This is a genomic window from Methylobacterium sp. PvR107 (assembly GCF_017833295.1).
Classification (GTDB): Bacteria; Pseudomonadota; Alphaproteobacteria; order Rhizobiales; family Beijerinckiaceae; genus Methylobacterium.
In genome coordinates this window covers 3,661,972-3,719,642 of the sequence record NZ_JAFIBW010000001.1, presented here as the reverse complement: position 1 = coordinate 3,719,642, position 57,671 = coordinate 3,661,972, and the positions used below count along the sequence as shown (strand labels likewise).

The window sequence follows — 57,671 nt, the reverse complement described above, 5'->3', positions numbered from 1 at the left end:
GCGGAGAGTTTCGGGACGCTCCATTCCGGCTCGAGGCCGTCGGCGCGGGAGATGTTCGAGGGCGTCTACGCCGAGATGCCGCCGCACCTGCTCCGTCAGCGCCAGCGGGCCGGAGTGTAGGCCATGCCGCGCATGTCGATGGTCGAAGCCATCCGTGACGCGATGGACGTGATGATGGCGCGCGACGAGAGCGTCGTCGTCTTCGGCGAGGATGTCGGCTATTTCGGCGGCGTCTTCCGCTGCACCTACGGGCTACAGCAGAAATACGGAACGTCACGCTGCTTCGACGCACCCGTCAGCGAATCCGGGATCGTGGGAACGGCCGTCGGCATGGCCGCCTACGGCCTGCGGCCCTGCGTCGAGATCCAATTCGCCGATTACGTGTACCCGGCCTACGACCAGATCGTGTCGGAGGCCGCGCGGCTGCGGTATCGCTCGAACGGCGAGTTTACCTGCCCCTTGGTGATCCGCATGCCGACGGGCGGCGGCATCTTCGGCGGACAGACCCACAGCCAGAGCCCGGAGGCGCTCTTCACCCACGTCTCGGGGCTCAAGACCGTCGTCCCCTCAAACCCCTACGATGCCAAGGGGCTGCTCATCGCAGCGATCGAGGATCCGGATCCCGTGATCTTCCTCGAGCCGAAGCGGCTCTACAACGGCCCCTTCGACGGGCATCACGAGCGCCCCGTCACGCCGTGGTCGAAGCACGCGGCCAGCGACGTTCCGGCCGGCCACTTCGCTCTCCCGCTCGGAAAGGCGTCCATTGTTCGTGCGGGATCAGACGTCACGGTGCTGGCCTACGGGACGATGGTGCATGTCGCACAGGCGGCCGTCGCGGAGACCGGCATCGACGCCGAGATCATCGATCTGCGTACCCTGGTTCCATACGATCTCGACACGATGGTTGCCTCCGTCGCCAAGACCGGTCGCTGCGTGGTCATCCACGAGGCGACGCTGACGTCGGGGTTCGGCGCAGAACTGGCTGCCCTCATCCAGGAGACCTGCTTCTACCATCTCGAGGCACCGGTCGCCCGGGTTGCCGGATGGGACACGCCTTATCCGCACGCGCAGGAATGGGACTACTTCCCCGGGCCGGGACGTGTGGCGCGTGCGCTGGTCGAGACGGTGGAGGCCTGACATGGGCGAGCACCTGATCACCATGCCCGATATCGGCGAGGGGATCGCCGAAGCCGAACTGGCCGAGTGGTTCGTGAAAATGGGCGAGTTCGTCCATGAGGACGCCGTGCTGGCCGCCGTCACCACCGACAAGGCGACCACGGAGATCCCCTCGCCGGTGACGGGGCGCGTCGTGTGGCTCGGGGCCGAGGCCGGCGACGTCGTCGCTGTCGGCGCGCCGCTGATCCGTCTGGCGGTCGAGGATGCGGGCGATGCCGATCAAGTCCCCGACGGCCTCCCCGTGACGAACGCGGATCAGCCCTCCCCTGCGCCCGGCCGTGATCCTGCCGCCGGGCATAGGGAGGGTGGGAAGGCGAGCGCGTCGCCGGCGGTCAGGCATCGCGCATGCAAGGCCGGAATCGATCTGGGTCGTGTGCCCGGCTCGGGGCCTTCAGGCCGCGTGACGCACGAGGACCTCGACGCCTATCTGACCGGTGGCGCGCGAGGGACGGGGACGCCAAGCCCCAGTCCGAACACAACGGTCGAGCAGATCAAAGTCACGGGTGTCCGCCGCAAGATCGCGGAGAAGATGACCCTCGCGGCCTCGCGCATTCCCCACATCACCTATGTCGAGGAGGTCGACGTCACGGCGCTCGAGGATCTCAGGTCCGCGCTCAACGCGAACCGGCGCGCGGAGCGACCGAAGCTGACGCTGCTCCCGGTCCTGATGCAGGCTCTGGTGAGAGCCATCGCCGACCATCCGCACCTGAACGCGCTCTACGACGATGAAGCCGGCATCCTCCACCAGCACGGCAGCGTGCAAATCGGCGTCGCGACCCAGACCCCCGCGGGTCTCGTCGTTCCCGTCGTCCGGCACGTGGAGGCGCGGGACCTCTGGGACTGCGCCGCCGAACTGAACCGCCTCTCGGAGGCGGCCCGAACGGGCTCCGCCACGCGGCAGGAATTGAGCGGCTCGACGATCACCATCACCTCGCTCGGTGCCTTGGGCGGCATCGCCTCGACCCCGATCATCAACCATCCGGAGGTCGCCATCATCGGCGTCAACAGGATCGCGATGCGGCCGGTCTGGAACGGGGCGGCGTTCATCCCGCGCAAGATGATGAATCTGTCGTCGAGCTTCGACCATCGCGTCATCGACGGCTGGGATGCGGCTGTGTTCGTCCAGCGGATCAAGACGCTCTTGGAAACGCCGGCTCTGATCTTCGTGGATGCGTAGCTCGGCACCGCCTCGTGCCGGATGCTTGCCCTGAGGCCATCCCGCCCGCACGCGGTCCCGGCCTCACGCCTTGCCCGGAGGGACGCCCCGGTCGAAGCGCTCCAGCAGCCGCTCGGCGCGGCGCAGGTGGGGGCGGTCGAGCATGGCCCCACCCTGCCCGATCACCCCCGTCCCCGGCGAACCCGCGAAGGCCGTGACCACGGCCTGCGCTTCGGCCAGGGCCGCCTTGGAGGGCGAGAAGGCCGCGTTGATGATGGGAATCTGGGCCGGGTGGATCGCCAACTTCCCGACGAACCCGTCCCGGCGCGCCGCGCGGCATTCCCGTTCGAGCGCCGCGAGGTCCCGATAGGCGAGATGAACCGTGTCGATCGCGTCTGTCTCGGCTGCGGCCGCCGCGAGCAGGGTGAGATCGCGCGCCAGGCGATACGGACCGGTCCAGGCGCCGGTCCCGTCGCGGTTGGTCTCGGCCCCCAGATCGGCGGAGAGATCCTCCGCCCCCCAGGTGATCCCGCAGAGACGCGGATGCCCCTCGGACAGGGTCGTCAGCGCGAGGACGGCGCGGGCCGTCTCGGTGGCGATGGGCAGGATCCGCGTCGCGCCGGCAGCGATGCCGCTGGCGGCCTCGAGCCGGTGGAGATGTGCATCGAGCGCGCGGATGTCCGCGCTCATGACGGCTTTGGGCAGGACGATGCCGTAAGGTCGCGCCGGCATCACCGCCGCGAGGTCGTCCTCGGCCCAGCCCGTCCCGAGCGCGTTCACGCGCACGAAAACAACCGGCCCCCCGGCGGCGCTCCCGACCTCCTTCAGGAACGCGGCGGCCTGCCGGCGCGCCGCCGCCTTCCCACTCGCGGCGACCGAATCCTCCAGGTCGACGATGAGGGCGTCGGCACCGGCGTTCAGCGCCGTCTCGAGCTTCCGCGGGGCGTCGCCCGGAACGAACAGCAGCGCGCGCATCGGCGTCACGCTCCGCTCGTTGCGGGCCGACGCCGCATGAACGCCTGCCTGCGGCACTCGGCAACCAGAACGTCATCCTGCCGGTAGGCCCGGTGGATGAGATCGACGATCCCCGCATCGGCGCGGGAGCGCGAGACGCGCTTCGCCGCCACCTCGGTGGTCACGCGGATGGTGTCGCCCTCGAAGAGCGGGGCCGGGAAGCGCACCTCGGTCATGCCGAGATTGCCGATCGTGGTGCCCAGCGTCAGGTCGTTGACCGCGATGCCGATCATCAGCCCGAGCGTGAACAGCGAGTTCATCAGCGGCCGACCCCACTCCGTCTCGGTCGCGCAGAAATGCGCGTCGATGTGGAGGGGCTGCGGGTTGAGCGTCATGCTCGAGAACAGGATGTTGTCCGTCTGCGTCACCGTGCGGGTGAGCCGATGGGACAGGACCGCGCCGACCTCGAAATCCTCGAAATAGAGGCCGCCCCGCGGGTGGGGCGCGTGGGAGGAGGGAGTCATTCGGATTCCGCCTGCGTCAGGGTGAACAGGCTGGCGCCCTCCGCCACCTGCAGGCCGGGCTCGGCCGTCACCGCGCGGACCGTACCGTCTGCCGGTGCGGTGAGCGTGTGCTCCATCTTCATCGCCTCGATGGTGCCGAGGCGCTGGCCGCGCGTGACACGGTCACCGGGCGCCACATGGACGGCAACGATCCGGCCGTGCATCGGTGCGGTGACGTCACCCGCCTGCACCGCCTGCGCCGAGGCGGCCTGCGCCGGATCGGGCGCCTGAAGGCTGATCTGGCGCCCCCCGTGCAGGACGAGAATCCCGCACCCGGTGGGCACGACCTCGATCATCCGGTCTTCAGCCGCGCGGGTCGGACAGGCTTTCCCCCGGTAGCGGACCTCCGGCGGGCCGCGCGCGCCGGGATCCGGCCAGACCAGGGTGACCTCGTCGCGCCGACCGTCGATCCGGAGCGGCCAGGGCTGCCGGCGCGGCGCGCCGAGCTGAAAGCCGTCGGCGCAATCCCAGGGTGAAGCCGTCCTGCCCTCCATTGGCTGCGGCTCGAAGCCCAGCAGCGCCAGCACCCCGAGGCCGATGCAGGCCGGGTCGATGTCCGACGGGAACTCCGCGAGCCTGTCCCGCTGGCGCTCGATCAAGGCGGTGTCGTACCGGCCGGCCTGGACGGCCTCGGACGCGGTCAGGCGCCGCAGGAAGGCAAGGTTCGTCCGCGGTCCGGCAACGCAGGTCGCGTCGAGCGCCCGACGCAGGCGTGCGATGGCCTCGGCGCGCGTTGGGCCGTGGGCGATCAGCTTGGCGATCAGCGGGTCGTAGTGAGGGCCGACGACGTCGCCGGCACGCAGGCCCGTATCGACGCGCACGGCCTCGGGCAGGCGCAGCGCGTGGAGTCGGCCGGTCGAGGGCAGAAAGCCCGCCGCCGGATCCTCGGCGTAGAGCCGCGCCTCGATCGCGTGCCCTTCGATCCGCAGTTCGTCCTGGCTTGCGGGAAGCGGCTCGCCGGCGGCGACCTTGAACTGCCACGCGACGAGGTCGAGGCCAGTAATCGCCTCGGTGACCGGATGCTCCACTTGGAGACGGGTGTTCATCTCCATGAACCAGAAGCTCTCGGGCGTGAGGGCTTGGTCTCCAGCGGCGAGGAATTCGACCGTTCCGGCGCCGACATAATTGACCGCCCGGGCGGCATCGAGGGCGGCCTGTCCCATCGCCGCGCGCACCGCCGCCGTCATGCCCGGCGCGGGCGCCTCCTCGATGACCTTCTGATGGCGGCGCTGCAGGGAACAGTCGCGCTCGAACAGGTGGACCGCGCCGCCCTGCGCGTCGCAGAAGACCTGAACCTCGATATGGCGCGGGTTCGGCACGTACCGCTCGAGCAGGACCTGCGCTTCGCCGAAGGCGCTCGCGGCCTCGCGTCGCGCACTCTCGAGGGCCTCGGTGAAGGCCGTCGGCTCATCGACGCGCCGGATCCCCTTCCCGCCCCCGCCGGCGACCGCCTTGATGAGCAAGGGGTAGCCGACAGTCTCGGCCTCGGCGCGGAGGGTGTCGCTCCCTTGATCCTCGCCATGATAGCCGGGAACGACGGGCACGCCGGCTGCCGCAACAAGCGCCTTGGCGCGATGTTTCAGGCCCATGGCCCGGATCGCGGCGGCGGACGGCCCGACGAAGACGATGCCGGCCTGCCCGCAGGCTTCCGCAAGGCCCGGATGCTCGGACAGGAAGCCATATCCCGGATGGAGGCAATCGACCCCGGCCCGCGAAGCGGCCTCCACGATCCGATCGATCCGCAGGTAGGAATCCACGGCCGGCGCCGGCCCGATCGGGTAGGCTTCGTCGGCCAGGGCCACGTGCAGCGACGCGCGGTCGGCCTCCGAGTAGACCGCGACCGTCCGCAACCCGAGGCGCCGCGCCGTGCGCAGGACCCGGCACGCGATCTCGCCACGATTGGCGACGAGGACGGAGGTGAGGGGTCGGGTCATCGGTGGGCGCCTCACATCCGGAACAGGCCGAAGCGCGTCTCGTCGACCGGTGCGTTGAGGCAGGCGGACAGAGCCAGCCCGAGCACCCGCCGGGTCTCCTCGGGCAGGATGATGCCGTCATCCCAGAGCCGGGCCGTGGCATAGTAGGGCGAGCCTTCCGCCTCGAAGGCGGCGCGGATCGGCTGTTTGAACGTCTCCTCGTCGCGGGCGCTCCAGGTTTCGCCCGCGGCCTCGATGTTGTCGCGCCGGACGGTGGCGAGCACGCTCGCCGCCTGCTCGGCGCCCATCACGGAGATGCGCGCGTTCGGCCACGAGAACAGGAACCGGGGCGCGTAGGCGCGCCCGCACATGCCGTAATTGCCGGCGCCATAGGACCCGCCAACGAGAAGCGTCAGCTTGGGGACGGCAGCGGAGGCGACCGCCGTGACGAGCTTGGCGCCGTTGCGCGCGATCCCGCCGGCCTCGGCGTCGCGCCCAACCATGAAGCCGACGATGTTCTGAAGGAACAGCAGGGGAATGCGCCGCTGGCAGCACAGCTCGATGAAATGCGCGCCCTTCAGCGCGCTCTCAGAGTAGAGGATGCCGTTATTGGCCAGGATTCCCACCGGTATGCCCCAGAGCCGCGCGAAGCCGGTGACGAGGGTCGTGCCGTAGAGCCGCTTGAACTCATCGAATTCCGACCCGTCGACGATCCGGGCGATCAGCTCTCGGGCATCGTATTGTTTGCGCAGATCGACCGGCACGATCGCGTCGAGGTCGCCCGGATCGAGGCTGGGTTCGACGGGCGGCCGGATATCCAGGTCCGGCTGCTTGCGGGTGTTCAGGGTGCCGACGATGCGGCGCAGGATTGCGAGCGCATGCGCGTCGTCGGCGGCCTCGTGGTCGGCGACGCCGGACAGCCGGGTATGGACCTCCGCGCCGCCGAGTTCCTCGGCCGACACGATCTCGCCGGTCGCGGCCCTTACGAGGGGCGGGCCTCCGAGGAAAATCGTGCCCTGGCCGCGCACGATCACGCTCTCATCCGACATGGCCGGCACGTAGGCGCCCCCGGCCGTACACGAGCCCATCACGCAGCTGATCTGCGGAATACCGGCCGCCGAGAGCCGGGCTTGGTTGTAGAAGATGCGGCCGAAATGATCACGGTCGGGAAAGACTTCCGCCTGCTGCGGCAGGTTGGCGCCGCCCGAATCGACCAGATAGAGGCAGGGTAGACGGTTCTCGCCCGCGATCTCCTGGGCGCGCAGATGCTTTTTGACCGTCAGAGGATAGTAGGTGCCACCCTTGATCGTCGCGTCGTTGCAGACGATCATGACCTCGCGGCCGGAGACCCGGCCGATGCCGGCGATGAGGCCGGCCCCGTGGATCTCGCCGTCATAGAGTCCATAGGCGGCCAACGTCCCGATCTCGAGGAACGGCGAGCCCGGATCGAGCAGCTGCACCACGCGGTCGCGCGGCAGCAGCTTGCCGCGCGCGCGGTGCCGGGTGCGGGCTTTCTCGGAGCCGCCCGCGGCGACCATCGCGCGGCGTTCCTTGAGGGTGCTGCGCAGATCGGCCCAGGCTGCCCGGTTCTCGGCGGCAGCCTCGGAGGTCAGGTCGGCGCTGGTGCCCAGGATCGTCACGCTTCACCTCAGCCCGGGGCTCGGGCGAACAGCTCGCGCCCGATCAGCATGCGGCGAATCTCGCTGGTGCCCGCCCCGATTTCATAGAGCTTGGCGTCACGCAGCAGTCGGCCGGCCGCGTAATCGTTGGTGTAGCCGTTGCCGCCGAGGAGCTGGATGGCATCGAGGGCGCACTGGGTCGCCCGTTCGGCCGCGAACAGGATCGCCCCTGCCGCATCCTCGCGCGTGGTCTCGCCCCGATCGCAGGCCCGTGCCACGGCGTACACGTAGGCGCGCGCGGCGTTGGCCTGCACGTAGATGTCGGCGAGCTTGCCCTGGACCAGCTGGAACGCGCCGATCGGCTGGTCGAACTGCCGCCTCTGGCGGACATAGGGCGTCACCACGTCGAGGCAGGCCCGCAGGATGCCGAGCGGACCGGCCGCGAGCACGACGCGCTCGTAGTCGAGGCCCGACATCAGCACGCCGACGCCGCCACCGACCGCCCCGAGCACGTTTTCCTCCGGTACTTCACAATCCTCGAAGATCAGCGCCGAGGTGTCGGAGCCGCGCATGCCGAGTTTGTCGAGCTTCGGCCCGGTCGAGAAGCCGCGGAAGTCCCGCTCCACCAGGAAAGCGGTGATGCCGTGCGCGCCGGCCTTGGGATCAGTCTTGGCATAGACCACAAACGTGTCCGCGACGGGCCCGTTCGTGATCCACATTTTGGAGCCGTTGAGTCGATAGCGGTCGCCACGCTTCTCGGCGCGCAGGCGCATGCTCACCACGTCCGATCCCGCCTCTGCCTCGGACATGGCGAGCGCACCAACCCGCGTTCCCGCGATCAGGGCCGGGAGATAGCGGCGCTTCTGCGCCTCTGTCCCGTTGCGTCGAATCTGGTTGATGCAGAGATTCGCGTGCGCACCGTAGGAGAGACCGACGGAGCCGGAGGCCCGCGACACCTCCTCCATGGCGACGCAATGCTCCAGATATCCGAGCCCGAGCCCGCCGAACGCCTCCTCCACTGTTATCCCGTGCAGCCCCATGGCGCCCATCTCGGGCCAGAGGTCGCGCGGGAAGGCATTGCTGCGGTCGATCTCGACCGCGCGCGGCGCGATCTTGCTTTGAGCGAAGGTGCCCACGCTCTCGCGAACAGCGTCGGCGACTTCACCGAGACCAAAATTGAAGTCGCGTGCGGCGTCCCGGATCATCGGTTTCCTCCCCACGGGGCGGGTCGGAATTATAAGCCCAAGTCTCGCCGAAGGGGCTACCATCCTTAAGCAGAATCGTGCGCCGACGCACCGGAAACGGCGCGTTCGCGAGATGCTGGGGGCGACGGCCATGACCGCAGACGATGTGCTCAGTTACGTGCACGGAGCCGACACGACGCCCCTGATCGGCCGTACGATCGGGCAGATGCTCACGCGCGCCGCCGCGTTGTGGCCCGATCGCGTCGCCCTGATCGCGGACGGCCAGCGGCTGAGTTGGGCCGAGCTCGACGACCGCGCCACGAGTCTGGCCGCCGGCTTTCTCGCCCTCGGGCTGAAGGTGGGCGATCGCATCGGGATCTGGTCGCTCAACAATACCGCCTGGGCGCTCACCCAGTTCGCCGCCGCCAAGGCGGGGCTGATCCTCGTCACGGTCAATCCGGCCTATCGGCTGACGGAGCTTGAGTTCGTCCTGAACAAGGTCGGATGCGCGGCGCTGGTCACCGCGACGCGGTTCAAGAGCAGCGAATTCCTGGGCATGGTGAATGCCCTGGCTCCGGAGCTCGCCTCCGCGACTCCGGGCGCTCTGCATGCCGCACGCCTGCCCGCGCTCCGGCTCGTGCTCCGGATCGGACGTGAGCCGACACCCGGCACGCTCGCGCTCGAGGACGTGGCGGATCTCGGGAGCACCGGGCACGGAGCGATCGCCGCTCTGGGCGAGAGCCTGCAATGCGACGATCCGGCGAATATCCAGTTCACGAGCGGCACCACCGGCGCGCCGAAGGGCGTGGTGCTGTCGCACCACAACATCCTCAATAACGGCTACTTCGTCGGGCGGACGATGTGCCTTGGCCCTGACGACCGGATCTGCATCCCGGTGCCGCTCTATCACTGCTTCGGGTTGGTCATGGGCAACCTCGCGGCTCTCACATCCGGTGCGGCCATGGTTTACCCGGGCGAGGGCTTCGACCCTCTCGCGACGCTGCGCTCCGTCGCCGAGGCGCGCTGCACGGCCCTCTACGGGGTGCCGACCATGTTCCTCGCGGAACTCGATCACCCGGATTTCGACAGGTTTGACCTCTCGAGCCTGCGGACCGGCATCATGGCCGGTGCTCCGTGCCCGGTGCCGCTGATGCAGCGTGCCATCGAGCGGATGAACCTTTCCGAGATGACGATCTGCTACGGTATGACGGAGACGAGCCCGGTCAGTTTTCAGAGCGCTGTCGACGATCCCTTCGAGCGGCGCGTCTCAACGGTCGGACGCGTGCACCCGCATCTCGAGGTGAAGATCGTCGACGTGTCCGGGCGCGTCGTCCCGCGCGGCGTGACGGGCGAACTCTGCACCCGGGGCTACAGCGTCATGCGCGGCTACTGGGAGGAGGCCGAGCAAACGGCCGCCGTGCGGGATGAAGCAGGCTGGCTGCACACGGGCGACCTTGCCATCCTGGATGGGGAAGGGTTCTGCCGCATTGTCGGGCGGATCAAGGACATGGTGATCCGCGGCGGCGAGAACGTCTATCCACGCGAGGTCGAGGAGTTCCTCTACCGTCATCCTGCGGTCCAGGATGTTCAGGTTTTCGGCGTGCCGGATCCCCGATATGGCGAGGAGGTCTGCGCTTGGATCCGACTTCGGCCCGGCGCCTGCGCGACGGCCGACGATCTGAGAGACTTCTGCGCGGGCCAGATCGCCCACCAGAAAATCCCGCGCTACATCGAGTTTGTGGACTCATTCCCGATGACGGTCACAGGCAAAGTGCAGAAGTACCTGATGCGCGAAGCGATGATCGGCAGAATGTCTGATAAGACGATGGCTGATCATCGCATGGGCGATATCTGACCCCATCGGAGGCACGTTGGGGATCATCAGCCATCCACCACAAGATCTTCGGCACTACCCTGAACGCGATTGCGGCGTGATGCCGACGAAGGACACGGTTCTGACTTTCACTGCCGTCGACACGATCGTCAGTCGGCGCGAGTAGAGGCTGGCGACGGTGCGTCCGACCCGCACGACAGAGACCAGAAAGGTCAGGACGCGGGGTGCCACGAGGTTGAGCATGAGCTAACTTGACGCTGCGCGGTCATCGCGGCGTGAGACAGCTCGGAAAGACGCTGGCGGACAATCGGAGCGAAGCCATGAGGTTTGTCGCACGCCGCAGCTGTTATCTCGTCGACCTCACTGCCGTTCTGTGTTCGTTGGCAACCGTCACAATGGCCGACGATGGCCGTGGCCTGCGGCGCGGTGGCGACCCGCAGCAGATCAGCATCTCCGGCCTCTCGTCCGGCGCCGCGATGGCAGTCCAATATGCGGTGGCCCACTCCAGCACGGTCACGGCTGTGGGGGCTGTCGCTGGGCCGCAATGGGCCTGCGCTGGTGGAAGTCTGTCGCGGGCGGTTAATGCCTGCATGTGTGGCCGCGACGCGCTCACCCCGACGATCGACACGGCCCATCGCTTGGCCGCCAGAGGAGCGATCGACGATCTCCCCTCCGGAAAGCCGCAATCCCTGCGCCGGTCGTGGGTGTTCCAGAGCCCTGCCGATGAAACCGTCACAGCAGCGTCGGGTGGAGCGGATGCCGTCTTTCTGACGGCCTTTATCGGCTCGGAACCGGAACTCGATCGCGGCAACGCCGCCGACGGAAGTGACCGGGCCGGACATGGCATCATCTCACCCGGGGGCACGGATGCATGCGCCGACGACGGTACGGAGGCAAGCTTCATCCGGCGATGCGGCGCGGAGGACAACCCCGGTAAGATGTTCCACGCGTTGTTCGATGCGCAGGCGCCATACGATCCGGACCAGCGGGCGCCGCAAGTCCCAGCATCCGAGGTGTGGGCCTTCGATCAGCAGCACGTCATCGAGCAGGTAAAATCCAGCCATCCTCCCCTTGCGGATGACTACTTCAACGCTTTCTGGTTTTGGTGGCCGGACCAGAGCGCGCGACGCAGCAACCTCGATATGGCCTCGACAGGGTACATCTACGTGCCGCCCTCATGTCGTACGGCGAGCAGCGCCTGCCGCGTCCACATCGCGCTCCATGGCTGCAAGCAGGACGCCCGGCAGTTCGCGCAGCTGGCCGGCTACAACGAATGGGCGGAGCGCTACAGAACCATCGTCGTCTATCCGGCAATCGCGCCGAGTGAGGCGGTACCCGGAGCCGTCTGCCGTTTGCCAGCTGTCGACGGCGTGGCCGACGCCGCCTGGATCGAGCCGAACCCGAACGGCTGCTGGGACTGGTGGGGGTATCTCGACACATCCTCGAACAAGGGGCGCTATCTCACGAAACAGGCGCCACAGATCCGGGCACTCGAGGGTATCATCGCCGAGGTGACGGCGCCTGGCTCGAACTGAACGCCTGCAGCGGACAACCAGCCTTGGGACGTTCGCCTTCGCGTGTTCACCATCACTGCGCCAGAAGATTCTGCAGACACGAGAGACCGGATCAGGAATTCCCCGGTCAACTGTTACCGAAACTCAGGTTTTCAGAACGATGCAGGCGCCACCCACGGTGTGGATCTTCGCGCATAGCGCGTCAGCCTGCTCCCGGTTCTGAGCCGGTATGCGGATCCGGTAGAACGCTTGCGTCCCACGGCTGCGCAGCCGCGTCCCGATGACCATCGGACGCATCTGCCCGATGACCTTGGCGTAGGTTGCCTGCGCCTGCGAGAAGCTTCGCAGCGCGAGGGCCTTGGAGAAGTTGGCGGCCAGCTGAATGCCCCAGGGCCCCCAAGGCGGCGGGACCGGCTTCTCGACAGGGCCAGTACCGTGGCCCCGGGCATACCGGTTGTCTCCCGACGGTGGACGCTCGGCGAACTGGCCGGCCCGGGACGGGATTTGCAGGGCCGCCGTCACTTGCAAGCAGGTGTGCAGGGTTTCCTCTCGCGGGGCTCTCGGCGTCTGCGCAGCGTCGGCCTTGCGCTCTGCATCTTTCACCTTCGCGACAGCCAGCCCCGGGGGAGCAGCCTTCTGCGATGCTCTGGCGGGCCTGCTGGCCTCGTCCTGCTCTCCGGCCCGCTTGGCCTCTGACGGGGCAGCCTCATCGCTCGTGCCGCCACGCCACTCCTCGGCCGGGCTTGCGGTGATCCAGAGCACGTAGGCGCGGGTCTCGGCTGGCAAGTCGCCGCTGCCCGCCAGCCAGTTCGTCACGCGCTGTGCGCCACCATTGTAGGCCGCAGCGGCGAGCCCAAGATTGCCGAAATGGCGTTTGAGGTCCGCGAGGAGATGTGCCGCGTGCGGGATCGCCTGTTCGGGGTCGAACGGGTCGAGCAGGCCGCGCTCCAGCGCGGTCCCGGGCATGAATTGCGCAACCCCTTGCGCGCCAGCGGGGCTCACGACGCCGACGCGGAAGCTGCTCTCGCGCCAGATCAGCCGCGTGAGAAACGGGACCGGCAAGCCGCGGGCCTTGGCGGAGTCCTCGATAAGGCGGCAGAGCGCCTGCTCCACGGTCTCGGTCGAGCTCTCAGGGAGCGCGGCGCAGGTGGGCGTCGCGAGAACGACGATGCTGAGCGCGACTGCCGGTGTGAGGAGCAGCTTTGGCATGATCAGGACGCGGCTGTAACGCGTCCCGCTGGAATTGTGATCCGTTGCGCGTTGACGTGCTCGACAGCCGCGAGGGGATGCCCAGAGCCGCCCAATCCGATACAGCGACCGCCAGATCCAATCGGCTAAATGTCGGAAGGAGAACGCGGCGTATGATGAGCACGCGCGTCGGCCGTGCGGCCCCGTGCTGCACGGCCTGCCACCCCACCGTTGGTGACCACGACCTTGGTCGTGCCCGGCCCCTCTGATCGCACGAGCGTGAACAGCGCGGCAGCATGCGACGGCGCGAGCCGGACGCACCCGTGCGACGCCGGTCGCCCGAGCTGGCGTGTCGCGCGGCTGCTGTGGATGGCGTGCCCGGCCGCCGTGAAGAAGATCGAATAAGGCATCGGGGCGTCATCCCACTCCTTGGAGTAGTGCAGCTTTGCCAGCCACAAAGGGCGGAACGTGCCTGCCGGTGTCCTATAGGGCGCTCGTGCCGTTGAGACCGCCCAGGAGTAACGGGGCTTCCCATCAACCGTCACCCGCATGCGCTGAGCGGCCTTGTCCACCGTGATCAGTACCCGTGCAGGAGCCGCAACAGCGGGCTTGGTGTCCTCGCCGGCCGGCAGCGTTCCGGGCGGGTGTTCGGAGGCGGGAGGGAGGGGGCTCGCAGGCTCGGGGGCGATGGCTGCCGAGAGTGGCACTTCCGGTGCGTCAGCCGTGGTCGGGGGAGTTGTGGTCGAGCTCGGGATGGGTGTTCTGTGGGTGGTGCTTTCCGGCGGTTCCGGAGAGGAAGCGACAACCGGTAGGATCCCGGGCGCCGCCGGGGGCCTTGTCTCGTTCGCGTCGAAGGTGCTGCCTGATGCAGCGGGCGGATTGCGCAGTTCAGGGCTGGGGGCAGGATTTTGCGAAGTGACGGCTTGCTCTGCTGATGCGCCGGGAGGAGTAGCGCTCGCCGCCGTAGGTCTGTGTTGATCGAGCTTCCGCTGCGCGTTCAGCTTCGCAGCTGGCTCTGATTTCTCCTTCTGCCGTCGCTCCGCGGCCTCACGTGCGAGCCGTTTATCGAGCTCCAGGCGATCACGTTTTGCCTCTTCTAGAACCTTGAATGGATCGACGAACTGGGCGGAAGCTAGGTTCGCGCCAGCTGTCGTGAGGATGCACGATGCAATCAGCAGTTTGATAACCTGCATCGTTCGTCTCCGGCGGAAACACCAAGCGCGGCCGTATCAACATAATCGGCCCTTGAAGCCAAGGTTCCGGACACGACCTGGCGAAGCGGTATCGAGAGCTATGAGACGGGGACTAACGCGGCGGATTGCCTCCAGCGGCAACGTTGCGCGATGCTTCGTAGGCCATCCTTGTGCAAATGGCTGATCGGGGCGGATTTGGTTGAAAAACTCCAAGTCTGCATTTCAGGCGCCATGCGAGGCGGCGCTCTGGAGAATGTTCATCTCTCGTCGCTGGCACAATCCCACGACTGCGGCGAGCTTCGGGCAAGCCGATAGCAGGACTTTCTCCGTCTGGAGCGCTCGGCATTACTGCTTCGGCCCAGTCTCGAATTTTTCAACGCAATCGGCGGATATCGTCCGCTTTCGGCGGCATGGATATGGATGGCTGAATGGCCGGGTTGGTCGCCGAGCCGAACGACCGGTTTTGCACCCATCGGTGATCCGGCAGGGCGAAGTCTGGCCGAAAGCTGCCGGTCCGCTTTCTAGCAAGCGATGGCTCAGAGCAGACGTCGCCGTTCGCGGGAGCGTTTTCCCGACACCTGAAAACCCGACACGCTTTCCCGACAGAAGGGAGGTCATTCCGAGCGCGTTCCATTTCGCGCGGGGCCTTGTCGGGAAAGCGATCGAATAGCCGACGCCCGACAATCCCGGCGTCTCGCGTATGGCTATCGCGAGGGACGCTGTGCCTGGACGATGGCCGCTTTGACGCGTGCCACACCTGCCGACGCGATGTCGGGATAGGGACAGGTTCGTGCCGCCTCACCCGCCCGTCGCCGGGCGGTGTGTGGCTGCGACACGAGCTCTCCCGTGGCGATCGCCTCGAAATAGGCCCGCCAGTAGCCCGGCCCCATCGGCGGTAGCATGTTCGATCCCTTTGACGACCGCATGGGCATCCCCCTGCACCAGGACGTGGAGAGGGGCGATCATTCGATCAAGCGGGTGAACGTCACCTCAATCGTCACGGTGACCGCATATCTGTCCGCTGCGGTGGCGTCCGTATGAATGCCTGTCCGTTGAGCGATATCGACCTGAACGGACGGACCTTTCACTCTCGTCCAAAGAGTCCGCTACGGCACGCCCCAGCGGACAATTACGCTCATGCATGAGGTGCAAGGCTTCGAACAGACAGTCCGCGAGCGGCTCCTTCCGATCCTTCTCAGACGGTGGGTAAGCTGCAGTATGAAGACTGCTTCCTAGTAAGAGCAGACGTCCGGCGGATGCCCGCACCCAACCTCAGCGTGGTTGGGCTTGTCGATCCCGAGCCGCCGGCGATCTCGAACTGGGTCGATTGCAGATCCGGCGCAGCACGCGCAAGAGCTGCTCGGCCGAGTACGGCTTGTGCAGCAGTTCGAAGCCGTGGCTGCCCTCCTCGGCCAGGACATGGCTGTACCCGGAGGTGAGGACCACCGACAGGTGCGGCAGCCGGCTGCGCAGCGCCTCGGCCAGCGCGATCCCGCCCATGCCCGGCATCACTACGTCCGAGAACACCGCGTCGAAGCCGTCACCGTCCACCCCAAGCAGCTCCAGCGCGGCCTCGGCGTTGGCCGCCCATTCAGGCGTGTAGCCGAGATCCTGCAGGATCTGCGTGGCAAAACGGCCGATCTCGACGTTGTCCTCGACCACCAGGATCCGCCGCCCGGCCCCGTCCGTGTCGGCCTCGTTGGTTTGCGGCTCATCAGCAGGTTCGGCCGGGGCTGTGACCTCTGGCAGGTACAGCGTGAAGGTGGCGCCGGCCCCTAGCTCGCTGGTGACATTGATGTCGCCGCCGGACTGTTTGGCGAACCCGAAGACCTGGGACAGACCGAGGCCGGTCCCCTTACCGACCTCCTTGGTGGTGAAAAACGGCTCGAAGATCCGATCGAGCTGCTCCCGCGGAATACCCGTGCCGGTATCGGTGAGCGACACCGCTGCGAAGTGGCTGCGTGAGCCCGCATGGCCGCGGATCGCCGGCATTCTCTTCCCGCACGCCAGCCGCAGCGTGAGGCTGCCCTCCCCATCCATGGCATCACGGGCGTTGACCGCCATGTTGATCAGCGCAGTCTCGAACTGGCTGCGGTCGCAATGAATGAAACAGGCTGCGTCGGGCAGGTCCACCGCGACGTGGATGCGAGCGCCTGTGACGGTGTCGAGCATGTCGGCGACGCCGCGCAGGCAATCTCCGGCCTCGAACGTCTCGGGCTTCAGCGCCTGCCTCCGGGCGAAGGCAAGCAGCTGGCCGGTAAGCTTGGCGGCCCGATCGACCGTGTCGGAGACCGCGTCCATGTACCGGCGGCGCCGGTCCTCGGTGAGATCCGGACGGCGCAGGAAGTCGACCGACGAGCGGATAATGGTGAGCAGGTTGTTGAAGTCGTGCGCGACGCCGCCGGTGAGCTGGCCGACCGCCTCCATCTTCTGTGACTGCCGCATCGCCTCCTCGGCGATGGCCCGCTCATCGACGACCTCGGCAACCCGGCTCTCCAAAGTGGCGTTCAGCTCACGCAGTTGCGCCTCTCGGGCGTGCAACTCCTCCAGCCGCAGTCGCGCCTCGTACTGCCGTCGCCGGCTGCGCAGGGCCGCCATCACGACGCTGATCAGGGTGGTCGGGTGGAACGGCCGCTCCAGGAAGCTGACGTTGCCCAGGATGCGCGTCAGCCGCGCCGCGTTCGGGCTGCGGTCTGCTCCGCCCTGGCGGGTGAGCAGGATGAACGGCATGTCCGACCACGCCGGCTGCTCGCCGATCCAGCGGCTGAGCCCGGTGAGATCGGCGGTGCGCATCGCCTCCTCCGTGATCAGCACCGCCCCGGCGACCTCATCGAGGCCCCGCACCAGTGCCGGCAGGTCCGGCACGACCACCGCGGGGAGATCGGCCTCCCTGAGCAGCGCCCGCGCCAGTCCAGCGTCGCGCCCGTGCGGCGCGAGGATCAGCACGCGCTCGGAGTTCAGGTTGTTCGGGCGTGTCACAGGCCGTTGCTGTCCGGCAGCTCCGCGTCGGCGCCCTGGACTAGCATCGGCACGCCACGCAGCACGCCCTGGAACGAGCGCAACGGCTCACCGACCCGCAGGCCGGTGCCGGTGATGCAGTATTCGCGGATCGTGTCCTCGTGCGCGCCGGTGCGCTTCTTCACCACCGAGATCGCCCGCCGAACCGTCCCGAGCGCCTCGAAGTAGCGCAGCAGCACGACCGTGTCGGCGAGATAGGTTAGATCGACCGGGCTCTTCATGTCGCCGACTAGCCCGTGCTGGGCGACCGTCAGGAAGGTCGTGGCACCCTGGCGATTGAGATACTGCAGCAGCTCGTGGACGTGCAGGATTAGCGCGCCCTCGGCGGGCATGGCGGCCTGGTAGCCGTTGAGGCTGTCTATCACCACGGTCTTCGCCTGCGCCTCGTCGACCTGACGACGCACCAGGTGGGCGAACTCGCCCGGCGACAGCTCGGCCGCGTCGACCTGCGCGATCGTCAGCAGGCCCTGGCTACACAGGCCGGCGAGGTCGAAGCCCATCGCCTTCGTGCGCTCCAGCAATAGCCCGAGTTCCTCGTCGAACACGAACAACGCCGCCTTCTCGCCGCGCGCAGCCGCAGCGACGACGTACTGGATCGTGAGCAGCGACTTACCCGTGCCGGCGGGTCCGAGGATCAGGGTGCTCGACCCGGTATCGATGCCGCCACCGAGCAGGGCGTCGAGTTCGGGGATCCCGCTCGGCAACGTATCGCGGGCGAACTTGGTCTTGTGCTCCAGAGCGATCAGGCGTGGGAACACCTCCACGCCGCCGGTGGCGATGTTGAAGTCGTGGTAGCCACCGCGGAAGCGTTGACCACGGTACTTCACCACCCGCACCCGCCGCCGCTCGGCGCCATAGTCGGGCGCCAACTCCTCGAGGCGGACCACCGCGTGGGCGACGCTGTGCACCGTTTTGTCGAGGGCATCCGCGGTGAGATCGTCGAGCAGCAGCATGGTCGTGTTTTGTCGCGCGAAGTAGTGCTTCAGCGCCAGGATCTGCCGTCGGTAGCGCAGAGACCCCCCGGCGAGCAGGCGGATTTCGGACAGGCTGTCGAGTACGACGCGAGTGGGCCTGATCGCATCGACCTGCTCGAAGATCGCCTTCGTCGCCTCGCCGAGTTCGAGATCGGAAGCGTACAGCAGGCTCTGCTGCTGCTCGGCATCGAGCAGGCTCTCGGGCGGGATCAGCTCGTAGATCGTGATCGCATCGGGCAAGCTCCAGCCATGCGAGCGGGCGGTCTCGTCCAGCTCCTCGGTCGTCTCCGACAGGCTGATGTACAAGCCACGCTCGCCCAAGCTGGCACCCTCCAGCAGGAATTGCAGGGCGATGGTGGTCTTGCCGGTACCGGGACTGCCCTCCAGCAGATACAGGCGGTTGCGCGTGAAGCCGCCGCCGAGCACGTCGTCGAGGCCGGCGATACCGAGCCTCGCCTTGTCCAAGGGCGCGACCTTCGGTTCGGCGTCAGCGGCCATAGCTAGTCAGTTCCTTCGCGACGGCGGGCGGCAAGGCATGCGTGGGGATGCGCGGCAGTACCTCGGCGAGGTTCGCCTCTGCCTGGGCGAGATCGTGTGCCTGCTGCAGGTCGAGCCAGAACCGGCCGGGCACGCCGCACAGGCGTGCGAGGCGAGCGGCCATGTCCGGCGTGATCGCGGCGCGGCCGGCGAGGATCCGGTGCAGGGTCTGACGGCAGATGTGCAGCTCGCGGGCGGCTTGGATGACCGATAGGCGGAGACCCGGCAGCACGCGGTCGCGCAAAACTGTACCCGGATGGACTGGCTTTGCAACCGGGGCGCGCATGCCCTCTGCCCCCTCGATCCCAGGTTACATCTGTAGCGTCAGGCCCGACAGAGGTGAAGACCAATCCAACTGATTGTGTTGGGGAGCATGAAGCTGTGACCTTAATAACACGGGAACCGCTGTCATGCGGACAGCTCAGCACTGACCGACTGTCTGCTTCCACTTGCCCGCCGACGTTCAAGCGTCTTTGCGCGAGCGCCAGCTATCTACCCAAAGCCGCCACCTGCCTCCGCAAAGGCATACCTTAAGGACAGGAAAAAATACCTTCATCGTGCGGTAACCACCACTCGACGTCGTGGAATTACAGATAATCTCAAGTGTAGTTCCTTATTTGCAGTACCACCCACACGTTGATTAGCGCGTGTATTTTGCGGATTTACAAAAGGACTAATTATTGCCTCGGAAGATCTACCTTCAAGACTACCAGCAGCGCTGTGATCAAGCCAAGGCTTCCCCGGGCAATGCTATCGAGCACCACAAACAGCGCATCCGCCCCGCCCGGCGTCATCACGCAGGCCTTCGCGCCTAGACCTCGTCAAGCAGGAGAGCTGGAGCCAGTATGCGGTTCTTGGGAAGCCGGTAGAGGTCCCCAGTCCTTCTCTCCCAGATGTCGACTGGGCCTGTCTAATGCCCGCCAGGGTCGGCGGCTGTGGCGCCCCGCTCGGTCGACGCGCAAGCTGCGAAGGCACTTGTGAAATTTCGTTAACGAAACGTCTTCATCCTGCCGCTCGACTCGATGTCACATCGTTTTTCGAGAGCTACGCGGATGAACAAGCCAGTGGCTCCAGCCGATCTACGCCTCGGAGCCCCGTCTCAGGCAACCTCCACCTCGAAGCCTCGCAGCGACCTCGGTACGATCGTTATCCATTGGCTGACGGTCGTCGCCATGGTGGCGAGCTTGTTCACGGGCCTGCGCATCTCAGCCGACGCGCGCACGGCCGTGTTCGCCAAGTGGATCGCGCCCATCCTGCCGCAGGGTGAAGTCTGGACCGTGCACTTCCTCGCGGGCCTTGGGCTCTTCTTCTGCCTGACCGCCTACGTCCTGTACCTCGTGCTCGGCGGCCTGTTGGATCGTAATGCGCCGCGCAGGATGCGCGCTCTCGCGCTGCCCGGGTCCACGGCCGCCGCTCGGAAGGCGCGCTGGGGCGGCGTCAACGTGCTGCTGCACTGGTTCATCTACGGCGTCGTCTTGATCATGACCGGCACGGGGATCGCCCTCTATCTGGGCTTCGGTGGGTGGGTCGTCTGGCTGCATGCGACCTGCGCCCTGATCGCGCTCGGCTACATCGCGATCCACATGACGACCCACTTCCTGTACGGCGGCTGGCAACAACTGCTCCGGTTGTTTCGTCCAGCAGCGCTCACCAGCGCTGCGGCTTCTCGCAAGCCCCTCCTGATCGCGTCCCTGGTCGGCATACCGGTGATCACCGGTCTCGCGGCCGTCGACGTCGCGACACGCGACCACCTCGACGTCCGACCGGTCAACCGCGCTCCGGATCTCGCGAAGCTCCTGGACGACGACGTCTGGAAAACCGCTCGTCCGGTGACGATCAGGACGATGCAGGGCATCAACCTGAAGGACGGATCGGGCGAGTCGACCGTCGAGATCCGTGCCGTTCGGGACGAGGCCCGCATCTACTTCGCGTTCCGGTGGGAAGATCCGTCCAGATCGACCCGACGCCTGCCGATGATCAAGCGCGAGGACGGATGGCACCTGCTGGGCGACAGCCCATTCATCGACGACGTCACCACGTTCTACGAAGACAAGTTCGCCGTCATCTTCTCCACGAGCGACGCATTCGGGTCCGGCGGTGTCTCCCATCTCGGGCCGAAGCCGCATCCCGACTTCCCCGGCTCGCGCAACGGGCGCGGTCTCCACTACACGGACGGCCATATGGTCGACATGTGGCAGTGGAAGGCCTCACGCGGCGGCCTGCTCGGGGAGGTCGACGACATGTATATCGGCCCGCCCCGACAGCCGACGCAGAACGAGGCTGCGCAGCTCAACCGGTATCAGGCCGGCTACTGGGGCGATCCGGGCGACACGCCCTACACGTATAATTTCAAGCTCATGACGCCCGCGGACTACAAGGGCGGCCCGATCACACCGCTAAAGCTGCCGAAGGATCATGTCGCCATGACCCGGGCGATGGGCACATGGAACGACGACCCCAACGCCGGGACGGACGAGGGCTCGAAATGGTGGATGCTGCCTCAGGACACCGTCGACTACACCGCTGAAGCGGACGCGAATGTGCCGGTGGGCACGATCATGCCGGCCGTCCTGATCACCGGAAACCATTCTGGAGATCGCTACGATCTCAAGGGGGCGGCCGACTGGCGCGAGGGCCATTGGACCTTAATCGTCAGCCGAGCGCTGAAGTCCGAGAGCAAGTACGACGCATCCTTCGTCCCCGGGACCCACCTCTACATGTGGGTCGGCGTCTTCGATCATACCCAGACCCGACATACCCGGCACACGCGGCCGGTCGTCATGGACGTACGTTGAAGCCAGATCTCGGTCGAAGAGGAAGCTTATGGATCGACGTCTGTTCGAAATGTCCCGGGCGCGTTCGTCGTGCTCGAAACACCGATTTTGTGCATCTTACCGCAGGTAACCTTTAGGGATCACCTGCGAGCGTCGGCCAACCGCCGGAGCGTCGTCGCAGCTAGGACGTCAGGCGCCTCATCGGGGATCGGGAACACCGAGCTCACGTTGATTTCGCAGAGAACGTAGGTGTCCTCGCCGCCGGCATCCTTCGGCCCGAGCAGGAAGTCGGCGTCCCAGATGACGGGCAGGTCGTCCGGCTTCAACCCGAGCAGGTTCGTCATCTCGGGTATCCAGTCCCGTTCGAGCAGGCATCGCAAGCGCTGGAACCGCTCGTCCTCCGGTCCGGAATAGAGGCGCGGCGGCGCCCGTCCGTGCTCAGGCGGCGCCAGGGCAGTGACGAGCTGGGTGCCGAACCCCGCCGCGCGCGTACCGCTGACATAGCAGCGGACCATCCCCTCTAGGTGCCGCATCTGGAAAGGCTGGTCGACGAGGGTGAGGCCCGCCGCGAAGTCGGAGGCGCGCTCCGCCAGGAATGCGTCGAGCAGCACGGTGCGCCGGCGCCTGTCGCTCGCTTCCTGCACCAGGACTTCCTCCGCGCTGGCGGCGCGCTCTACCTTCCACACGCCGATGCCACCGTTGCCGCGGCTGCGCTTCAGCACCCGCGGCCCCTCGGCCAAGCGCCGGGGGAACGCCGCCGCGAGGGCGGCACAGCTTGCATAGAGGTGCGTATCCGTTCCCCAGCCCATCTCCCGCGTCTGGTACAGCACCTCCTTGGTGCCCACCCGGTCGATCACGTCAGGGTGGGCGCTGACGAGGACCCCGGCGGCGGCGACCTCCCGCAGCAGCGCGTCGAGGGCGCCTCGGTCCTCGCCGGTGTCCTTCGTCACAGGGTTCACCCAGACGAGTACGGCGTCCATTCCCATGAGTTCCGCCCGGAGGACATCAGCCCGTCCCCCAACCCAGACGGCGGGTTCGGCGGCGAGACCATGCCGTCCCAGAGCGGCAAACACCGCCGCGAACCGGCTCGTCTCCGGGCGCGCCTCGGCTCGCGCCTTAGCGTCGCCCCGCCAGACGACCGCAACCTTGAAGTGAGCGGGACCCGGAATGGGCATCACTGACACCGAGAAGATGGCCGAGGGGGTTCGAAGGAGAGACGGGCGCGCAAGTGCATCACCGGCAGGGCCAGCGCCGCCGGAAGGCGATCGTGACCCCGGCCAGCATGTCGATCTGCAACAGGGCATCATGTGCCCGCGCCCAGGTCAGGAAGGTCTCCGACAGCTGCTCGATGCTGTAGTCCACGTTGCAGAGACCGCCCCTGTCGCCCCCGTTGCCGAAGGCCGTGAGCGTGTCGGCGACGCCCATCAGGTAGGCGCTGCACCAGCTGGACGCCGCCCCCTGCTCGGCAAGGCATGCCAGGTAGAGGTCCTGCGTCCTGCGCTGCGTCACGTCCACCGGGCCTTGCCGGGGCGGACCGTCGGAAGGGGCCTCAGTCGGAGGGGAAGAGGTTCCCCCGTCGACAGCCCATGCCGAGGGCGCCCCCACGGCGGCGAACGCCGCGAGCACGGCGATGCCGAGGATGCGACGGCCCCTCATGCGGCGCGCCTGGCCTCGTCGTAGAGGCGGTCGGCCGTCTCCCAGCGGATCACCTTCATGAAGACGTCGACGTAGTTCGCCGCCTTCGCCCCGAAATCCATCTGGTAGGCGTGCTCGTACATGTCCATCGCCAGGATGGGCGTGCCGCCGGCGAGGGTCGTGGTGTGGTCGGCCGCCCAGGCGTTCACCAGGCGCTTGTCCCGCGGGCTGTACGTCAGCAGCACCCAGCCGGACCCGCCGCCCTCGGCGCGGCCCATGGCGGTGAACTGCGAGCGCCAGCGCTCGACGCTGCCGAAGTCACGCGCCAGGGCGGCTTCCAGCTCCGGGCCCGGCTTGCTCTGGTCGCCGAGGTTGGAGAAGAACAGCTCGTGCAGGATCATCGAGTTTGTCGCGATGAGTTCCTCGCGCTTGAGCCCGTTGACCACGAACCCGGGCGTCTTCTCGTAGTCCATCGTCGCGAGTTGGTCCGCGATGGAGTTCAAGCGCTTCACCGCCCCGAGATAGTTGTTCTCGTAGTGGCTGATCATGATGCGCTCGCTCATCCCGGCGATCTTCTGCGGATCGAGCGGCAGCGGCTTGGCCGTGTAAGGCGGCAGCTTCAGCGCGGGCTGCCCGGGGCCAGGTCCGTCCGCGGCAGTCGCGGAGCCGGCCTGGAGGCCGACGGCGGCAAGGCCGGCTCCGGCCAGGAATAGGTTACGGCGGTCGATGTCGTTGGACATGAGTTCTTCCTCTCGGGGAGCGGCCGCTACCGGCGCGCCTGGGGTTTGCGAAGTGTGCCGACGTCGGGAAGGGACCCGTCCCCGCGCCGGAGCTCGATGCCGTCGCCGGCGGCCCAGACCTGAAAGCAGCGGGTGCCGTCTGGACCGCCGCCTAGGCAGAGCTCGTCGCCCTGGACCCGCCAGAAGCCTGTCCGCAGCGTGCCCATCGACACCGAGCGCAAGTGACCGCCCTTCTCGAAGCCGTAAGCCCAGTGCACGTCGTCGGTGAGTTTCATGCCGGGCAGCCGAATGGTGAGGTCGCGTCCCGGAAGCCTTCGGAAGGGTTCGGCCCCGGCAGAGCCTGACGGCCCGGTGAGGGCGGCCGTCACGGCGAACGCGATGGCCAGCGGGTGGCGCGCCATCATCGGAGTTCCTCGACGTCGAGGCGGTCGAAGCGGGTGACGCTGTCCGACATGGTCCAGAACGCGACCTTGCCGGGCGTGCCTATCGTCGCGTCGGTGGCCGAGAAGAGATCGCGGCCGTCGAACGACACCGTGAACCGGTCGTCGCGGGCCGTAACGGCGAGGTCGTGCCAGACGCCGGCGGCGACAGGCACGTCGGCTCCCGCCAACTGGGTCCTGTGCCCGGCGACGACCTTGTAGAGGCGCACGTTGCCTTCAAGGGCATTGGCTCGGACGAGGTAGTAGTTGTTCCTGTCGAGAAGTCTGACGGCCAAACCACCGGCCTGATCGACGGTCCCCGACACCGGCTTGATCCGTGTTCGGACCGTCACGTCCGCCGGAGCGGTCGCCATCCGGATCAGCAGCGGGAAGCGGTTCTCAGTCGGGTCGTCGCTCGACTGCTCGACGGCACGCCCGGCTGTCGCCTCGGCGTCCGCGACCGTCTGCCAGCGCCCCGGTGAGCCGGGTCCCGTCTGCATCGGCTCGAAGCCGGGCAAGCCGTCCGCCCATGCCGAGCCCGCGGACGCCACGAGGAGCAACAGGATGGCGCCCGGGACGGTCCCGCGGTTCATGCGACGGCTCCCGCGAGATGCAGGAGGATGCCGGCGGCCGAGCACGCCGCCAGCGTCGGGATCAGGCCGACCCGGAACCGGAACACCGCCACGAGCGCCGCCATCGACAAGGCTAGGGCCCGCGGGTTCAGGCTCACCAACACGGGCACGTCGAAGCGGATCGGGCCGGCCGCCACCGGGTAGACCTCGGCGAAGATCGTATGGAGGGCGAACCAGACCGCGAGGTTCAGGATCACGCCGACCACCGCCGCGGTGATAGCCGAGAGCGCGCCAGCCAGAGCCCGATTGCCGCGCAGGCGCTCGACGTAGGGCGCGCCGACGAAGATCCAGAGGAAGCAGGGTGCGAAGGTCACCCAGGTGGTGAGCAGGCCCGCGAGCGTCCCGGCGAGTAGCGGCGGCAGGGCGCCGGGGTTCCGGAACGCCGCCATGAAGCCCACGAATTGGGTGACCATGATAAGCGGGCCCGGCGTGGTCTCGGCCATCCCGAGGCCGTCGAGCATCTCGCCGGGCCGGAGCCAGCCGTAATGCTCCACCGCCTGCTGGGCGACGTAGGCCAACACCGCGTAAGCGCCGCCGAACGTCACCATCGCCATCTTGGAGAAGAACACCGCGACCTGCGCGAATACGTCGTCGGGGCCGACGACGGCGAGCACGACGGCCACGGGCACAAGCCAAAGCGCCGCCCACACGGCAAGGACCCGCAGGGTGTGACCGAGAGATGCGTGCTCGCGGAGAAGCTCATCGTCGCCGAGCAAGTAGGGACCGGCGTCGGCCTTGCTCGAGGCGCCGTGCCCGCCGCCGATGCGGAACTGCGGCAGACCGGCCCGGCCGCCAAGGTAGCCGATGGCGCCGGCGGTCAGGACGATCACGGGGAACGGCACGTCGAGCAGGAAGATCGCCACGAAGGACGTAGCCGCCAGGGCGACCATGGCTTGGCTCTTCAGAGCTCTCCGCCCGATGCGCAGGACCGCCTGCGCGACGATGGCCAGCACCGCGGCCTTGAGCCCAAAGAACAGGCCGGCGACCAGCCCGACGTTGCCGTAGAGCGCATAGACCCAGCTCAGGGCCATGATCGCGACGATGCCCGGCAGCACGAACAGGCCACCGGCGACGAGGCCGCCGCGGGTGCCGTGCATGAGCCAGCCGACGTAGGTCGCGAGCTGTTGCGCCTCCGGCCCCGGCAGGAGGGTGCAGAAGTTCAGAGCGTGCAGGAAGCGGTTCTCGGAGATCCATCGCCGCTCCTCAACGAGGATGCGGTGCATGACGGCGATCTGCCCTGCCGGCCCACCGAACGAGAGCGAGGCGATGCGCCCCCAGACCGGTGCCGCCTCTTGCAGTGTAACGGGCATCGGAACGGCCCCGGTGGCCGGCCCGTGCTTGAAGGTGGTGGAGCCGAGGGCGGAGGTAGCCATGTCAGGCTTTCCCCTTCGGCTTGTTGGTCGGCCAGTTGTGGGTCTCGTCGGAAGCGTCCCGGCACCAGCGATAAAAGGCGTCGTAGAGGAGCATGCCGGCATCGAGCTGCTCCAGGTCGTCCGCATAGATCCGCGAGAGGCCGAGGGAGGCCGCAAGGAGCCCGGCGGCCTCGGGAGCGAGGTCGGGGCGGTTGGTGTCGGCGCCCCGGACCAAGGTGGCGAGGCGAAGGAGCGGTTCGGTCGCCAAGCCCAGTTCCGCGACCATCACGTCGAAGGTGCAGAGCTCTCCGCGATGACTCCAGAAGACATCCGGGCCCTCGATGTCGAACGCCTCGCCGTCGAAACGAGCAGCGACGGCGGAGACCTCGGACGGCGGCACGAACAGGAAGACCGCCTCGGGGTCAACGAACCGGCGGATCAGCCAGGGGCAGGCGATGCGATCGACCTTGGGGCGAGCGCGAGTAACCCAGACGGTACGCCCTTGCGGATCGCAGTTCTTCAGCTTGTCGGCGGGTACCATCGGTAGCCCTGCCTGTGCCCACTCCGTGGTGCCGCCATCGAGAACTTCGGCGGCGATGCCGGACGTGCGCAGCCACGCGGCGACCCCGTGACTGAGCTTATGGCCGTGCTGGCAGATCACGACGGCAGGTCTACCCCCCAGCGCAGGCGCCCACTGAGCGACGCTGTCCCATGGGCGCGGTCTTGATCCTGGGATCAGGCGCGGCTCCTCCGCGAAGTCGCGCGGAGTGCGCACATCGATGAGGACCGGGCACGCGGCTGTACCGATCAGACGAGCGAGTTTCTCTGGGGGAATGGTGTTGGGCGAGGCCATGGCGCGTCCTTGCAGAAACTGCAGAGTGGACGCGATGCTTCAGCCGGAGCCTCATCGGGAGATCGCATCCCGATGAAGCCATAGACAGCCCCAAGCCAACGCTTGTCAAGCGAGGTCACGACGTCGCTCATCCCGTCCTGGCCGGCCATTGCCGGTGCAGGTCGTCGATGACGAAGGCATGCTCGTGCCGACCGTGGCCGATCCCGTGCAAGTGGGGATGGGACGGATCAAGATCGCCGTGAGCATGCGCGACGACATCCGGATCGGAGGCGGGCCATAGCAAGGCCGCTGCCGCGACGCCCGCGACGGTCAGCGCACCGAGCACCGCTAGTGTCGCTGGCATCCCGACAGTGGCGCCAAGCCAGCCCGCCAGCGGGTAGGTTAGAAGCCACGATGCGTGCGAGAGCGCGAATTGGGCGGCAAACACGGCTGGCCGGTCCTCCGGGCTGGCCGAGCGACGCAGCAGGCGTCCAGTGGGCGTCTGAGCGGCGGAGTAGCCGATCCCGAGGGCGAGCCAGGTCCCGAGCAGGACCGGCCAGCCTATGGCGCTGCCCCAGGTCAGGACCGCAACCCCGACGAGGACGACGCCGAGGAAGGCCGCCGACGGCAGTATCACCCCGCGGTCGGACAGGCGGTCGAGTACCCGCGGTAGGACTAGGGCCGCGATCATCGAGCCGCCCCCGAAGCACCCAAGGGCGATGGCGACGTCGTCCTGAGGACGTCCGAGAAGGGCCTGGACGATCACCACGGTGTTGACGATAACCATGGCCCCGGCGGCGGCCACCGCGAGGTTCAGCGCGAACAACCCGCGCAGGCGTGGGGTCGCGAGATAGATCCGCAGGCCCCGCGTCGTCCGGTCGTAGATGCCGCCGGTGCGCTCCTTCCGCGCCGCCGGCAAGGTCACCGAGACGACCAGCGCCGCGGAGCACAGGAAGCCTACGACGGTGCCCCCGAACAGCCAGTTGTAGCTCATGACCATCAGCAGCAGGGCCGCCAGGGTCGGGCTCAGCAGGTTCTCCAGGTCATAGGCGAGGCGCGAGAGCGACAGGGCGCGGGTATAGTCCCCCTCGTCCGGCAGGATGTCGGGAATGGTGGCCTGGAAGGTCGGGGTGAACGCCGCCGATGCTGACTGCAGGACGAAGATCAGGACGTAGATCTGCCAGACCTGATCGACGAAGGGCAACAGAAGCGCGATGGCTGCCCGAACGAGGTCGGTGGCCACTAGGAAGGCCCGCCGCGGCAGTTGCGCGGTGAAAGCCCCGGCTACAGGCGCGACCATCACGTAGGCCACCATCTTGATGGCCAGCGCCGTCCCGAGGACGGTGCCGGCCCGATCCCCTGCGATACGGAACGCCAGCAGGCCCAAGGCGACGGTGAGAAGACCGGTGCCGATGAGGGCGATGAGCTGGGCGGCGAAGAGATGCCGGTAGGTTCGGTTCGCCAGGACGGAGAGCATGGCCGATTCTAGAGGTACTTCGACAGCGTTTTGAACTCGGTGAGGGCGTCCCTCGCGGACTTGCCGCCGTGCTCGACCCCATCGCCGAGGCAATGCTCCATGTGGTCCTGGATCAGGACGCGCTTGGCGTTCGTGATCGCGGCCTCGACCGCGTGGAGTTGCTGAGCGAGGTCCACGCAGGAGCGTCCATCTTCGATCATGGCGATGACGCCGGCGAGATGGCCGTGGGCACGCTTCAGGCGCTTGACGATTTCGGGATGGGAGGCATGCTGCATGTTGACATCCTATCCCCCTGGGTGGGATGCGTGAAGTCGGATTTGCGGTCCTGAAGTGACTGTATTGGGTGGAGGCATGGCGTCGAGGGTGGAGCGGATCGGGCGGCTCCTGTCGGTGTTCGTCGCACTCGTGCTGATCGCGACCTCAGTCATGCCGTTGGTCGCGGAGGCACGTGGCGTCGATCCATCCGCCCATGCCCATGCCTTCTACGGGATCGATCACGACGACCACGACGACGGCCATGGCACCGACGGGACCGGCGCGGCCGACCTCGCCCATCATGCGCATTCCCATGCGCAGACCCTGGCGACTGCCCAACCGTCCGTCCCGACGATGTCCGTGAGAGGTACCGACGTCCGGTTCCGGGCCGTCAACCACCTCGCCCGGCGTACCGGAGAGGGTCGGGCACCCTTCGAGCCACCCAGGGGCTGAGGCCGGGCCGCCCGGCGACGTCGGGCCCTTTCCTCAAACGCACCCGCGCTCCCCGGGCCCGCATACGGCGGCACCCGGCGGCGATGGCTCATGGCATCGATATGTTCAAACGCACCCTCCTCCTCCTGGGGGCCGTCGGCGGCGGGTTCCTGATCGCCACCGTCTGGCCGGACGCTCCCGCAGCACTCCGGGCGCGCCTTGCCCAAGGCGGGTTTCTGACGTTCGGGCCGGTCGTCGCTGGCAGCCCCGCACTGACGCCGGCGGCGACACCGAAGCCAGAGGAGCCGGGTCTCGTCCGGCTGACCCAGGACCAGGTCGCCAAGGTCGGCATCCGCACCGAGGCCGTCCGGGGCGGCAGGCTCGCCCGTCACCTCCACGTTCCGGGCACCATCGTTCCGAGCGCCAACAACACCGCCCGCATCGCGGTGAAGACCCAGGGCACGGTGGCGGAACTGCGCAAGGGGCTCGGGGACCGGGTGGCCAAGGGCGAGGTCGTCGCCCTCCTCGACAGCCGCGAGATCGCCGACGCGAAGGGCGAGTACCTCGCGGCTCGCCTGTCCGCCGCTCTGCAAAAGACCCTGTACGAGCGCGACCAGTCGCTCTGGGACAAGCGCATCTCGTCCGAGCAGCAGTACCTGCGCTCCCAGGCGAGCTACGAGGAGCTCAAGGTCAAGGTCGACTCCGCTCGGCGCAAGCTCACCTTCCTCGGCCTGGGTCCCGCCGAGATCGAGGCCCTTCCGAATTTGCCGGCGGCCCAGTTCGAGCGGCAGGAGATCCGGTCGCCCATCGCCGGCAGGATCGTCGAGCGCCGGGTCGACCTCGGCGCCGCGGTCGGTCGCGACAACCTGGAGACCGAGCTCTACAGCGTCGTGAACCTCACCCAGGTTTGGGTCGACCTCGCCGTCTCGCCGGGCGACCTGCCGCTGGCACGCGAGGGCCAAGTGGTCACCGTCCGGACGCAGGCAACCGACGAGAGCACCGAGGGCAGGATCGTCTTCATCGGCCCGGTCCTCGACCAGAACACCCGCGCCGCCCGGGTCGTCGCCGAGTTGCCCAACCCCGACGAGCGTTGGCGGCCTGGTTCCTTTGTCTCGGCCGAGATCGCCGTCTCGGACAAGCCGGTGCGCACCCTCGTCCCCTCCGAGGCGATCCAGACCATCGGGGGCAAGCCGACGGTGTTCGTGAGAGTCGAGGGCGGCTTCGAGGCGAGACCCGTCGGAGTCGGGCGCTCCGACGACGGGAACGTCGAGGTTACCAACGGGCTGGAGCCCGGCGACGTCATCGTCGTCGCCAACAGCTTCATCCTGAAGGCTGAGCTCGGCAAGTCCGCGGCGGAGGACTGAGCCATGATCCGCCCGATCCTCGCGTTCTCCGTCATCAACCGTTACGCGGTCATCCTCATCACCCTCATCGCCACCGCCCTCGGCGCGTGGTCGCTGGCTCGGCTGCCCATCGACGCCGTGCCCGACGTCACCAACAACCAGGTCCAGATCAACGCTGTCGCCACGTCCCTGACGCCGGTGGAGATCGAGAAGCAGGTCACGGTGTTGATCGAGCGGGCCCTCGCCGGGACCCCCGGGCTGGAGACCATGCGCTCGTTCTCGCGTAACGGGTTCGCCCAACTCACGGCCGTGTTCAGCGACAAGGTCGACGTCTACTTCGCCCGCGCCCAGGTCAACGAGCGCCTCGTAGAAGTACGCGGCAGCCTTCCGCCGGGGGTCGAGGTCAAGCTCGGGCCGATCTCCACCGGCCTCGGTGAGATCTACTGGTGGGCGGTCGAGTATCTTCCACCCGGCGGAGGGGCGCCCGTCCGCGACGGCAAGCCTGGTTGGCAGACCGACGGCAGCTACCTGACCCCGGAGGGGGAGCGCCTCGCCGACGAGTTCCGGCGCACCGTCTACCTCCGCACGGTGCAGGACTGGATCATCCGCCCGCAGATGAAGGGCGTGCCCGGGGTCGCCGGAGCCGATGCCATCGGCGGCTACGTCAAGGAGTACCAGGTCCAGCCCGACCCGATGAAACTCGTCGGCTACGGCCTCTCGTTCAAGGACGTGTCCGATGCCATCGAGGCTAACAACGCCACCCGCGGGGCCAACTACGTCGAGCGCAACGGCGAGGGGTACATCGTCCGTGCCGGCGGCCTGATCGAGACCATCGACGAGATCGCCGAGATCGTGGTCGCAACCCGATCCGGGGTGCCGATCCTGGTGCGGGACGTTGCGAACGTCACCATCGGGCGCGAGCTGCGGACCGGCTCGGCCAGCGAGAACGGACGCGAGGTGGTGCTCGGCACCGCCCTGATGCTCATCGGCGGCAACAGCCGCACGGTTTCCGCGGCGGCCGATGCCAAGATCAACGAGATCAACAAGCTGCTGCCGCCCGGCATCGTCGCCCGCACCCTCCTGAGCCGGACCGAGCTTGTCGACGCCACGGTCAGGACAGTGGCGGAGAACCTGGCGGAGGGCGCGCTCTTGGTCGTGGCGGTGCTGTTCCTGGCGCTCGGCAACATCCGCGCGGCCATCATCACGGCGCTGGTCATCCCGGTGGCCATGATGCTCACCGCCACAGGCATGCTCGCCGGCCGCATCAGCGCCAACCTGATGAGCCTGGGCGCCCTCGACTTCGGCCTCATTGTCGACGGCGCGGTCATCGTCGCCGAGAACAGCCTGCGCCACCTCGCGGAGCGTCAGCGCGAGCTCGGACGCAAGCTCTCGCAGGACGAGCGGCTCGTCACGGTCCGGGTCTCGGCCGAGGAGATGATCAAGCCGACCGTCTACGGGCAAGCCATCATCATCCTGGTTTACGTGCCCCTCCTCACCTTCACCGGGGTCGAGGGCAAGACCTTCACCCCGATGGCGCTGACGGTGCTGATCGCCCTGGTGGCCGCCTTCGTGCTGTCGCTGACCTTCGTCCCGGCGATGATCGCGACTTTCATCACGGGGCGCGTGAACGAAGGTGAGAACGCCCTCATCCGCGGGATCAAGGCGGCCTACCGCCCGCTGCTCGACGGCGCGATCCGAGCGCCTATGGCCTTCGTCACGGGGGCGGTGCTCCTCCTCGGACTCTCGGCGGCCCTGTTTACGACGCTCGGGCAGGAGTTCGCGCCGACGCTCGACGAGAAGAACATCGTCATGGAGGCCCGGCGCATCCCGTCGACCTCGATCTCGCAGTCGCAATCGATGCAGCTCGGCGTCGAGGAGGCGATGAGCAAGTTCCCGCAGGTCGCCTTCGTGTTCTCGCGATGCGGCACCCCGGACATCGCCGCCGACCCGATGCCGGCCAACGCCTGCGACGCCTACCTCATCATGAAGCCCCAGGCCGCATGGCCCGACCCAAGCCTGACCAAGGAGGCCCTGATCGGCCAGCTTGAGGCCGAGGCGAAGCTGATCCCGGGAACTCTGCTCGGGTTCTCCCAGCCCATCCAGATGCGCTTCAACGAGCTCATCGCCGGCGTGCGCGACGACCTCGCGGTCAAGGTGTTCGGGGAGGAGTTCGGCCCGATGGTCGAGGGCGCGAACAAGATCGCCGGCATCTTACGCGGGCTCGACGGCGCGGCCGACGTGAAGGTCGAGGAGGCGGTCGGCCTGCCGTTCCTGGACATCAGGATTGACCGTCGCGAGATCGCCCGGCGGGGGCTCAGCCTCGTCGACGTTCAGGACGTCATCGGCACGGCCATCGGCGGCAAGGATGCCGGCCTCGTGTTCGAGGGCGACCGCCGCTTCAAGATCGTCGTGCGCCTTTCCGACGGGATCCGCGGCGATATCGAGGCGCTGAAAAACCTGCCAGTGCCGCTGCCGGCCAAGCCCGGCATGGCCGAGGGCGCGAGCGTACCGTTGCGCCAGGTCGCCTCGTTCGGCTTCACCGAAGGCTCGAACCAGGTCAGTCGCGAGGACGGACGCCGTCGGGTGGTGGTGACCGCCAACGTGCGCGGGCGCGACATCGGCTCGCTCGTGGCAGAGGCGCAGGCACACATCGCCAAGGAGGTGACGCTGCCGGCGGGCTACGAGGTGCGCTGGGGAGGGCAGTTCGAGAACCTGACGGCGGCCAGGCAGCGCCTGATGGTGGTGGTCCCGGCCTGCTTCGCCCTGATCTTCATCCTGCTCCTCGGCGCCCTTGGGTCGGCCCGCGACGCGGCCATCGTGTTCAGCGCGGTACCGCTGGCGCTGACGGGCGGCGTCGCAGCCCTGTGGTTGCGGGGGATGCCGTTCTCGGTCTCGGCGGCGGTCGGGTTCATCGCCCTCTCCGGGGTCGCGGTGCTCAACGGCCTCGTTCTCCTCAACCACATCAAGCAGTTGGTGGCCGATGGGGCCGACGTCCGGAGCGCCGTGCGCGAGGGTGCGATGACCCGATTGCGGCCAGTGGTGATGACCGCGCTTGTGGCGGCCTTGGGCTTCGTGCCGATGGCGCTGGCGACGGGCACGGGGGCAGAGGTGCAAAAGCCTTTGGCGACCGTGGTGATCGGTGGCCTAGTTAGCGCCACCTTGCTCACCCTGGCGGTCCTGCCTGCCCTCTACACGCAGTTCGGAAAATCGCGGATAGTCAAACGATCCGATGACGTCGCGAACGGAAATCTGGTCGAAGCAACTGAATGACGTGGTGTTCTCCGGCCGACAGCTTTTGCGGATGCAGCGTAACCCACGTCCGCTTACAGGAATTGTGTGACTGAAAGCGTCTGGACTGCTTCTCACCCAACTCAGCCGTAGGCTGCTGGGTCTCGTTAGCCTGGAAGTGGACCGACCCAGGGCTCACACTGGGTCGCACGCGGCCGCATAAGATCACGGCGCGCCTCGTTCCATAGCCTGCCCTTATGCGAATGGGCCGCCGCCGCAGCCTTCACGGTGAGCAACCGCTATGGAGGAGCGTCGGCGGCTCGTTAGATGGCTGGAATGGGCGCCAAACCGAACAGCCGGTTTTGCCCCCATTGGCAATTCGGCATGACGCAGTCTGGCTGAAAGCCGCCCGTCTGCTTCAGGCGATTGAACCCATGAAGCCGACGTTCGATTCGGCTCGCCAAGCGGCCTCACCGAAGTCCAGGGCCGTCCTTCGCGGCACATGTGGGGAAATCCGGTTGTGAGAGCTCTGCGGACACGGGACCTTCTGAACCGATACAGAGAGGATTAAAGCGAACTCAGCACCGAGGCGCTCTCGATTGCACTGGAATTCGATTTTTTCTGATCTCCGGTCGAAGGTTGTCCCGGTCGATCAAGCAGAAGGGACAGATTCCCGGATGATATCAGAGGCGGACTGAAGAGCAGCGCCCCGACCATAGAAAATAACGTCGGTGTGTCGGTCCTCGATGCCAGATCGTCGGACGGGACTGTCCAGATTGCCGGGTTCTGGAGGCTTGCTCATGCCCCGAATCATCGACAGTCAGCCCATCTACACCAGTGAAAGCGAACCACTGGCTACGAGCAAAACAAGTCGGGACCGGCGCCGAAGTTTGGAATTGTCGCACATCGTTAGCGCATGCCGCAAACTCCCAATCAATCGACACAGGATTCAGATCTTTCAGCCGAAAATGTAACGGGAAAGACCACTGCGCATCGAGGGGAAACACCGGTGAAGATTTTCTTTCATCGTCAGGATGGTGTCGCCGAGTCGCTGATTGCAGGTCTGCTTGAGCGCCTAAGATTACAAGGCTTTACCATTGGCGCGATGGATGACAGCCAGCCGCTCAATCTCGGTCTGTGCGTCTCAAAATGCGTGTCGCCCGGGTTGCACGACGTACTGCGATCGGTCCGGCAGGCAGGCGCCGAGCAGGTCATTGTCATCATGGAGCCGAACCACACGTGCGGCGGAGCTGAGGAGTGGTCCTTGCTGCAGTCGGGCGCATCCGACGTGCTTGCCTGGACCGATCCCGAGCAGATCGTTGCGCAAATCCGCGCTCGGTTCGAGCGCTGGCTGAGCATCGAGGTACTTCTCCAGGCGCAGGAAAACGGCAGCTTCGTCGTAGGCAAGAGCCCCACTTGGCGGGCTGCCCTGCACCAGATCATCGAGATTGCGCGATTCAGCGATACGGCGGCTCTGATCCTCGGCGAAAGCGGCACCGGCAAGGAATTGGCAGCCCGGCTGCTGCACGAACTCGACCCGCGTCCCGACAAACGCGACCTGGTTGTGCAGGACTGCTCGACTCTCGTCACGGAACTCTCGGGCAGCGAGTTCTTCGGACACGAGCGCGGTGCCTTCACGGGCGCGCATACCGAGCGGCATGGCGTTTTCGCGCTCGCTAATGCCGGCACATTGTTTCTTGATGAAATCGGCGAACTGCCTCCGCTCATCCAAGGGCAACTGCTGCGCGTGATTCAGGAGCACAGCTACAAGCGAGTCGGCGGCAGCACGTGGCACCGCACAAACTTCCGGCTAATATCGGCGACCAACCGAAATCTGTTGGCCATGGTGGAAAGGGGCGAGTTCCGTGCGGACCTCTACCACCGCATTGCTGGTCACGTCTGCGAGTTGCCGCCGTTGAGTGAACGGCCCGAAGACGTACTGCCCCTCGCCCTTTCCTTCATTCGGCAGATGGCCCCCGACCGCCGCGCACCGACACTCGATCCGCTCGTCCACGACTACCTGCTCCAGCGGAGTTACCCAGGTAATGTACGCGAACTCAAGCAGGTCGTTTCGCGCCTGATGAGCCGCTGCGGTGCCGACGGAACACTTTCGATTGGATATGTTCCGCGCGAGGAGCGGCCAGCTACAACGGCACCGTCCCTCGTTTGGGCTGACCCTACCTTCGAGACGGCCATTCGGCGTGCCGTGCTGATGGGCGCCGGGTTGAAGGAGATCGGCCGCGCAGCGGAGGATTGTGCGATCCGCTGCGCCACTGGATTCGAGAATGGGAGCCTGAGGCGGGCTGCGCAGCGTCTCGGGGTCACTGATCGAGCCCTGCAGTTGCGGCGGGCTCAGACGCGCAACGGCGAAGCTCCCGGTTTCGCGGCCGACGGCCGGAAGCCGCACTGATGTCGGCTTCCAATGACGACGATGCGTGCGGGCTCGTGCCTCCTTCTCGATGGTTTCAGTGATCGAACCGATAAAGATCGTGAGTCGTCATGAGCTTGATCAACTCCGTCGCGTAGTTCGGCCCGGTTGCATAACCCGCTTTGTGGATCTCCCGCGCGAATCTGTTGGCATCGTTTCGCACATTCAGCGCTGCGGCATAGCGCTTGTGTCGCAGGAAAAAGCGCGCGTGCTCGATGACGCTCTGGGCAAAGCTGTCGTACTTCGCGAAGTCCGCGTTGATGGTCATCCACGCGCCGTTCACGAATTCTCGCGTCGGCACGCGGACCGAGCCCGCTGGCCCCTTACCCTTGATCCCGAACAGGTTCTTGGCGCTGCCGATGGTGTGTTTGCCCCATCCCGTCTCAAGTATGGCCTGCGCCACGGTGACAGACGCGGGAACGCCGGTGGCAGCCATGGCCTGACGGGAATGTTTGCCGACGAATTCGATGAACTGCTGGTGCGTCAGCGAACGCAGGTCGGCCGGCTCTTCGGAGGGCGTGGGTGGCACGGTCGACGACGGGGTGCTGCCACCTGACAACGCTGCGCCGCCGGCGAGAGCTGCCAGGAAGCGCGCGCCTTGGATGCGTTCCAACCAATGGGTGACCGGCACATAATTGTGCCGGCCGTCCTTGGCTGGACGCACGACGGCGTTGGCTACATGCATATCGCGTAGCCGTTCCGAAAGACGGGCAGTCTGTGACCCCGGTATGTAGTAGAAATAGCATCGTGCGCTGGGCGTCTTGCTCGCCCAGCCGGCCCAGAATGTGTCATCGCCGCCGTTGTAGGTGCAATCGAAGCCCCAGCATTCGCGCAGACTGGCGATGGCTCTGCCTCGACCCCCGGCGAGCCGCCGCATGGGAAGGCCACCCCCGCTGTGACAGGCCAGGATCAGGTTGCGCAAAGTTGGAACCTTTCTGCCGCTGGGGCTGTGCGCCCCGATGACAGCCAAAACCTTGGAAAGATAAGCGTCGAGTCCTCCCGGCTCGACCAGCCTACCGGCCTCCGAGTGCGCGCCCAGCGTGGGCGCGACTAGGACGACGTTGCGGCGTGCGGTGTTCAGCTTCTCGCGCAGTGCCCCATAGGGGTAGCGCTTGGCATCCCAGTAACCGTCGATCGTCAGGGCGCGGGCCGCCTTGAAACCGTGCAGGTAGAGAATGAGGTCGATTGAGGAGCCGGCCACGAACCCGTCCGGCAGGAATATGCCCGTCATCGGCGCGGCGCGCTGTCCGAACTTGTCGACGATGCCGAGGTCGATCTCCGGATAGAGGGTTACGCCCGATACCGAGCGGTCCTGTTTTAGAAGCTCAGACATTCGCGCCGAGGATGGCGCCGGCGCCTGCCCCGGTGGAACCGACGGAGATGGGAGTGGCGTTCCGGGCGGATGCGGTTTGCGCAGGCCAACCCGGATTACCGCGAAGACGCCAGGCTCGGCCACGCGGCCTGTCGCATCCGTGCGGACTTTCCGGCTCGATACCGAATTGCTGACATTGCCCCCGACGACCGTGAGCGCCCCGGGTAGAACCGCGACCACGATGTCGCAATGGGTCTTCATGCCGGGGCGGATGGTGTCGTAGGTCGCCCCGCTATTCGCCCGGTTCCGGCAGATCAGATCACCTGCGCGCGGTACGATCTCGCTTAGGCGGTAAGCCTTGAAAGGATTGGCATTGTCCGCCAACCTATTGGCCTTCGCGGCGCTAATATAAACTGAATGCGAGCTCGCGTATTTGAAGGCGGCGCCCGCCTCGGCCTCGCGCATAACCCAGCTGATGAAGGCGGCGCTCCAGGGATGGCTGCTCTGGAAGGCCGCAGAGGCGAGTTCAGCCCTCGTGAAGGAAAGGCCGGGTCCGGCCTTCCAGTAATCCTGCAGGATGGGAAAGGCTCTGGGATCGGCCTCCTTGAGCCGGCCGTTGTCCCAGCGGGCCAATTGCTCGTTGGCGATGCGGACGATGTTCTGGCGCAGCGTCTTGATTGAGGGGGTGGCTGAGGCTGTTCGCATGCGTGCCGGAGGGCGCAGCGGAGCGAGTTCGAACTCGGATTCCTGGACACCATCTCCGGCAGGCGGCGGTGCTGCGCCGCCCGGCAGAGCGGGCGATGGGGGCTCGGCGGGCGGGAGCACCGCGGGCGGCGAGGACCCGGCCGATCCAGCGTCACGGTAGGCGTCGCGCAGAGCCGCCTCCGTCTCGGGTCCGACCAAGCCGGTGATCGGCAGCCCACGTCGTTCCTGGAAGGCGCGCACCCCACTGCGGGTTGCCGCGTTCATGATACCGTCGACCGGGAGGCGCAGCCCGAGAAAGCCGTTCAGGCAGCCTTGGACCCATCTCACGTGTTCGGCGGGCGGGACCGCAAGATCGGCCGCGGGCGTCATTTCCGGAGAGGAATAGCCGGGCCCATAGAAGTTGACGGGATAGCCCCCTCTCCACCGTCGAGACAGATGGGGATAGTTCTTGCCCGGATTTGGCGCGGCATGTTTCGCTGATGTCCGGGCAAGCTTTGGCGCAAGCGAGCCGGCGTTGCCGGCGAACCGTGTCCTTGGGATCTTCGGCACGTTTGTTCGGAAGGTCGGTCTGGGCGACCACGCCGGGGTGGATCGGCCATGTCCGCCTCCGCCGCGGCGCGTCTTCAGTTCGTCTTCCGGTTCGAACATCTCTTCGGTCTCGAAGCGCACGAACGTTTCGGCGTCGAAGGGTTCGGGGTTGAACCGCATGAGCTTGTCCATCGGTCGTTCCTCGAGTTTCGGGCGTCGGCTTTATGAAGCCTGGCGCAGCTCCGGAATCCTGCCGCGAGCACGGGCCAGCGCGTCCATCACGGCCGCGATGTCCTGCGCCGAGTGCAGGCAGTTGAGAACGAAGGTCACGAGCGCCGTCCGGCCCATGGCGCGATGCAGGACGGCCCTGATCCCGCGGTGCAGCAGCATGTCGTGCAGTTGAATGGCTCCCTGCCCGACGGGACATTTGAGCGTCTGGAAAGGAAGCCGGCCACCATGCGCTGCCAGTCCCAGGTGCCGGAGACTGCGCCGGAACAGCTCGATCAGGGACAGGAGGCGGCGCCGGCGCCCTGCACCTTCGGCCGCATTAAGCGCGAGCGCATGCTCGGCCGCGCTGATCCCGGCCAGCGAGGGAGGGCTACAATGGATGCGGGTCAGGCTATTCGTCTTGAAACGCTCGATCTGTGCAGCGCGGCCGGCGATCACGGCCAGCGGGACGCCGAAAGCCTTGGCCAGCGAGTTGACCACTATGATCTCCGCTCCGTCGACCCCCCACCAAGCGGGGGTTCCGGCCCCATCCTCCCCATAGGGCACAGCGCGGTTCGGCCGCCGCCCCAACAAGCCCAGCCCCTGCGTGTCGTCTACAACCAGCACGCCGTCGACGGCGGCGCAGGCTTCTGCGTAGTCGCGCAGCGGCGCCAACCGCCCGGTCAACGGGCAGAGCCCGTCGCACACGACAATGGGCCGATACCGGCCGGGCTCACGGGCGAGGCGCGCCCGAACAGCAGCGGTGTCATGCATGGGAAAGACAGTGACCGTCACGCCTCGCGCCGCCACCCGCTCAACCCCCCATCTCGCAATGGGGTAGGTTCCCGCATCGACGTGAATGGCGGCCGGCTCACGCACAAGTTCGGCGAACAGATCCCAGAACAGGTGCAGGGTCGAACTGCCCAGCGCCGCCGACTCGTGACCCATTAGCGCCGCCAGGGCGGTTTCCAGTCCGGCAACGCGCGTGGTCGAGCCGAGGGCGGCTGGACGCCCGGTGGTGATCTGCCACCAGGGCCGCAGTGCCGCATGCCCGTGATGCATGCCGAGATACAGAACGGAGGTGAAGTCCAGCATGGTCGCCCGCCTTCGGTCCGCTATTCGCCGCGTGCTCCGCGCTGGGGCAGCCTGGCCATCGGACGAGACGGCATGTCGGCTGTCGCGGTCGGTGCGGGAGAGCGAAGCGGCCTCAAGCCGGCCTCGGAGGACCGGGGAAGGGCCGTCACCCGTTGGCTGGACAACCGACGCTGCAGGAGGATCGAGGGCTGGACGAAGCGAGTCGCCGCGTCGCGCGAATCGACCGTGTCGGAGGTCAGGTCGACGCCAGTCACCGTCCGATAGGCATGGAGGTAGCGCTGGACCTCCGGTTTCGAGTTGCGAGCCCAGTTTTTCGCCTGCTCCTCGATGTTGTGAATGTCGATCCAGTCGCCAAAGCGGATCGACAGCAGGATGCGCTCGCCGGTTACCGCCAGTTCGTGGAAATGCGAAACTGAGGTGTCGCCCCAGCCCTGCAGCCTCTTCATGGCATCGACCGCGCCCATCCAGGGCTCCTGATAGGGCACCGCATAGCGCCCGCGGAGAAACTCACGCATTTCCGGTCGGGCCAGCATCCATTGCGTGATCAGCATCTCGCAGCGGGTCGTCCAGGTCAGGTCTCCGTACTGATTGTGCATGCCGTCCGCGAGCAGCAGATGAACCTCCTTCAAGGCGTTCAACAGCGGGAATGCATCCGCGATCATCGTCGTGTCGCGGTCCTCACGATAGAACAGTTCGGTCCGGTACAGCAGGTTATGGAAAGCTTCGATGAAGTTTGAGCGGCTGTCGGCCGGGTAGATCCCTTGGACCGCCTTGCCCTCGAGCGACAGGCCATAGTGGTGGTGGTACTCGTAGGCGCGACGGGCCACGCTAAGCCGGTTCGGCTCATCCTGGATAAAACTCCAGATCACGCCATTCAGCGGTCGTAACGTGTCGAACTCAAGCTCGCGCAGCGGGTCGTTTTCCGACCCGCGTCGATTCTGGAAGCGCCAAGCAATGGCATTTATCGTCTGCATCAGCATGCCCTGTTCCTGCCAATAAGACCAGATCAGCTCGATCATGCTGGGTGCAGTGAGGCGATGCTTTAGCATCCGTTCGAAATACGGCACGCCCTCTTGGCGGCGGCCATCGTTGTCTTTTTCGAGACTGATGAAGGCGCTGACGATCCGGTTGAGGTATGGAAGCACCGCCGTCTGCGAGTCCGGGTGCACAAGATAATGTACCAGTCGATCCTGTAACGTCTCCATAGTGAGGCCGGAGTCGCCGAACCGTACTCCTTCCTTCTCTAGATCGAACAATTCGTGGTCGCGGATGATGACTCCCGCTTCCAGCGTGAGGAAAGCCTGCGTGGCAAGCTTGAGCAGGCTATAGGTGTAGGGACCGAAGATGTTGGATTGATCGATAAATCCGCTGTGCGACAGGGCGTTGCGCTGGCCAGGCACGCCGATCAAGACATCGCCCTTGTCGCCGAGTACCTGATCGATAAATTTCTGGTAGCGGACGAAATTGATCGCCGCGGTGCGGTTCCGGATGGCCGCCCATAGAGCTTGGTCGTCGGTCGCAAGCGAGGCGGAGCGTTGCAGGGTGACGTTCGCCTCGACCTGCTGAGCCACCATGGTCACGATGGTTGAGGCGGTCAGAGCGTCGGGTAATTGCGGCCAATCCTCGGCGTTTAGCGACGCTTCGAACTCGTCCCGCAGCATTTGGATGTTTTCGACCGGCACGACAACGACGCGGACCGTGTATTCGCCCTCAGGCAACGAGGGCATGCGCGGGATGACCGCAGGGTTGCGTTGTGTCCCGGTATGCGTTTCGAGGTAGCGGGAAAGCCGCGGATCGTCGCTGCTGTAGATGAAGCGCAGGCCGCGGTCGTGGAAGAGGCCGTACTCCTGCGGCGACAGGTCACCGAAACGCGGATGCGACAGCGTCACCGTCAGCGTGACCATGTCATCGTGATGCACCCGCATTGGAGCCGCGGTCAGTCGGGCTTCCCACTGATGCTCGAATCCAGTTGTCTGTCTCGGAGAACGGGCCATGGTCTTGCTCCTAGAATGAGGGGACAAGCGCGTGCCTGGCGGGTGGGGCCGGCAGCGGCGTCGAGGCAGCGGCTGCATCCAGCGTGCTGCGCATCGCCCAGAAGGTGAGCAGTTTCGCCAAGAGCTCGCTCTCGCCCTCCGGACCGAGCCGGCCATTGGCTTTGGCTTGGCCAATCACGGCGAAAGCGAGCGATGGCGGCGCCCGGTACATATCGGCGGGCGCCTGGCTCCAGACGCGGAACAAGGCACTCAAACGGTCGGGGCTTCGGTCCCGAACCTCCAGGGCCTCGCTCAGCGATCGTCCATGCAGGGAGGGCGGCCGATGCCTTACAAGCAGCGCGACGAGATCCGGAATATTCCGTTCGAGGCGAAGGATCAGCCTCCGGCGGGACGGATCCAGTCTATCCAGCGGATAGTACTTCTCCCACGTCCGTGCGAGCCTGCTCCATTGCTCATGCGGATTGAGAGCATCGCCGATGGCGCAACTCACCTTCACCCGGATCCACGGGACGGGATGTGGGTCGTCGATGTTGATGCGAAACACGAAGGGCCGCGGCAGGCCAACCACACTCATCAGCCCCAGCGTTGAGGCCACACCGACCCGCGCAACCGACCAGAAGTCGGACACGATCTCCGAAATCCAGCGCTGCCAGAGCTGCCACGTTAGGGGATCTGCAGCCCGCGCTTGGCTCTCGCGGAGCGCGCGCCGCAGCGACTCGACGAGGCCCAGCAACTGAGCGCCCTGGTGGCCGACCTCGTGGAACAGCGAAGAGGCGATCCCACTGCCGATCATGCGTTCGCGCGGGACGCGAATGATGGCAACGGGGTTGCGTCCACCGCCAGGCAGTCGCGTGCGGGCTCGCCGAATGGCTGCGCCTATCCCCCGGTCGAGGTAGCAGATGATGGGCGGCGCCTTGTAATAGGTCGGGAGCGCCAGGGCGTCGGACGAAACGACGTCGAGACCGGACAGCCAAACACCCTGGTCGCTTTCGCTACGCTGGGTGATGACTTGGTTGAACAGTTCCAGTTGGGTCAGTATTGCGTTGAAGCGCAGCCGTAGAAACACAAATTTTTGCTGCGCTTCCGCCGCCGTTGCGCTGGCGCCCGGTCCGTGCAGCCATCGAATGAAGCTGTGGATCTGCCCCTTGAGCTCGGCCCGACCGCGCGCCAAAAACCGCTCGATGGCGAGTTGAGCCCTCGGCAGCAGGCTTGCGGCCATGACCATCGGCTGGTTGAGCACGAACGGCCTGATCCGACCGAGGCGCACAAGCAAGGCACGCGCCTCGTTGTCCAGCATCCAGTGAGCGTAGGATGACGCGCTCATCGCACTCACGCTCCGTAGAGGAAGATCTTCGAACCGTGCCTGACCCAGCGGCCGGACGGAGCGGGATCACCATTGCGAGCCGGCCCGGGTCTCGCCGGACGCTGCCCGGCCACCCTCTGCAGAAGGCCGGGCACATGGGTTTCGGCTGCTGCCGCGAGAGCGGTCTTCACAGCAAGGCGGGGATCAACACGGCCCTCCGCATTGACGAGATGTCGGACCGCTTCGCCGGCGAAGTTTACAAAGCGCTTGGCGATCTCGAATTCGCGGTCCTCCCCGCTCAGACCCTCCAATTCTAAGCCGAGGGTGTGGCCGGCAAGATTGGCAATTTGGCTGCCGAGCTTGGCCCCTGTTGTGCCCCCGAAATAGCGGCCGATCGCTGAACCGGCCTGTGGAAGTACTTGGCGCGCGGCCCCCTTGAGTGCGCCCACTAAATTCTGCCCCTCGGCCGAGGCGACGAACTGGCCAAGTGCCCGACCGGCCCTGGCGACCACGTCCCCGAGAAATTGCTCCATTTCGGCTTCATTCGCGACTTCAAGCAGTTCGCTGGCGAGTTCCATAGCCTCGGCCTCACCGAAGACTTCGCCCGTTACGTTGAATTCGAACTGCTCGCCCTCGAACTCCCCCGCGCCGAAAGCCTCTCCGTCTGCCTCCGCTTCGAGGCGCACGCGATCAATGTCATGCATGGTCGATTTCCTTTGTGAGATGCCGGGCCGGGTGGGAACTGCCCTCCCACAGCAGCAGCGGATTGTCGGCTCGCCACATCGGCGGCAGCGGAAGCCGGATCGCGGCGCTTGGTTTGCGCGGCCGATCGTCGGCGTTGCCGGAAACAAAATGCGTTGCTCCATCTCGCCCCTCCTGGCCGAATGGCTCACCCATGGAGGGGCGGACAATTGATGATGACGATATTCCGGCCCTGCCGAACCCAGCGGCCGGCCCGACCGTTGCTGTGATGCGGCTCGCGCGCCGTTCGGTCCGACAGCAGCAAGGGCGCATGCTTCTGGGCAGCATCGACGAGTGCTGCTCGTGCGACCGCGAGCGGGTCTGCCTTGGAGGCGCTGGCCAGCGTGGTTTTTACTGTATCGCCAGCCAACTTAACGAACGTCTTGGCGCCTTCGAACTCCCGGTCCTCGGCCTCCGCCTCGGCTTCAAGACCGAGCGCGCTTCCGGCGGCATTCGCGAGACCGCCGCCGATCTGGGCTCCGAACGGGCCTCCGATCATGCCGCCGAGCGCCGTCCCGGCCAGCGGCAGCGCCTTGCTAACGGCCCCCTTCAGCAGGCTACCGACGGCCTGCCCGACCGGTGAGCGCACAACCTGTCCGAGCGCGTGGCCGGCCTTCTTGATGAGATTGCCGAGGAACTGGTCGAGTTCAGCTTCATCGGAGACGCCGAGCAGTTCGCCCGCGAGTTCCATCACTTCGGCTTCGTTGAAGACCTCAGTTTCCCCGCCCCATTCGGACTCGGTTTCACCGGCCCACTCGAACTGTTCCGCCTCGAAGGCTTCGCTCTCGGCGCTGGATCCGTAAGACTGGTAGGCATTGCTCATGGCGCTGGTCTCCTGCCACTCGCGACCGATGCCGTAGATCGACATCAGCCGACTGAAGCGGAGGGGAATTTCAAGTGCCGTGCCAGAAGCTAAGTCTTTGAAATCAATAAAAGATGGTGATGTCTTCGGCGAACATTTCTTCGCCCTGTCGCGGCTGAAAGTTTTTTGACCGAAGATGATTTCGGTCTGCGCCAAAACGAACGAGGCCAGGCATCAACCGCCTTTTTGCAATCTTCGATCGCTAGTCGATCCTTCGCAAGGCTCGCCCTGCTCGTGCTGTCATCATCGACAAAGGCTCGATGCCGCGCAACGGAATGCCTCCATCTAGCGGGGTGCCCAGCCTAGGATCACATAACTACTTCAACCGCGGCGCGGTCTAATTCAGATCCCATGGTTCACGCCGAAGTAGAGTGTGACCAAAATTGCACTGCGCTCGCCTCGTCATAAACGGGCCGGCAGGGCTTGAGAGTCGGCTTGGCGTCTGGTGCAGTGTACCGAATGCGTCCTCCAGATTGCGGCTCAGGGACTGGAGTGTCTCACCATGGACGTGGATGTGCTCCGCGTGGGAGCCGAAATCCAGGTCAGAGAGGTCAAACGCATCATGATAGACCTTCTGCCCGTGATCCTCGGGGCGGAGGTCGGCGCGCCGTCGGCCCACCCGCCGCTGGAAGCTGCGGAATAGTTGGTCGACCGGGGTTCAGTCGGCGAACAGCTCCCTGTCCCTGTTGCGCAGGTCGTGCGGGTCGAAGAACTTTGAGACCCATCCGTCGTCGGTTCCCAGGAACCAGCCTGCCTGCACCGCCCCCTGGCGATCGGAGGCGGTTCGCTTGGCGTCTTTAGAGGCTCTGGGTCCCTTCGCGACGGAGTTCAGGAAGTTGAAGTGGTCCACGAGCGCGAGCGCCTCGATCGCGAAGACGGTGGCCACGTCTCCGTCCCGGATGGCTAGGAGGTTGTCGCCGTTCGCGACCTCCCCGCCGAGGGCTAGGTTCGACGATCCGCAATAGACCACCGGATCGGGTCCGTTGAACCCACAGACCACGAACTTGTGGTGGATCTGGTGCTTCACGCCGCCGATGTTCGGGATTTGGTTGAACGGCGGCGGCAACTGCGTGTTGACGGGGCGGCCAGTTACCAGAACCCCCTGCCGGGTCCCGGGCTTGTAGAGGGCGATACCGTCGGGATTATCACTGATGCCGAAGCTGAAGACCTCGTCGTCCGCATGGATCGCGTTGAGGGCGTCGTAGACGGGGTTCTCGGCCGTTCCGCCGAGTTCCATCACGGCGAAGAGGACGCTTCCGCGTCCGCCCGGAACCTGGGATTCCGCCCCGACTCGCTGCACCAGTCCGTCCAGGATGCTCCGAGCCGTCGCCTCGTCGTGTGGAGAGAACGTAATGCTGCCGGCGGCCTCCTGATCGCCGCCGAACGCGAACGGCTGCACGGCCAGATCCGAAGCGCGGAAGGCGGGCGCGCGGACGCCTTGCTCCCAGGCCTCGCGGAACAGCTTCGCGTAGTGGCCGGGGACCTCGCCCTCTTCGAAGACCAGGACGTGGTTCGAGTTCACGTACAGACCGGTGACCGAAAAATTTGTCGAGCCCGTGAGCACCTTCACCGGCGTCTCCCCGCGCGAGACGACGAAGACCTTGTCGTGCGCGTAGCGGCCGAAATGCCCGCGCTTGATGTTTTCGCCCCCGGCCTTGTCCGCGAACAGGGCCGCAAATTCGTCCTCCGGCTTGGGCTTGTGGGCGTCGTGGTGCAGAGCCGCGTCGTCCAGGATGATGCGGGCCCGCCCGGCTTCCCCGATCGCCAGAAGGCGTCCCACGATGTCGGGCTCGTTTAGGTCGTAGGCGAAAACGTCCAGCCTGAGGCCTTGGTCGGCTGCGACTTCGTCCAGCACGCCGAAAACCATGTCGCGCGCCGTGAACCCGAGCCATTCGTACTGCTGTGCGTAGGTGAACGTCTCGCCGCGGGCGTTGCGGCCGGAGGTCTGCGCGGTGTCCCACTGTAGAGGGGCGTCGCTCGGCCGGATCGAGGCATCGCGGCCGAAGCGGTTCACGAACGCCTGCGACTGGGTGAAACCGCGGGTGAATCCGACCGACAGGCCGCCTTTGACGAAGGGCACGACCTCGATTTGGATCGACACGCTCCTGTCGGGATCCAGCGGGAGCATGGAGTGCCGGGCATCGAAGTAGCGTGGTGTAACCACGTACTCGTACATACCGAAGGCCGGCCTGAGGCCCTGGTGGATGATGCCGGGAACGTGAACCCAGCGGAACTTGTGGAACGGCGCGTTGATCGAGGAGAAGGCGGCTTCCATGGGATCCTGCGCGTGCGCCGCGGGATCTTCAAAGCGCAGGTTGTTCTGTAGGAAATAGGGCGCCACGCTGGGCGGCGCCGCCGAGATCGTGAAGCCGGCGAGGTTCTCGCGAGCGGACTCTTGCAGGAGATCGAAGGCGAGCAGTGTCTTAGCGTCGCCCCTGTGCGCCGTAACCTTCAAGGAGCCCTTGGTTGCCGAAACCTTGGCCATGGCCGCCTCCCGATCCGACAGGAATCGCCCAAAGCCCTCCAAAAGACTGGACGCCCGTCGATTCGGGACGCTATCCGTCGCCGCCAATTCTGACAATGACCGTCGAGATCCACCTTTTGAATTGAGTTTCGAGCCCGGATCCTATTTGGTATGGCTCTCGATACTTTGCCGCCCAACGAGCGCATTGCGGAAGTTGCAAAAATATTTATCCAAGTGCGCGGGGTAGCTGATGTCTTCGGTCTCCTCCTTGTCGCGACGCTGACGCGCGAGGGGCCGATCTTGCCGTGGGCGGACGGATACGACTCGCCGACGATCACGGTCGGCCAATCGCCGATTCCGACGCGTCTGCGGACCGGGTCAAAGTTCCGCATGCCGGAGGAATGCCGCCGGGAATATGTGGTCCACAATTCGAAGAGCCGAGCGCAGCCAAGAGGGTCCGCTTACGGGATATCGTCTGGCCATCTGCATGACCGGGATGGGCGCAAAGCCGAAGGTCCGGTTTCTGCGCCGAGTAGCCGGTAGGGTCGGGTCAGCCATCATGGCACGGTATCGCCCGCCACTTCCACACCGTCCGGATCGAGTAACCGAGCGAACAGCTTGAGTGGGTCGGCTTCGAACGCACGGGCAATGGCGACGAACTACCTCGTGGGGGCAGGTCACAAGGCGCTGGCGGACGCGTTGAAGCGGCTGGAGCGCAACGGTCTGGTGACCCGGACGGTGCTGCCGACCTCACCGATCAACGTCGAGTATGCGATCACCCCGCTCGGCCATTCACTCCGCCAGCCCTTCGAGGCGCTCTTCGCGTGGGCCCTCGACAACGGTGCGGCGATAGACGCGGCCAACGACGAGCATGACAGGATCAAAACGAGGCCGTGAGAGCGCGTCTGAGCGCGCAGGACCTGCGCGGGACACCACTTGGTTGCCGCCCTGTTGCTCAAGCTTGGCCCTATGCGTGACCGTGCGTGAACGCGTTGCGGCCGCGATCGCCCGACCCAGGCGAGCCCATGCTGGTCGACCACGGGCGCCGCATTTCGTGACTGGCTGACCGCAAAGGCCCGGTCTCGAGACGCCACATGTCGGCCGGCAGCCGCACCGGCACGCTTCAACCGAGCGAGGCGCACCCTCGCCGGCGAAACCTCAGCGCAGCCGCGTGGCGTCGATCACCAGGAAATACTGGCACGCCTCCATCCCGAGATTGGTGAAGGCGTGCCCGGCATCAGCCTCGAAATACAAGCTGTCGCCCTCTTCGACCACGACCGCGCGATCGCCGATCGTCGCGCGCAGGCGTCCCTTCAGCACGAAAATGTACTCCGACACGCCGCGGCGGTGGGCGACGAACTCGCCCGTGGTTGCGCCCGGCGGGAGCGTGTTGAGCACCCAGTCGATCCCCCGTCCAGGCAGCACCGGAGAGAGACACCGGCGCAGGAATCCCGACGCCTCATCGCGCAGCACCGGTTGGCGGGACGCCGGGATCAGAAGCACCTCCACTTCGGTGGTGGGTGCCATCAGCCTGGAGAAGGTCACACCCAGCGCCTCGGCGAGGCGCGAGAGGACCGCCGTCGACGGCACGGCCTCGCCGCGCTCGATCTTTGAGATCATCGAGCGGCTGACCCCGGACAGGGATGCCAAGGCTTCGAGGGAGAGATCCTGCTCCTTCCGTCTGCGCCGGATCTCCTCGGCAAGCACTTGGATCTGAGAGCGCGTCTCAGCCTCGATCTGGACCCGCCGCCCCTCTGCCGTGATCGTCATTCGCGTCCCGTCCTGGTCCTCCGGCACTGTCCTCGTTCGTGACCGCCGGAGGCTGATCGATCGGTGCTTAGCACAGGCCATGTGGGTGCGCCCGGACGGCCGGCCGCGGGAATTGGCATGGAGCTTGTATCAAGCCGAGTGGAAATTCATCTCTCAAAGTGGATGCCCGGCCATGCTCGACGTCGCGATGCCAGCGGAGGCGATCCGGATTGCCGGGTCCGGCGCGGTCACGACCGCAGAACGGCGTCAGATCGTCTGGTCGAGCGTCATCGGCACCACCGTCGAATGGTACGACTTCCTGATCTACGGAACGGCCAGCGCCCTCGTCTTCAACAAGCTGTTCTTCCCCAGTATCGACCCCGTGGTCGGCACGATCGCGGCCTTCGGGTCATACGCCGTCGGGTTCCTGGCCCGGCCGCTGGGCGGAGCGGTCTTCGGGCATTTCGGCGACAGGATCGGGCGCAAGGCCATGCTGTCGCTGACCCTGATGATCATGGGCCTCGGCACCTTCCTGATCGGGTGCCTGCCGACCTACGGGCAGATCGGCATCCTCGCACCGATTCTCCTCGTCGCCCTGCGCCTCGTCCAGGGCATCGGCATCGGCGGCGAGTGGGGTGGGGCCGTGCTGATGGTGGTGGAGAGCGTGCCGGCGGAACGGCGCGGCTTCTTCGGGAGCATCGTTCAGCTCGGATACCCGATCGGCGTGATCCTCTCGATCGGCGCCTTCGCGCTGACCGGTCTGCTGCCGGAGGCGGCGTTCCTGTCGTGGGGCTGGCGCGTCCCGTTCCTGGCAAGCGCGCTCCTCGTCGGCGTCGGATTGTTCATCCGCCTGCGGCTTCACGAAACCCCGGCCTTCCGGCGGATCAAGGAGCGGGCGGTGACGGCGCGGCTGCCGGTGATGGAGATCCTCACCGAGCATCCTGGCATGTTCTTGAAGGCCGTCGGCCTGAAGGTCTCCGAGATCGCCTACGTCAGCGTCGTGACCGTATTCTCGATCTCCTACGTCACCGGCCAACTGGGTCTGTCGCGCGGCGTGATCCTGAACGGCATCCTGATCGCCGCCATCATCGAGCTTTTCACGATTCCCGTCTTCGGCTGGCTGTCCGATCGCTACGGGCGCAAGACGTTGTTCATCGCCGCCTGCCTGTTCTCGATCGCCTTCGCCTTCCCGATGTTCCAGCTTCTCGACACGCGCGACCCGACGATCATCACGCTGACCGTCGCGGTGGCCTTGAGCTTCGGGCAAGGCATCATGTTCGGGACCGGGGCTGCGTGGATGTCCGAACTGTTCGATGCCCGCCTGCGCTACAGCGGCGCCTCCCTCGGTTTCCAGGTCGGCGCGGCGCTGAGCGGCGGCTTCACACCCCTGATCGCCGCTGCCCTGCTCGCCTGGAGCGGCGGCGCAACGTGGCCCATTTCGGCCTACCTAATCGCGCTCGCCTGCATCACGCTCGTGGCGACGTTCGCGGCGCCTGAGACGGCGCGACGGCCGATCGACTGAACGGCGTCACGGCGCTTGAAACGCGACTCATGCAGTGGACGTATGTCCACTGAAATGGAATACCGTTGGACGCCATCACGAGACGGGGAGACGGATTTGGACAGGACCATCATCGCCACGGAGGCAGCAGCCCCAGCCGTCGGCCCCTACGCGCAGGCGACCCGCATCGGCGATCTCGTGTTCGCCTCGGGGCAGTTGCCGATCGATCCGGCTACGGGGGCGTTCCCGGAGGGCATCGAAGCGCAGACGCGCCGCTCGCTGTCCAATCTCGCCGCAGTCTTGGAAGCTGGCGGCGCCAGCCTCGCGAGCGTGGCCAAGACGACGGTGTTCCTGAAGGACATGAACGACTTCGCCGCCATGAACGCGGTCTATGCCGAACACTTTCCCGGCGCCGCACCGGCGCGCTCGACCGTCGAGGTCGCACGCCTGCCCCGCGATGCGCTGGTCGAGGTCGAGGCGATCGCGCTCGCGACGGGACCCGCACGATGAGCGAGACGTCTGTACCGCGCCATGTCGGGGCTTTCGCCCACGCTGCCGGTTCGGTCGCGACGGGCGTGCCGGGCGGTGCGACCGGTTGGCAAGGCACGCTGCTCAACATCCACATCGCGCCGGCGGCCAGCTACGAGATGGAGGAGTTGACCGAGGCCCACTGTGTCGCCGGTCGCGGCATCCAAGGTGACCGCTACTTCCTCGGGACGGGGACCTACTCGCCCAAGCCCGATACCCGCGAGGTGACGCTCATCGAGCAGGAGGCGCTCGATGCCCTCGCGCGCAACGACCCGCCTCTCCAGGGTGGCCCAATCCACCTTGCACCCATCGATCACCGCAGGAACCTCACGGTGCGTGGCGTGCCGCTCAACCACCTTGTCGGGCGCCGTTTCCGCGTGGGTGCGGTGATCCTGCGCGGCGGGCGTCTCAACTTCCCGTGCAAGTATCTAGAGGAACTGCTGGGATCGCCGGTCTACCTGCCGCTCTACAACCGCTCGGGCCTGAATTGCGAGATCGAGCGCGGCGGGATCATTCGCCCGGGCGACGCGATCGCGCTGGTGGATTGAGCCGGTGTCCGCACGCATCGTCATGAAGCTGACGGTGGTGGAGGCCGTCGCCACCACGCCGGAGGTGCTGCGCCTGACGCTCGTACACCCGCAGCGCCCCGAACTTCCGACCTGGGAGCCCGGCGCGCATGTTGACTTGCGCCTTCCGGATGGCCGCACGCGCCAGTATTCGCTCTGCGGCGATCCAGCCGACCGGGGCCGGTACGTTCTGGCGATCAAGCGTGAGGATGCGGGTCGCGGCGGTTCCCTGTGGATGCATGCCAACCTGACCATAGGCGCCATCACGCACGTCTCGCACCCGCGCAACAACTTCGGTCTCGCCCCCGACGCGCAGCGCCATCTGCTGATCGGCGGCGGCATCGGCGTGACGCCGCTCGCCGCCATGGCCCGGCGCCTCGCCGCGACCGGCGCCGACTTCACGCTCCACATATGCGCGCGTTCGGCCGACCAGGCGCCTCTGCTGCCCGAGTTGCGGGCGGTCTGCGGCGATCGGCTTCGTTGCTGGTTCTCTTCGGAGGGCTTGCGCTTCGATCCCGCGGCGCTGGGGGCGCCGGGCGACGGGATCCATGCCTATGCCTGCGGGCCGCACGGGCTCACGGAGGCCGTGCAGGCCGGGCTGGCGGCTGCGGGATGGCCGGAGGAGCGCGTGCATGTCGAGCACTTCGTGCCAATAACCGACGAGAACTACAAACCCGAACCCTTCGACGCGCTGATTGCGTCGACCGGGGCGGTCGTTCACGTCCCTGCCGATGTGTCGCTTCTCGAAATGCTGCGACGCCACGGCTTTGCGATGCCCTCATCCTGCGAGATCGGGGTGTGCGGCTCCTGCGAGTGCGGCTACCGCGGGGGCACCGTGATCCATCGCGACGTCGTGCTACCGGTTGCCAAGCGGCAGGACCGGATGATGCCCTGCGTTTCCCGGGCCCGCGTGACGATTACGCTCGATCTCTAGAGTGGCCGCTGACGATGAGTCACGTTCGCGTCCGAGACGAGTATGGGCTCCGCTGTCCTTCCGCTTCGGAATGATGGCCGTCATTCGAGAGCTTCAGGCAAGCCACCCGCAACGACAGGATTGACCGAAAGTGGCCGGTCCGCTTCGGGGACGGTCGTGCCGGAGAGGCTGCAACCTGGTACCGACCCGACGATACCGGAGGACCGGCGCGGCTGCCTTGTCGAAGGCGACAGGTCTCACCCTTGGGAGGGGGCCCGTTTCAGTTTGCCGACGCCGTTGGGGTCGAGGTGCCTGCTGCCGGATTGGTCGGGCAAGCCGGAAGAACCGATCGTACCGGGGCGGTGACGTGCGCACGACTGAGCAGCCTCGAATGATCGTCGAAGAGGACCGCTCGAGCGCGCGCTCCCAGTACCCGGGTGGCACGCGGATCGCCATCACAGGGAGCCGTGGACGCTGAGCCTACGGCGCGATCTCTGGGCCATCGGCTCCAGCCTTGAATCCGGGCGCGGGAGCCGCTCCGTGTGGGAGCGGAGCGGCCCATTCCAATCCTACGCGACCGAGCTTGAGATCGGCCCACGTCCGCTGAAGAGGCTCACGCGTTCGCCCCACCGTCGACCGTGAGGGTGGTGCCGGTGATCTGGCGCGCGGCCGGGCTCGCCAGGAACGCCACCGCGGCCGCGATATCTTCAGGTTTCCCGTAATGACCGAGCGCGGTCATCGCCCGCTGCGTGTCCGATTGAGCGCCATCCGCCGGGTTCATGTCGGTGTCGGTCGATCCCGGCTGCACGAGGTTCACGGTGATGCCGCGCGGACCGAGTTCACGCGCAAGACCGCGCGTGAACGAGAGCAAGGCCGATTTCGACATGGAGTAGACCGTCACGCCAGGGAACGGGACCCGCTCCCCGAGGCATGAGCCGATGGAAATGATCCGGCCGCCCTCCGTGAGGTGCGGGATGGCCGCCTGCGAAGCCAGCACGACGGAGCGGACGTTGACGTCGAGGATGGCGTCGACGTCGGCGAGACTCATCTCCGCAACCGGTCCGCCGCGGGCGATGCCGGCGTTGTTGACCAGGATATCGAGACCGCCGAGGCTTTCGGCCGTTTCATCGACCGAGCGCCTCACCGCCGATGCGTCGGCGCTGTCGGCCTGGACGGCGATCGCGCGGCGGCCCTTCGCCTCGATGGCGCGGACGATTCCTGCCGCCCGCTCAACGGATCGTTCGTAGGTGATGGCGACATCCGCGCCCCGGTCGGCGAGCGCCAGAGCAATGGCAGCGCCGATGCCGCGTGATGCGCCCGTCACCAGGGCACGCTTGCCGGCCAGTTCGCTCATGTCTCGATCTTTCTGTAGTGAACGACACATAAATGGCTAGATGCGTTGTGGGTCCGGGTCAAGGCGTTTATCTATCGATCGATGCAGAAATCGCCTTCGACATCAGCCGAGGCTGAGGCAGCGCCGGCCCGCGGGCGCGGCCGTCCCCGGACCTTCGACCGTGAGGCTGCTCTGGGACAGGCGATGCGGTTGTTCTGGTGCCGGGGCTTTGCCGCGACATCCATCTCCGATCTCACTGCGGTGATGGGGATTGGCTCGCCGAGCCTCTACGCAGCCTTCGGCTCGAAGGAGGCCCTCTACGCCGAGGCGCTGCGCCACTATGGCGAGCAATACGAGGCGATGGCCTGGGCCAACTTCGCCGCGGCAAAGACCGCCCGCGAGGCCGTCGAGGCGCTCCTGATGGATTCGGCCGCTGCGCTCACAGGCTTCCGCGGACGCGAGGAGCCGCTCGGATGCATGGTGACGCTGTCGGCGGCCGGCAGCGAAGGACACGCAGAACTTGGCGATATGGTGCGGACAGCCCGGGCTCAAGGACTCAGACGGGTCGAGGCGCGGTTTCATCGCGCGGTCGCGGAGGCCGAGTTCGGCGCCTCGGTCGACGTTGCCGCGCTCGCCCGCTTCGTGCTCACTGTGCAGAACGGCATGTCGCTCCAGGCGCGCGATGGTGCGAGCCGCGAGGAGCTTGAGGCCGTCGCCCAACTCACGATGGTGGGGTGGGATGCACGGGTCGGCCGCTAAAGGCCGTCATCCGCCTTCGGAGATGCCGGCGACAGCCGCCGGAAGGCCGAAACGCGCACAATCCCGACCGTCGGCGTCAGGCAGAGACGGTGGTCATGTGGGCCTCCGGCTCGGCCGTTGCCGCACGCACGGCCGTCAGGATGAGCAGCCGGTCGCCCGCGGCCATGTCGTTCGCCTCGTGATCCGCTGAGACAAAGTCGAGACTGCCGTCAGCCTTGATGATCAGCAGACGGATCACGTCCGTCTGCTCGGCGGCCTCCGACGCAGCGACCTGGAAGCGCCAACCGGCCGCGTGCCGCTCGGCCAATGCATCGAAGTTTGCGTCTGCGTCACCGAACACTTTCCCGCGGGCATCCCGGCTGACGCCGGTGTCCTCGTGCAGCAGGTGGGTCTCGGACGGGGCAAGCTGGTAGACCCGCTCGCGACCGATCTCCGGAGCCAGCCGCGTACATACGAGGGCGTTATAGAGATCGTCCCTGGTCGCGGCGAGCAGGTAATCCGGCGGATGGTCCGACAGGCCTTCCTCGGCGTGTCGTGACAGGAGTTCGGCCTGCAGCGTCGGCACAGCCGCATTCCGCGCGGCCAACAGCGCACCGGGATAGGTGTCGACCAGCACGACCGGCACGCCCGCCCGGTGCAGGGCAATGACCAGATCGCTTGCCCACGGGGAGGCTCCGATCACGGCGAGGCGCTGCGTATCGGCCGCGGTCGACAGGCCAAACCGACGGGCGAGCGGTCCCAGCGAGAAGCCGTGGGCGATCACGCTTGCGACGATGACCGCGAACACGGTGGGCTGGATCAGGTCGCCGCCGGCATAGCCCGCCTCGCTGAGGCGTGGCCCCGCCAATCCCGCGACCGCCGCCGCGACGATGCCGCGAGGGCCGATCCACCCTACGAACAGGCGCTCCCGCAAAGACAGGTCGCTTCGCAGAGTGGCCATCCAGATCGCCGCCGGGCGAACCGCGAACAGGATGGCCGCCGTCAGCCCGAGAATGGGCACGGACAGCTTACCGATGAGTGCGAGGTCGAGATCGGCGGTCAGCACGACGAACAGGCATGACACGAGCAGGACGACGAGCGCCTCTTTGAAGCGGCGGAGTTCGGACAATCCCGGCACGTGGCGGTTCGCGAGCGCGATGCCGAACACGGTCGCGCCGATCAGCCCGGCCTCGTGCATGAGCAGGTTCGGCACGACGTAGGCAACGAGCGCAAGCGCGAGCAGCACCGGCGTCTTCAACGTCTCCGGGATGAGATCGCGTCGGAATGCCCAGGCCACCAGCAGGGCTGAGCCGGCGCCGAGGGCGCACGCCACCACCACGCCCTCGGCGACGTGAAGCATCAGCGCGGTCGCCGGATCCTCGCCGACCTGGTGGGGCACACCCACCAGGATCTCGATGACGACGGCCGTGAGGATGGCTCCGACGGGATCATTGATGATGGCCTCCCACTTCAGGAAGGCGGCCGAACGCCGTTCCAAGCGGGCGTTGCGCAGGAGCGGCAGGATCACGGTCGGCCCTGTGACGACGAGGATGGCACCGAACACGCAAGCCGGTCCCCACATCATCCCGCCGATCAGGTGGGCGGCAAGCGCGCCGAGGAGGAAGTTGATCGGCAGGGCGAAGGCGGTGAGCCGGAGCACGCCCTCGCCCGCCGCTCGCAACTCACGAAAGTCGAGGGCAAGGCCACCTTCGAACACCACGACGGCCACCGCCAGGCCGATCAGCGGACGCAGGTTCGGCCCGAAGTCACGGGACGGGTGCAGCCAACCGAGCAAGGGCCCGACCAGAAAGCCGAGCGCCAGCAGGAGGACGATCGCGGGGATGCGCAGTCGGGCTGCGAGGACCTGGGCGGCGATGCCGCCACCGACGATACAGAGGACCGCTGTCGTCACACTGTGTTCCATGCGCGACGCGTTGGACAGGGATCCGGCCTCGCGCCAAGGCGGCCGAACCAAGGGGATCGTGGGTGGGGCCGTCGATGATCGCGCAGCCCGTGCCCGGACGGGCGCGGAGCTCGGCACGTGCGCCTACGCCAATCGCGCGGCTGCACCGCGGTTCCCGCCTCGGCGGCGTGTTCGATGGGGCCTCAAGACCCGGCGCCGATCAGTGAGGCGCCGGTTCGCGTCACACGTGAGCGGCATAGCTTGTATGCCAGCGCAGAGCTCTTGCCCCGGGGCTGCCTGCACGGTGGGCCGAGGGGCCATACGCCCTGAACCGACTCGCGCGCGGGCCGTCCAACTGGCAGAGCGGCCGCCGCCTCGCCCGGAATGCCATCCTGCCCGAAAGCGGCGTCACGCAGGACGATCCGCGGTTGCGGCGGTGAACGGTTGGCACGGCGCGAGATCCAACCGGCGAGCGGTCATGGCGATCTCGACTGAGAGTCGGTGGCATCCTGGTCAGGCAACATTGGCTGGCGCAAAATCTTCGTCGAGCAAGTCCCGGGGGGAACTTGGCTCCGCGGGGTGCGGCGGCATGCAGTCGAACTCGGCCTTGAGGCGAGCGGCGGCGAAGTCCATGAAGGCCCGCACCTTCGCGAGCGACAGCCGGTCAGGTAGCGTGATAAGATGTACGGGCACCGGAGGCGGTTCGTCCTCGGGTAGCAGAACGACCAAGCTGCCGCCCGAGACTTCGTGCTGGATCTTATAGGAAAAGATCCGGACGATGCCTTCGCCGTCGACCGCCGCACTGACGGCGGCCTCGTCGGTGTTGACCATCAGGCGAGGCTTGACGCGGACCGTGCGG

47 protein-coding genes and 1 pseudogene (2 of these 48 only partly in view) are annotated in these 57,671 nt (G+C 66.6%); 18 read left to right on the top strand and 30 right to left on the bottom strand.

Translation table 11 applies throughout. From position 1 onward, the window contains the following. The 3 genes in view from JOE48_RS17520 to JOE48_RS17510 are tightly spaced (at most 3 nt apart) and all read left to right on the top strand, a layout consistent with a single transcriptional unit that may run on beyond the window. Positions 1–120 carry the final stretch of a 3-methyl-2-oxobutanoate dehydrogenase (2-methylpropanoyl-transferring) subunit alpha gene (locus tag JOE48_RS17520; protein ID WP_210031719.1) on the top strand. Its footprint begins 1,113 nt before the window's first position, so 120 of the gene's 1,233 nt are visible here — the last part of the coding sequence; its start codon lies beyond the left edge, outside the window; its stop codon occupies positions 118–120. A gap of 3 nt (positions 121–123) precedes the next feature. After that, positions 124–1,137, top strand: coding sequence for an alpha-ketoacid dehydrogenase subunit beta (locus tag JOE48_RS17515; RefSeq protein ID WP_210031718.1), 1,014 nt, complete (start codon positions 124–126; stop codon positions 1,135–1,137). Between the two features lies 1 nt (position 1,138). Continuing rightward, positions 1,139–2,353, top strand: a complete 1,215-nt coding sequence (locus JOE48_RS17510; RefSeq protein WP_210031717.1) for a dihydrolipoamide acetyltransferase family protein — start codon at positions 1,139–1,141, stop codon at positions 2,351–2,353. Between the two features lie 63 nt (positions 2,354–2,416). Here the strand turns inward: JOE48_RS17510 and JOE48_RS17505 are convergent, their stop codons facing one another. The 5 genes from JOE48_RS17505 to JOE48_RS17485 are packed head-to-tail and all read right to left on the bottom strand — an operon-like array spanning position 2,417 to position 8,586. Further along, positions 2,417–3,307, bottom strand: a complete 891-nt coding sequence (locus JOE48_RS17505; RefSeq protein WP_210035867.1) for a CoA ester lyase — start codon at positions 3,305–3,307, stop codon at positions 2,417–2,419. Between the two features lie 5 nt (positions 3,308–3,312). Then, positions 3,313–3,810 (bottom strand): MaoC family dehydratase, encoded by a 498-nt coding sequence (locus tag JOE48_RS17500; protein WP_149314282.1) that lies wholly within the window; start codon positions 3,808–3,810, stop codon positions 3,313–3,315. Further along, positions 3,807–5,783 carry a biotin carboxylase N-terminal domain-containing protein gene (locus JOE48_RS17495; RefSeq protein WP_210031716.1) on the bottom strand — a complete coding sequence of 659 codons (1,977 nt, stop codon included), beginning with the start codon at positions 5,781–5,783 and terminating at the stop codon, positions 3,807–3,809. Before JOE48_RS17495 ends, JOE48_RS17500 begins: the two co-directional genes overlap by 4 nt. Positions 5,784–5,794: 11 nt before the next feature. After that, positions 5,795–7,402, bottom strand: a complete 1,608-nt coding sequence (locus JOE48_RS17490; protein ID WP_312893272.1) for a carboxyl transferase domain-containing protein — start codon at positions 7,400–7,402, stop codon at positions 5,795–5,797. Between the two features lie 8 nt (positions 7,403–7,410). Then, positions 7,411–8,586 carry an acyl-CoA dehydrogenase family protein gene (locus tag JOE48_RS17485; protein ID WP_210031715.1) on the bottom strand — a complete coding sequence of 392 codons (1,176 nt, stop codon included), beginning with the start codon at positions 8,584–8,586 and terminating at the stop codon, positions 7,411–7,413. Between the two features lie 130 nt (positions 8,587–8,716). Between JOE48_RS17485 and JOE48_RS17480 the strand changes: the two genes are divergently transcribed. Beyond that, the gene (locus JOE48_RS17480; RefSeq protein WP_210031713.1) at positions 8,717–10,420 is read left to right on the top strand and encodes an AMP-binding protein; all 1,704 of its coding nucleotides are present in this window, start codon (positions 8,717–8,719) and stop codon (positions 10,418–10,420) included. A 230-nt stretch (positions 10,421–10,650) separates the two neighbouring features. After that, on the top strand, positions 10,651–11,934 hold the full coding sequence (locus JOE48_RS17475) for a PHB depolymerase family esterase (RefSeq protein WP_245252868.1): 1,284 nt from the start codon (positions 10,651–10,653) through the stop codon (positions 11,932–11,934). 123 nt (positions 11,935–12,057) lie between these two features. Here the strand turns inward: JOE48_RS17475 and JOE48_RS17470 are convergent, their stop codons facing one another. Both JOE48_RS17470 and JOE48_RS17465 read right to left on the bottom strand, forming a co-directional pair. After that, on the bottom strand, positions 12,058–13,122 hold the full coding sequence (locus JOE48_RS17470; RefSeq protein ID WP_210031711.1) for a lytic transglycosylase domain-containing protein: 1,065 nt from the start codon (positions 13,120–13,122) through the stop codon (positions 12,058–12,060). Positions 13,123–13,247: 125 nt separating this feature from the next. Beyond that, positions 13,248–14,294, bottom strand: a complete 1,047-nt coding sequence (locus JOE48_RS17465; protein ID WP_210031709.1) for a L,D-transpeptidase — start codon at positions 14,292–14,294, stop codon at positions 13,248–13,250. A 900-nt stretch (positions 14,295–15,194) separates the two neighbouring features. On the opposite strand from JOE48_RS17465, the gene JOE48_RS17460 reads away from it, so the two are divergent. Then, a complete protein-coding gene (locus JOE48_RS17460; RefSeq protein ID WP_210031708.1) occupies positions 15,195–15,335 on the top strand; it encodes a hypothetical protein in 141 nt (46 codons plus the stop codon). A 231-nt stretch (positions 15,336–15,566) separates the two neighbouring features. Here JOE48_RS17460 and JOE48_RS17455 read toward each other — a convergent pair whose 3' ends face one another. The 3 genes from JOE48_RS17455 to JOE48_RS17445 are packed head-to-tail and all read right to left on the bottom strand — an operon-like array spanning position 15,567 to position 19,109. After that, a complete protein-coding gene (locus JOE48_RS17455) occupies positions 15,567–17,273 on the bottom strand; it encodes an ATP-binding protein (protein ID WP_312893270.1) in 1,707 nt (568 codons plus the stop codon). Continuing rightward, entirely contained in the window at positions 17,270–18,784 is a 1,515-nt protein-coding gene (locus JOE48_RS17450) for an ATPase domain-containing protein (RefSeq protein WP_210031706.1), read from the bottom strand. The genes JOE48_RS17455 and JOE48_RS17450 overlap by 4 nt, the downstream gene beginning before the upstream one ends. Then, a complete protein-coding gene (locus JOE48_RS17445; protein ID WP_210031704.1) occupies positions 18,774–19,109 on the bottom strand; it encodes a HigA family addiction module antitoxin in 336 nt (111 codons plus the stop codon). Before JOE48_RS17445 ends, JOE48_RS17450 begins: the two co-directional genes overlap by 11 nt. Before the next feature lie 766 nt (positions 19,110–19,875). Between JOE48_RS17445 and JOE48_RS17440 the strand changes: the two genes are divergently transcribed. After that, the gene (locus tag JOE48_RS17440; RefSeq protein ID WP_210031702.1) at positions 19,876–21,618 is read left to right on the top strand and encodes an ethylbenzene dehydrogenase-related protein; all 1,743 of its coding nucleotides are present in this window, start codon (positions 19,876–19,878) and stop codon (positions 21,616–21,618) included. A gap of 119 nt (positions 21,619–21,737) precedes the next feature. Here JOE48_RS17440 and JOE48_RS17435 read toward each other — a convergent pair whose 3' ends face one another. The 9 genes from JOE48_RS17435 to JOE48_RS17395 all read right to left on the bottom strand — a co-directional run bounded on the left by JOE48_RS17435 (position 21,738) and on the right by JOE48_RS17395 (position 28,959). Next, positions 21,738–22,772, bottom strand: coding sequence for a Cj0069 family protein (locus tag JOE48_RS17435; RefSeq protein WP_210031700.1), 1,035 nt, complete (start codon positions 22,770–22,772; stop codon positions 21,738–21,740). A 58-nt stretch (positions 22,773–22,830) separates the two neighbouring features. Further along, on the bottom strand, positions 22,831–23,106 hold the full coding sequence (locus tag JOE48_RS17430; RefSeq protein WP_210031698.1) for a Rap1a/Tai family immunity protein: 276 nt from the start codon (positions 23,104–23,106) through the stop codon (positions 22,831–22,833). Between the two features lie 143 nt (positions 23,107–23,249). Then, entirely contained in the window at positions 23,250–23,795 is a 546-nt protein-coding gene (locus tag JOE48_RS17425; protein WP_245253362.1) for a superoxide dismutase, read from the bottom strand. A 203-nt stretch (positions 23,796–23,998) separates the two neighbouring features. Further along, the gene (locus JOE48_RS17420) at positions 23,999–24,376 is read right to left on the bottom strand and encodes a hypothetical protein (protein ID WP_210031693.1); all 378 of its coding nucleotides are present in this window, start codon (positions 24,374–24,376) and stop codon (positions 23,999–24,001) included. Further along, positions 24,373–24,984 (bottom strand): hypothetical protein, encoded by a 612-nt coding sequence (locus JOE48_RS17415; RefSeq protein ID WP_210031692.1) that lies wholly within the window; start codon positions 24,982–24,984, stop codon positions 24,373–24,375. Before JOE48_RS17415 ends, JOE48_RS17420 begins: the two co-directional genes overlap by 4 nt. After that, the gene (chrA, locus tag JOE48_RS17410; RefSeq protein WP_210031690.1) at positions 24,981–26,396 is read right to left on the bottom strand and encodes a chromate efflux transporter; all 1,416 of its coding nucleotides are present in this window, start codon (positions 26,394–26,396) and stop codon (positions 24,981–24,983) included. The genes JOE48_RS17415 and chrA overlap by 4 nt, the downstream gene beginning before the upstream one ends. Position 26,397: 1 nt before the next feature. Beyond that, complete coding sequence (locus tag JOE48_RS17405; RefSeq protein ID WP_210031688.1) at positions 26,398–27,228, bottom strand: sulfurtransferase/chromate resistance protein; 831 nt, start codon at positions 27,226–27,228, stop codon at positions 26,398–26,400. A gap of 127 nt (positions 27,229–27,355) precedes the next feature. Beyond that, entirely contained in the window at positions 27,356–28,684 is a 1,329-nt protein-coding gene (locus JOE48_RS17400) for an MFS transporter (protein WP_210031686.1), read from the bottom strand. A gap of 8 nt (positions 28,685–28,692) precedes the next feature. Continuing rightward, positions 28,693–28,959 (bottom strand): metal-sensing transcriptional repressor, encoded by a 267-nt coding sequence (locus JOE48_RS17395; protein WP_210031684.1) that lies wholly within the window; start codon positions 28,957–28,959, stop codon positions 28,693–28,695. Positions 28,960–29,035: 76 nt separating this feature from the next. On the opposite strand from JOE48_RS17395, the gene JOE48_RS17390 reads away from it, so the two are divergent. The 4 genes from JOE48_RS17390 to JOE48_RS17375 all read left to right on the top strand — a co-directional run bounded on the left by JOE48_RS17390 (position 29,036) and on the right by JOE48_RS17375 (position 36,352). Further along, entirely contained in the window at positions 29,036–29,392 is a 357-nt protein-coding gene (locus tag JOE48_RS17390) for a hypothetical protein (RefSeq protein ID WP_210031682.1), read from the top strand. A gap of 101 nt (positions 29,393–29,493) precedes the next feature. Next, a complete protein-coding gene (locus tag JOE48_RS17385; RefSeq protein ID WP_210031680.1) occupies positions 29,494–30,735 on the top strand; it encodes an efflux RND transporter periplasmic adaptor subunit in 1,242 nt (413 codons plus the stop codon). Positions 30,736–30,738: 3 nt separating this feature from the next. Further along, complete coding sequence (locus JOE48_RS17380; RefSeq protein WP_210031678.1) at positions 30,739–33,984, top strand: efflux RND transporter permease subunit; 3,246 nt, start codon at positions 30,739–30,741, stop codon at positions 33,982–33,984. A gap of 967 nt (positions 33,985–34,951) precedes the next feature. Next, positions 34,952–36,352, top strand: a complete 1,401-nt coding sequence (locus JOE48_RS17375) for a sigma 54-interacting transcriptional regulator (RefSeq protein ID WP_210031676.1) — start codon at positions 34,952–34,954, stop codon at positions 36,350–36,352. 55 nt (positions 36,353–36,407) lie between these two features. Here JOE48_RS17375 and JOE48_RS17370 read toward each other — a convergent pair whose 3' ends face one another. The 6 genes from JOE48_RS17370 to JOE48_RS17345 all read right to left on the bottom strand — a co-directional run bounded on the left by JOE48_RS17370 (position 36,408) and on the right by JOE48_RS17345 (position 45,273). Then, on the bottom strand, positions 36,408–39,107 hold the full coding sequence (locus JOE48_RS17370; protein WP_210031674.1) for a DUF2272 domain-containing protein: 2,700 nt from the start codon (positions 39,105–39,107) through the stop codon (positions 36,408–36,410). 30 nt (positions 39,108–39,137) lie between these two features. Continuing rightward, entirely contained in the window at positions 39,138–40,217 is a 1,080-nt protein-coding gene (locus tag JOE48_RS17365) for an aminotransferase class I/II-fold pyridoxal phosphate-dependent enzyme (RefSeq protein ID WP_210031673.1), read from the bottom strand. 20 nt (positions 40,218–40,237) lie between these two features. Continuing rightward, positions 40,238–42,211, bottom strand: coding sequence for a hypothetical protein (locus tag JOE48_RS17360; protein ID WP_210031672.1), 1,974 nt, complete (start codon positions 42,209–42,211; stop codon positions 40,238–40,240). Between the two features lie 10 nt (positions 42,212–42,221). Further along, positions 42,222–43,508 (bottom strand): hypothetical protein, encoded by a 1,287-nt coding sequence (locus tag JOE48_RS17355; protein ID WP_210031671.1) that lies wholly within the window; start codon positions 43,506–43,508, stop codon positions 42,222–42,224. A gap of 32 nt (positions 43,509–43,540) precedes the next feature. Beyond that, a complete protein-coding gene (locus JOE48_RS17350) occupies positions 43,541–44,218 on the bottom strand; it encodes a hypothetical protein (RefSeq protein ID WP_210031670.1) in 678 nt (225 codons plus the stop codon). A 185-nt stretch (positions 44,219–44,403) separates the two neighbouring features. Continuing rightward, positions 44,404–45,273 (bottom strand): hypothetical protein, encoded by an 870-nt coding sequence (locus JOE48_RS17345; protein ID WP_210031669.1) that lies wholly within the window; start codon positions 45,271–45,273, stop codon positions 44,404–44,406. Positions 45,274–45,619: 346 nt separating this feature from the next. Here JOE48_RS17345 and JOE48_RS17340 point away from each other — a divergent pair, with 346 nt between their 5' ends. Beyond that, positions 45,620–45,760 (top strand): hypothetical protein, encoded by a 141-nt coding sequence (locus tag JOE48_RS17340; protein ID WP_210031668.1) that lies wholly within the window; start codon positions 45,620–45,622, stop codon positions 45,758–45,760. Positions 45,761–45,775: 15 nt separating this feature from the next. Here the strand turns inward: JOE48_RS17340 and JOE48_RS17335 are convergent, their stop codons facing one another. Further along, complete coding sequence (locus tag JOE48_RS17335; RefSeq protein WP_210031667.1) at positions 45,776–47,602, bottom strand: hypothetical protein; 1,827 nt, start codon at positions 47,600–47,602, stop codon at positions 45,776–45,778. Between the two features lie 642 nt (positions 47,603–48,244). Here JOE48_RS17335 and JOE48_RS17330 point away from each other — a divergent pair. Then, positions 48,245–48,478: pseudogene (locus tag JOE48_RS17330) on the top strand (winged helix-turn-helix transcriptional regulator); the annotation flags it as partial. 261 nt (positions 48,479–48,739) lie between these two features. Here the strand turns inward: JOE48_RS17330 and JOE48_RS17325 are convergent. After that, positions 48,740–49,351, bottom strand: coding sequence for a helix-turn-helix domain-containing protein (locus JOE48_RS17325; protein ID WP_210031665.1), 612 nt, complete (start codon positions 49,349–49,351; stop codon positions 48,740–48,742). 172 nt (positions 49,352–49,523) lie between these two features. On the opposite strand from JOE48_RS17325, the gene JOE48_RS17320 reads away from it, so the two are divergent. The 4 genes from JOE48_RS17320 to JOE48_RS17305 all read left to right on the top strand — a co-directional run bounded on the left by JOE48_RS17320 (position 49,524) and on the right by JOE48_RS17305 (position 52,859). Next, a complete protein-coding gene (locus JOE48_RS17320) occupies positions 49,524–50,852 on the top strand; it encodes an MFS transporter (protein WP_409518589.1) in 1,329 nt (442 codons plus the stop codon). 96 nt (positions 50,853–50,948) lie between these two features. Beyond that, positions 50,949–51,341 carry a Rid family detoxifying hydrolase gene (locus JOE48_RS17315; protein ID WP_210031664.1) on the top strand — a complete coding sequence of 131 codons (393 nt, stop codon included), beginning with the start codon at positions 50,949–50,951 and terminating at the stop codon, positions 51,339–51,341. Beyond that, positions 51,338–51,907, top strand: a complete 570-nt coding sequence (locus JOE48_RS17310; RefSeq protein ID WP_210031662.1) for an MOSC domain-containing protein — start codon at positions 51,338–51,340, stop codon at positions 51,905–51,907. Before JOE48_RS17315 ends, JOE48_RS17310 begins: the two co-directional genes overlap by 4 nt. A 4-nt stretch (positions 51,908–51,911) precedes the next feature. Beyond that, positions 51,912–52,859 (top strand): PDR/VanB family oxidoreductase, encoded by a 948-nt coding sequence (locus JOE48_RS17305; protein ID WP_210031660.1) that lies wholly within the window; start codon positions 51,912–51,914, stop codon positions 52,857–52,859. Between the two features lie 592 nt (positions 52,860–53,451). Here JOE48_RS17305 and JOE48_RS17300 read toward each other — a convergent pair. Further along, positions 53,452–54,192, bottom strand: coding sequence for a 3-oxoacyl-ACP reductase family protein (locus JOE48_RS17300; protein WP_210031658.1), 741 nt, complete (start codon positions 54,190–54,192; stop codon positions 53,452–53,454). An 81-nt stretch (positions 54,193–54,273) separates the two neighbouring features. On the opposite strand from JOE48_RS17300, the gene JOE48_RS17295 reads away from it, so the two are divergent. Then, complete coding sequence (locus tag JOE48_RS17295; protein WP_210031657.1) at positions 54,274–54,930, top strand: TetR/AcrR family transcriptional regulator; 657 nt, start codon at positions 54,274–54,276, stop codon at positions 54,928–54,930. Positions 54,931–55,006: 76 nt separating this feature from the next. Here JOE48_RS17295 and JOE48_RS17290 read toward each other — a convergent pair whose 3' ends face one another. After that, on the bottom strand, positions 55,007–56,821 hold the full coding sequence (locus JOE48_RS17290) for a sodium:proton antiporter (protein ID WP_312893265.1): 1,815 nt from the start codon (positions 56,819–56,821) through the stop codon (positions 55,007–55,009). A gap of 504 nt (positions 56,822–57,325) precedes the next feature. After that, on the bottom strand, positions 57,326–57,671 hold the 3' end of the coding sequence (locus JOE48_RS17285) for a LysR family transcriptional regulator (RefSeq protein ID WP_210031653.1). The gene runs 638 nt beyond the window's last position; the window shows 346 of its 984 coding nt (coding positions 639–984); its start codon lies off the right edge, out of view — the gene reads right to left on this strand; the stop codon is at positions 57,326–57,328.

Excerpts from the sequence above, each read along its gene's own strand:
- JOE48_RS17310 (WP_210031662.1), top strand. The coding sequence starts at position 51,338 with ATGAGCGAGACGTCTGTACCGCGCCATGTCGGGGCTTTCGCCCACGCT.
- JOE48_RS17295 (WP_210031657.1), top strand. The coding sequence starts at position 54,274 with ATGCAGAAATCGCCTTCGACATCAGCCGAGGCTGAGGCAGCGCCGGCC.
- JOE48_RS17515 (WP_210031718.1), top strand. The coding sequence starts at position 124 with ATGCCGCGCATGTCGATGGTCGAAGCCATCCGTGACGCGATGGACGTG.
- JOE48_RS17495 (WP_210031716.1), bottom strand. The coding sequence starts at position 5,783 with ATGACCCGACCCCTCACCTCCGTCCTCGTCGCCAATCGTGGCGAGATC.
- JOE48_RS17505 (WP_210035867.1), bottom strand. The coding sequence starts at position 3,307 with ATGCGCGCGCTGCTGTTCGTTCCGGGCGACGCCCCGCGGAAGCTCGAG.
- JOE48_RS17355 (WP_210031671.1), bottom strand. The coding sequence starts at position 43,508 with ATGCTGGACAACGAGGCGCGTGCCTTGCTTGTGCGCCTCGGTCGGATC.
- JOE48_RS17420 (WP_210031693.1), bottom strand. The coding sequence starts at position 24,376 with ATGATGGCGCGCCACCCGCTGGCCATCGCGTTCGCCGTGACGGCCGCC.
- JOE48_RS17425 (WP_245253362.1), bottom strand. The coding sequence starts at position 23,795 with ATGAGCGAGCGCATCATGATCAGCCACTACGAGAACAACTATCTCGGG.
- JOE48_RS17500 (WP_149314282.1), bottom strand. The coding sequence starts at position 3,810 with ATGACTCCCTCCTCCCACGCGCCCCACCCGCGGGGCGGCCTCTATTTC.
- JOE48_RS17370 (WP_210031674.1), bottom strand. The coding sequence starts at position 39,107 with ATGGACAAGCTCATGCGGTTCAACCCCGAACCCTTCGACGCCGAAACG.
- chrA (WP_210031690.1), bottom strand. The coding sequence starts at position 26,396 with ATGGCTACCTCCGCCCTCGGCTCCACCACCTTCAAGCACGGGCCGGCC.
- JOE48_RS17320 (WP_409518589.1), top strand. The coding sequence starts at position 49,524 with ATGCTCGACGTCGCGATGCCAGCGGAGGCGATCCGGATTGCCGGGTCC.
- JOE48_RS17400 (WP_210031686.1), bottom strand. The coding sequence starts at position 28,684 with ATGCTCTCCGTCCTGGCGAACCGAACCTACCGGCATCTCTTCGCCGCC.
- JOE48_RS17390 (WP_210031682.1), top strand. The coding sequence starts at position 29,036 with ATGGCGTCGAGGGTGGAGCGGATCGGGCGGCTCCTGTCGGTGTTCGTC.
- JOE48_RS17325 (WP_210031665.1), bottom strand. The coding sequence starts at position 49,351 with ATGACGATCACGGCAGAGGGGCGGCGGGTCCAGATCGAGGCTGAGACG.
- JOE48_RS17460 (WP_210031708.1), top strand. The coding sequence starts at position 15,195 with ATGTTCGATCCCTTTGACGACCGCATGGGCATCCCCCTGCACCAGGAC.
- JOE48_RS17435 (WP_210031700.1), bottom strand. The coding sequence starts at position 22,772 with ATGCCCATTCCGGGTCCCGCTCACTTCAAGGTTGCGGTCGTCTGGCGG.
- JOE48_RS17445 (WP_210031704.1), bottom strand. The coding sequence starts at position 19,109 with ATGCGCGCCCCGGTTGCAAAGCCAGTCCATCCGGGTACAGTTTTGCGC.
- JOE48_RS17300 (WP_210031658.1), bottom strand. The coding sequence starts at position 54,192 with ATGAGCGAACTGGCCGGCAAGCGTGCCCTGGTGACGGGCGCATCACGC.
- JOE48_RS17385 (WP_210031680.1), top strand. The coding sequence starts at position 29,494 with ATGTTCAAACGCACCCTCCTCCTCCTGGGGGCCGTCGGCGGCGGGTTC.
- JOE48_RS17485 (WP_210031715.1), bottom strand. The coding sequence starts at position 8,586 with ATGATCCGGGACGCCGCACGCGACTTCAATTTTGGTCTCGGTGAAGTC.
- JOE48_RS17470 (WP_210031711.1), bottom strand. The coding sequence starts at position 13,122 with ATGCCAAAGCTGCTCCTCACACCGGCAGTCGCGCTCAGCATCGTCGTT.
- JOE48_RS17335 (WP_210031667.1), bottom strand. The coding sequence starts at position 47,602 with ATGGCCAAGGTTTCGGCAACCAAGGGCTCCTTGAAGGTTACGGCGCAC.
- JOE48_RS17360 (WP_210031672.1), bottom strand. The coding sequence starts at position 42,211 with ATGGCCCGTTCTCCGAGACAGACAACTGGATTCGAGCATCAGTGGGAA.
- JOE48_RS17395 (WP_210031684.1), bottom strand. The coding sequence starts at position 28,959 with ATGCAGCATGCCTCCCATCCCGAAATCGTCAAGCGCCTGAAGCGTGCC.
- JOE48_RS17440 (WP_210031702.1), top strand. The coding sequence starts at position 19,876 with ATGAACAAGCCAGTGGCTCCAGCCGATCTACGCCTCGGAGCCCCGTCT.
- JOE48_RS17480 (WP_210031713.1), top strand. The coding sequence starts at position 8,717 with ATGACCGCAGACGATGTGCTCAGTTACGTGCACGGAGCCGACACGACG.
- JOE48_RS17465 (WP_210031709.1), bottom strand. The coding sequence starts at position 14,294 with ATGCAGGTTATCAAACTGCTGATTGCATCGTGCATCCTCACGACAGCT.
- JOE48_RS17350 (WP_210031670.1), bottom strand. The coding sequence starts at position 44,218 with ATGCATGACATTGATCGCGTGCGCCTCGAAGCGGAGGCAGACGGAGAG.
- JOE48_RS17415 (WP_210031692.1), bottom strand. The coding sequence starts at position 24,984 with ATGAACCGCGGGACCGTCCCGGGCGCCATCCTGTTGCTCCTCGTGGCG.
- JOE48_RS17450 (WP_210031706.1), bottom strand. The coding sequence starts at position 18,784 with ATGGCCGCTGACGCCGAACCGAAGGTCGCGCCCTTGGACAAGGCGAGG.
- JOE48_RS17340 (WP_210031668.1), top strand. The coding sequence starts at position 45,620 with ATGGACGTGGATGTGCTCCGCGTGGGAGCCGAAATCCAGGTCAGAGAG.
- JOE48_RS17365 (WP_210031673.1), bottom strand. The coding sequence starts at position 40,217 with ATGCTGGACTTCACCTCCGTTCTGTATCTCGGCATGCATCACGGGCAT.
- JOE48_RS17405 (WP_210031688.1), bottom strand. The coding sequence starts at position 27,228 with ATGGCCTCGCCCAACACCATTCCCCCAGAGAAACTCGCTCGTCTGATC.
- JOE48_RS17380 (WP_210031678.1), top strand. The coding sequence starts at position 30,739 with ATGATCCGCCCGATCCTCGCGTTCTCCGTCATCAACCGTTACGCGGTC.
- JOE48_RS17510 (WP_210031717.1), top strand. The coding sequence starts at position 1,139 with ATGGGCGAGCACCTGATCACCATGCCCGATATCGGCGAGGGGATCGCC.